General features: G+C 47.8%; 46 protein-coding genes and 1 riboswitch. Of the genes, 11 read left to right on the forward strand and 35 right to left on the reverse strand.

From position 1 onward, the window contains the following. Positions 1-218: 218 nt before the first annotated feature. From J2T16_RS27575 to J2T16_RS27635, 13 genes are all read right to left on the reverse strand, one after another. Positions 219-1,403: a rhamnogalacturonan acetylesterase gene (locus J2T16_RS27575; RefSeq protein ID WP_499020039.1), complete on the reverse strand. Its 1,185-nt coding sequence runs from the start codon at positions 1,401-1,403 to the stop codon at positions 219-221. 191 nt (positions 1,404-1,594) lie between these two features. Continuing rightward, positions 1,595-2,434, reverse strand: a complete 840-nt coding sequence (locus tag J2T16_RS27580; RefSeq protein ID WP_090924547.1) for a carbohydrate ABC transporter permease — start codon at positions 2,432-2,434, stop codon at positions 1,595-1,597. Positions 2,435-2,436: 2 nt separating this feature from the next. Beyond that, positions 2,437-3,339 (reverse strand): carbohydrate ABC transporter permease, encoded by a 903-nt coding sequence (locus tag J2T16_RS27585; protein WP_499020040.1) that lies wholly within the window; start codon positions 3,337-3,339, stop codon positions 2,437-2,439. Positions 3,340-3,478: 139 nt separating this feature from the next. Next, the gene (locus J2T16_RS27590; protein WP_499020007.1) at positions 3,479-4,768 is read right to left on the reverse strand and encodes an ABC transporter substrate-binding protein; all 1,290 of its coding nucleotides are present in this window, start codon (positions 4,766-4,768) and stop codon (positions 3,479-3,481) included. Between the two features lie 256 nt (positions 4,769-5,024). After that, complete coding sequence (locus tag J2T16_RS27595; RefSeq protein ID WP_499020009.1) at positions 5,025-6,578, reverse strand: response regulator transcription factor; 1,554 nt, start codon at positions 6,576-6,578, stop codon at positions 5,025-5,027. Next, positions 6,553-8,340: a cache domain-containing sensor histidine kinase gene (locus J2T16_RS27600; protein ID WP_499020011.1), complete on the reverse strand. Its 1,788-nt coding sequence runs from the start codon at positions 8,338-8,340 to the stop codon at positions 6,553-6,555. The genes J2T16_RS27595 and J2T16_RS27600 overlap by 26 nt, the downstream gene beginning before the upstream one ends. Positions 8,341-8,777: 437 nt before the next feature. Next, entirely contained in the window at positions 8,778-10,103 is a 1,326-nt protein-coding gene (locus J2T16_RS27605; RefSeq protein ID WP_336121196.1) for an SGNH/GDSL hydrolase family protein, read from the reverse strand. A gap of 269 nt (positions 10,104-10,372) precedes the next feature. Then, a complete protein-coding gene (locus J2T16_RS27610; RefSeq protein WP_339835257.1) occupies positions 10,373-10,690 on the reverse strand; it encodes a hypothetical protein in 318 nt (105 codons plus the stop codon). 33 nt (positions 10,691-10,723) lie between these two features. After that, entirely contained in the window at positions 10,724-11,587 is an 864-nt protein-coding gene (locus tag J2T16_RS27615; RefSeq protein WP_221791419.1) for an inositol monophosphatase family protein, read from the reverse strand. 109 nt (positions 11,588-11,696) lie between these two features. Further along, on the reverse strand, positions 11,697-12,698 hold the full coding sequence (gene uvsE, locus J2T16_RS27620; protein WP_090924554.1) for a UV DNA damage repair endonuclease UvsE: 1,002 nt from the start codon (positions 12,696-12,698) through the stop codon (positions 11,697-11,699). 193 nt (positions 12,699-12,891) lie between these two features. Next, positions 12,892-13,215 carry a hypothetical protein gene (locus J2T16_RS27625; protein ID WP_090924555.1) on the reverse strand — a complete coding sequence of 108 codons (324 nt, stop codon included), beginning with the start codon at positions 13,213-13,215 and terminating at the stop codon, positions 12,892-12,894. A 59-nt stretch (positions 13,216-13,274) separates the two neighbouring features. Continuing rightward, on the reverse strand, positions 13,275-14,375 hold the full coding sequence (locus J2T16_RS27630) for a D-alanine--D-alanine ligase (protein ID WP_154891913.1): 1,101 nt from the start codon (positions 14,373-14,375) through the stop codon (positions 13,275-13,277). Positions 14,376-14,513: 138 nt separating this feature from the next. Then, complete coding sequence (locus J2T16_RS27635; protein ID WP_418792677.1) at positions 14,514-15,512, reverse strand: amidase domain-containing protein; 999 nt, start codon at positions 15,510-15,512, stop codon at positions 14,514-14,516. A gap of 362 nt (positions 15,513-15,874) precedes the next feature. On the opposite strand from J2T16_RS27635, the gene acnA reads away from it, so the two are divergent. After that, positions 15,875-18,589, forward strand: a complete 2,715-nt coding sequence (acnA, locus tag J2T16_RS27640; RefSeq protein WP_154891911.1) for an aconitate hydratase AcnA — start codon at positions 15,875-15,877, stop codon at positions 18,587-18,589. A gap of 194 nt (positions 18,590-18,783) precedes the next feature. On the opposite strand, the gene J2T16_RS27645 is transcribed toward acnA, so the two are convergent. From J2T16_RS27645 to J2T16_RS27670, 6 genes are all read right to left on the reverse strand, one after another. Continuing rightward, positions 18,784-19,098: a hypothetical protein gene (locus tag J2T16_RS27645; protein WP_336121200.1), complete on the reverse strand. Its 315-nt coding sequence runs from the start codon at positions 19,096-19,098 to the stop codon at positions 18,784-18,786. Positions 19,099-19,110: 12 nt separating this feature from the next. Next, positions 19,111-19,518, reverse strand: coding sequence for a hypothetical protein (locus tag J2T16_RS27650; protein WP_221791425.1), 408 nt, complete (start codon positions 19,516-19,518; stop codon positions 19,111-19,113). 641 nt (positions 19,519-20,159) lie between these two features. Continuing rightward, positions 20,160-20,801 carry a VanZ family protein gene (locus J2T16_RS27655; protein WP_336121201.1) on the reverse strand — a complete coding sequence of 214 codons (642 nt, stop codon included), beginning with the start codon at positions 20,799-20,801 and terminating at the stop codon, positions 20,160-20,162. A gap of 53 nt (positions 20,802-20,854) precedes the next feature. Beyond that, the gene (locus tag J2T16_RS27660) at positions 20,855-21,724 is read right to left on the reverse strand and encodes a M15 family metallopeptidase (protein WP_499020019.1); all 870 of its coding nucleotides are present in this window, start codon (positions 21,722-21,724) and stop codon (positions 20,855-20,857) included. Between the two features lie 79 nt (positions 21,725-21,803). Next, positions 21,804-22,910: a HAMP domain-containing sensor histidine kinase gene (locus J2T16_RS27665; RefSeq protein ID WP_336121203.1), complete on the reverse strand. Its 1,107-nt coding sequence runs from the start codon at positions 22,908-22,910 to the stop codon at positions 21,804-21,806. Continuing rightward, positions 22,903-23,601: a response regulator transcription factor gene (locus J2T16_RS27670; RefSeq protein ID WP_499020022.1), complete on the reverse strand. Its 699-nt coding sequence runs from the start codon at positions 23,599-23,601 to the stop codon at positions 22,903-22,905. The genes J2T16_RS27665 and J2T16_RS27670 overlap by 8 nt, the downstream gene beginning before the upstream one ends. Before the next feature lie 304 nt (positions 23,602-23,905). Here J2T16_RS27670 and J2T16_RS27675 point away from each other — a divergent pair, with 304 nt between their 5' ends. The 5 genes from J2T16_RS27675 (at position 23,906) to J2T16_RS27695 (ending at position 27,808) form a co-directional block, all read left to right on the forward strand. After that, complete coding sequence (locus tag J2T16_RS27675) at positions 23,906-24,856, forward strand: helix-turn-helix transcriptional regulator (protein ID WP_090924566.1); 951 nt, start codon at positions 23,906-23,908, stop codon at positions 24,854-24,856. Positions 24,857-24,937: 81 nt separating this feature from the next. Then, positions 24,938-25,780, forward strand: a complete 843-nt coding sequence (locus J2T16_RS27680) for a zinc ribbon domain-containing protein (RefSeq protein ID WP_154891903.1) — start codon at positions 24,938-24,940, stop codon at positions 25,778-25,780. Positions 25,781-26,278: 498 nt separating this feature from the next. Next, on the forward strand, positions 26,279-26,446 hold the full coding sequence (locus J2T16_RS27685) for a hypothetical protein (RefSeq protein ID WP_186809853.1): 168 nt from the start codon (positions 26,279-26,281) through the stop codon (positions 26,444-26,446). A gap of 139 nt (positions 26,447-26,585) precedes the next feature. Then, positions 26,586-27,260, forward strand: a complete 675-nt coding sequence (locus tag J2T16_RS27690; RefSeq protein WP_221791439.1) for an aspartate/glutamate racemase family protein — start codon at positions 26,586-26,588, stop codon at positions 27,258-27,260. 104 nt (positions 27,261-27,364) lie between these two features. Continuing rightward, positions 27,365-27,808, forward strand: a complete 444-nt coding sequence (locus J2T16_RS27695; protein ID WP_221791441.1) for a hypothetical protein — start codon at positions 27,365-27,367, stop codon at positions 27,806-27,808. 78 nt (positions 27,809-27,886) lie between these two features. On the opposite strand, the gene thiC is transcribed toward J2T16_RS27695, so the two are convergent. Next, on the reverse strand, positions 27,887-29,710 hold the full coding sequence (gene thiC, locus J2T16_RS27700) for a phosphomethylpyrimidine synthase ThiC (protein ID WP_336121206.1): 1,824 nt from the start codon (positions 29,708-29,710) through the stop codon (positions 27,887-27,889). Positions 29,711-30,105: 395 nt separating this feature from the next. Then, a riboswitch (TPP riboswitch) is annotated at positions 30,106-30,219 on the reverse strand. Between the two features lie 161 nt (positions 30,220-30,380). After that, positions 30,381-31,124, reverse strand: a complete 744-nt coding sequence (locus tag J2T16_RS27705) for an IclR family transcriptional regulator (protein ID WP_090924571.1) — start codon at positions 31,122-31,124, stop codon at positions 30,381-30,383. 422 nt (positions 31,125-31,546) lie between these two features. On the opposite strand from J2T16_RS27705, the gene J2T16_RS27710 reads away from it, so the two are divergent. Next, positions 31,547-32,569, forward strand: coding sequence for an alpha/beta hydrolase (locus J2T16_RS27710; RefSeq protein ID WP_221791442.1), 1,023 nt, complete (start codon positions 31,547-31,549; stop codon positions 32,567-32,569). 253 nt (positions 32,570-32,822) lie between these two features. After that, positions 32,823-34,127: a Fe-Mn family superoxide dismutase gene (locus J2T16_RS27715; RefSeq protein WP_336121207.1), complete on the forward strand. Its 1,305-nt coding sequence runs from the start codon at positions 32,823-32,825 to the stop codon at positions 34,125-34,127. An 80-nt stretch (positions 34,128-34,207) separates the two neighbouring features. Here J2T16_RS27715 and J2T16_RS27720 read toward each other — a convergent pair whose 3' ends face one another. From J2T16_RS27720 to J2T16_RS27760, 9 genes are all read right to left on the reverse strand, one after another. Then, complete coding sequence (locus tag J2T16_RS27720) at positions 34,208-36,604, reverse strand: S-layer homology domain-containing protein (protein WP_499020027.1); 2,397 nt, start codon at positions 36,602-36,604, stop codon at positions 34,208-34,210. A gap of 207 nt (positions 36,605-36,811) precedes the next feature. After that, complete coding sequence (locus J2T16_RS27725; RefSeq protein WP_090924575.1) at positions 36,812-37,036, reverse strand: hypothetical protein; 225 nt, start codon at positions 37,034-37,036, stop codon at positions 36,812-36,814. Between the two features lie 72 nt (positions 37,037-37,108). Further along, on the reverse strand, positions 37,109-37,861 hold the full coding sequence (locus J2T16_RS27730) for a lipoate--protein ligase family protein (RefSeq protein WP_418792772.1): 753 nt from the start codon (positions 37,859-37,861) through the stop codon (positions 37,109-37,111). Positions 37,862-38,097: 236 nt separating this feature from the next. Then, positions 38,098-38,691 (reverse strand): GTP cyclohydrolase I FolE, encoded by a 594-nt coding sequence (gene folE / locus J2T16_RS27735; protein ID WP_090924577.1) that lies wholly within the window; start codon positions 38,689-38,691, stop codon positions 38,098-38,100. A 56-nt stretch (positions 38,692-38,747) separates the two neighbouring features. Next, positions 38,748-39,011: a YneF family protein gene (locus J2T16_RS27740; protein WP_090924578.1), complete on the reverse strand. Its 264-nt coding sequence runs from the start codon at positions 39,009-39,011 to the stop codon at positions 38,748-38,750. A gap of 177 nt (positions 39,012-39,188) precedes the next feature. After that, positions 39,189-40,214, reverse strand: coding sequence for an HD-GYP domain-containing protein (locus tag J2T16_RS27745; RefSeq protein WP_090924579.1), 1,026 nt, complete (start codon positions 40,212-40,214; stop codon positions 39,189-39,191). Positions 40,215-40,235: 21 nt separating this feature from the next. Further along, positions 40,236-42,152, reverse strand: a complete 1,917-nt coding sequence (gene queG / locus J2T16_RS27750; RefSeq protein ID WP_499020031.1) for a tRNA epoxyqueuosine(34) reductase QueG — start codon at positions 42,150-42,152, stop codon at positions 40,236-40,238. Positions 42,153-42,336: 184 nt separating this feature from the next. Then, positions 42,337-42,921: a signal peptidase I gene (lepB, locus tag J2T16_RS27755; protein WP_336122752.1), complete on the reverse strand. Its 585-nt coding sequence runs from the start codon at positions 42,919-42,921 to the stop codon at positions 42,337-42,339. Positions 42,922-43,236: 315 nt separating this feature from the next. Next, a complete protein-coding gene (locus J2T16_RS27760; protein ID WP_090924581.1) occupies positions 43,237-43,662 on the reverse strand; it encodes a GNAT family N-acetyltransferase in 426 nt (141 codons plus the stop codon). 418 nt (positions 43,663-44,080) lie between these two features. Here J2T16_RS27760 and J2T16_RS27765 point away from each other — a divergent pair, with 418 nt between their 5' ends. Further along, positions 44,081-44,692 (forward strand): superoxide dismutase, encoded by a 612-nt coding sequence (locus J2T16_RS27765; RefSeq protein ID WP_123066845.1) that lies wholly within the window; start codon positions 44,081-44,083, stop codon positions 44,690-44,692. Positions 44,693-44,753: 61 nt separating this feature from the next. Here the strand turns inward: J2T16_RS27765 and mutY are convergent, their stop codons facing one another. Next, the gene (gene mutY, locus J2T16_RS27770) at positions 44,754-46,025 is read right to left on the reverse strand and encodes an A/G-specific adenine glycosylase (RefSeq protein WP_221791452.1); all 1,272 of its coding nucleotides are present in this window, start codon (positions 46,023-46,025) and stop codon (positions 44,754-44,756) included. An 89-nt stretch (positions 46,026-46,114) separates the two neighbouring features. Beyond that, positions 46,115-46,525, reverse strand: a complete 411-nt coding sequence (gene acpS, locus J2T16_RS27775; protein WP_221791454.1) for a holo-ACP synthase — start codon at positions 46,523-46,525, stop codon at positions 46,115-46,117. Between the two features lie 105 nt (positions 46,526-46,630). On the opposite strand from acpS, the gene J2T16_RS27780 reads away from it, so the two are divergent. Then, positions 46,631-46,768: a hypothetical protein gene (locus J2T16_RS27780; protein WP_221791456.1), complete on the forward strand. Its 138-nt coding sequence runs from the start codon at positions 46,631-46,633 to the stop codon at positions 46,766-46,768. Positions 46,769-46,804: 36 nt separating this feature from the next. On the opposite strand, the gene nadE is transcribed toward J2T16_RS27780, so the two are convergent. The 3 genes from nadE to J2T16_RS27795 all read right to left on the reverse strand — a co-directional run bounded on the left by nadE (position 46,805) and on the right by J2T16_RS27795 (position 50,127). Beyond that, the gene (nadE, locus tag J2T16_RS27785) at positions 46,805-47,614 is read right to left on the reverse strand and encodes an NAD(+) synthase (RefSeq protein WP_090924930.1); all 810 of its coding nucleotides are present in this window, start codon (positions 47,612-47,614) and stop codon (positions 46,805-46,807) included. Between the two features lie 162 nt (positions 47,615-47,776). Further along, on the reverse strand, positions 47,777-48,211 hold the full coding sequence (locus J2T16_RS27790) for a BrxA/BrxB family bacilliredoxin (RefSeq protein ID WP_090924929.1): 435 nt from the start codon (positions 48,209-48,211) through the stop codon (positions 47,777-47,779). Positions 48,212-48,432: 221 nt separating this feature from the next. Continuing rightward, the gene (locus J2T16_RS27795) at positions 48,433-50,127 is read right to left on the reverse strand and encodes a two-component system sensor histidine kinase NtrB (RefSeq protein ID WP_499020036.1); all 1,695 of its coding nucleotides are present in this window, start codon (positions 50,125-50,127) and stop codon (positions 48,433-48,435) included. Between the two features lie 194 nt (positions 50,128-50,321). On the opposite strand from J2T16_RS27795, the gene J2T16_RS27800 reads away from it, so the two are divergent. Next, positions 50,322-51,590, forward strand: coding sequence for a BaiN/RdsA family NAD(P)/FAD-dependent oxidoreductase (locus tag J2T16_RS27800; RefSeq protein WP_154985869.1), 1,269 nt, complete (start codon positions 50,322-50,324; stop codon positions 51,588-51,590). Positions 51,591-52,146: the final 556 nt, after the last annotated feature.

Consider the following 52,146-nt stretch of genomic DNA (forward strand, 5'->3'; position numbering starts at 1 on the left):
GCTGTTGGTCCGGGATTTCTTCTATTCCCCTCCAAGGGGGAAATCCCGTGCCAAACGCGGGCGCTTTGCTCCCTTTTCCCGATTCCGCCCACCTCGCTGCCTCGCTCACCCTCCACTGCTTTTAAAAGGCATGGCCTTCGCTTCGTTGGGCCATTTTTTTGTGCTCGTTGCTTCGCTCTACTCGCTTATAATATATAAGTAATTGTATAGCTTCCGTTTCAACGCAAATACATCTGCAATGGTTGCAAATGCATCTCGCGGATAGCTTCAGCCACCTGCTCTGCCAAGCGGCGTGCGCCTCGCTCCTGAAAATGTGTATTATCTTCCATCCCTGTTGGGAAGTTGATATATTCGCCAGGCAACACCCACATAAAATCATCTTTGGTTCCTTCTTTACCCGCCTGCTCAAACATCAGGCGGCTGCGTTCGGCCAGATCGATTAGCGGCACTTCTTCATCTGCCGCAAGTTCACGTACGGCAGTGATATAATCGCCGTGTGTATCGGTCAATGTGCCGTCTTTCGCAAAGTATCGGCGATGCACTGGTGTGATCAGCACCGGACGCGCCTCAGCCTCGCGTGCGGCATCAATATATTTTTTCAAATACTGCTTATAAGTGGTAAAAGGATCTGTCCCCCGTTCCGGGTCAGGCTTCTCGTCGTTATGTCCAAATTGAATAAATAGGAAGTCATCGGGCTCTATTTGCTCCCTAATTGCATCCAAGCGGCCTTCATGAATAAAACTACGGGAACTCCGCCCTGACTGTGCATGGTTATCCACGGCAACATCATGTTTGAACTGTGCAGGCAGTAGTTGTCCCCAGCCGCAATACGGGTATCCACTCTCTGGCTGATCTGTTACCGTTGAATCCCCCGCGAGAAACACGGTCATCGTTTGATTGGCCAGCGTTATTTCCATTGCATTGATCCGAGGTGCAGGTCCCGAGAAGGCCAGGCGAAGCTTTCCCCCGCGAACAACAACGACAAACCGCATTTCTGCGCATTGCCCAGCCACCGTGCGAATCGTGGGTAACATCAGCCGACCTCCTCCTGCTTTGACACGCGTGATTGTATCCGCAAGCGGATCTCCGGCAATCAGTAATACCTGATACGTCCCGTCGGGCACATCGACGACAAACGATGCCTTAAGCGGGATGCAAAAGCTGGAACGCAAGCGGCCAGACATTGTTGCCTGCCCTTGCGGTGGATAATCCCCTTTTGAAGAAGGTAACCTAGATTCCTGCTCTTCAACCCGTTGCTTTTCATACACCAGCGAACCGGGTTCAAATCCGAATCCTTGGCTCTCATCGTATATCGTTGTAGACGAAACAGCCACATAGCCATCTGCTTTTCTTACATTCGTATGGATGCCTTCTCTGCAAGCTTCCTTATCGGACTTCCTCATGCTTAACGTGGATTCCGATACGATTTCTGATCTACGATCAGATTGAGCTGTGATCGGGCCAAAACTAAACTTCCACGAGGACCTCTTTTGTTCTACTTGTTCTACTTTTTCTGCATGTTCTGCGTTTTCCAAGTCTGCTGCATCCACTAATTTTCTCCTCCATGTATTATTGGTTTGATGCGCTCGCCTCGTTACCCCTTCAAACCACTCGTGCTCATGCCTTGCACAATCTGCTTCTGGAAGATGAAGAATACAGCCACAACCGGCACCAGACTGACAATCGACATCGCGAACATCGCCCCCCAGTTGGAGGCAGATTCACTATCGAGGAACATTTTGAGCGCCATGGATACGGTGTACTTGTCAGGCGAATTCAGATACAGCACCGGCCCGAGCAAGTCTTCCCATCTCCAGTAAAAGGAGAAGATTGCTGCTGTTGCCAGCGAAGATTTGATCAAAGGCATGATGATCTGGATGTACAGCCTGAACTTGTTACAGCCATCAATCGTTGCTGCCTCGTCCAGCTCTTTCGGAATCGTGCGAATAAACTGCACCATCAGGAAGATGAAAAACGGCATCCCGAAGAATGTAGGTACAACAATCGGCAGAATCGTGTTCAGCCAGCCCAGCTTGGTAAAGATAATATACTGCGGAACCAGTACGACGTCGTGCGGCAACATCAGCGTAAGCATCATCAGAGAGAACCAGAAGGTACGTCCTTTGAAATTCAGTCTGGCAAAACCAAACGCGATCAGTGACGAGGAAAGCACTGCCCCAATCGTAGAGATGACCACTATGATCAGTGAATTGGTGATGTAGTCCATAAACGGCCTTCCAGCCGTTCCTTTCCAGCCGTCCACATAGTTCGACCAGATCCATTCGGTCGGAAACAGGCTCTCTGCTGTTACAAAAATCGTGCGGCTCTCCTTGAAAGAACTGAATAACATCCACAGCACCGGGTAGAGCATCAGAAGGGCAAGTGCGGCAACGAACAGATGATAGATAGGCCATTTTACATTTCTCCACACCATGATTACTTCCCTCCTTCAGATTCGTAAAACACCCAGAATTTAGATGTCAGGAACACAACCGCTGTAAGCACACCAATCATAATCAACATGATCCAAGCCATTGCCGAAGCATAACCCATGTTGTTAAACATAAATGCCTGACGGAACAGATATAACGAGTACAGCATCGTTCCGTCCATCGGTCCACCCTCTCCTTTGGAGATGATATAGGCAGGCACAAAGGTCATAAATGCACCGATCGTCTGCATAATCAGATTGAACAGCACAATTGGACTGAGCAGCGGCAGCGTGATGCTGAAAAATTTCCGAACGGGATTCGCTCCATCCACCCCTGCGGCCTCATACATCTCGGGAGAGATATTTTTGAGTCCTGCCAGAAAGATTAGCATTGAGGAACCAAATTGCCATACAGATAGGGAAATCAGCATAACAAGCGCCGCATCCGGATCACCAAACCAACTGACTGGACCAATGCCGATGGCAGTCATCGCACTGTTAATGACACCTTCGTTACTGAACAGGTTACGCCACATAATGGATACAGCTACGCTACCACCGATGATGGAAGGCAGATAGTACAATGTACGGTACGTTCCCACCATGCGAGAGCCCGTGTTCAGAATCATTGCGACAAAGAGGGCAAAAATCAGCCTTAACGGCACCCCTATGAATACATATAGAAACGTAACCTTCACCGAATTCCAGTATTTTGGATCGTCAAAAAACATCTTGGTATAGTTGTCCATCCCAATCCATTTGGGAGAGGTGAACAGGTTATAACTCGTAAACGACATGTAGAGGGAAACGAACATCGGGATAAGCGTAAATCCAAGAAAACCAATAATAAATGGGCTGATAAAAGCATATCCCGTCAAGTTTCTACGCAATGAAGAATACTGCCTCAAGTGGAACGTACCTCCTTCATGGATCAGCTTGCGGCCGTCTTCATGTTGCAGACAGGACGGGGAAAGGCCCTCGCCGTCAGCGAGCAGCCCGGTTCCCGTCCATCCCTGCAAGCGGGACGAGCAAGCCATCATTCAATTGTTATTTATTGTTGGCAAGCACGGATTCTGCATTTTTACGGAACGTCTGTGCCGCCTGTTCGGCAGTAATCTTGCCAAAGTTCAGCTCCTCCACTACATCAGCGAGTGAAGAGATGACCTCCGGTGATCCAACCGGTGGAGGTGGGCTCATTGGAGAAGCTTTCGGCTCCATCGATGCCACGAATTCAAATACCTGTTTCGTTGCATCACTCAGTTCAGGAGCGATGGCCTCTTTGATTTTCCCGGAGATCGGAACACCGCGCTCCCCTTTGATCAGTTTGTTGGCCTCTTCGTCATTCACCCAGAAGTCAATGAACTTCGCTGCTTCTTCCTTCACCTTGGAGTTGGACGTTACACCCCAGTACATACTTGGCTGCATATAAAGTCCTTTTTCCATATCCGGTCCCGGCATTGGCGCAATGGCAAGTGGGCGGTTAGCTACCTGTTGCAAAGCGACGAACTGGTTCGACCATTGCCATACACCGATTCCTTTTTCTTTGACCAAATCGGATTCTTCAATGATGCCTTTCGTTTGGTTAGCCACATCTGGTGAAGGTGCGGCCTTCTGCTCGATCATGCGTTGCATTAATCCGAAAAACTCTACGAACAGCGCATCGTCATCATAACCAAGCCCGGTTCCTTCCGGGTTGTAGAGCGATTTGCCCTTGGTACGCAGGAAATAGTGGAAGAAGATATCCGGAGCTACGCCGCCATCCAGATACAGTCCCTTCTCTGCTGCTTGTTTACCAAGCGCTTCGTAAGATTTCCATGTCAGATTTTCAGGCATGGCATCTACGCCAGCCTTCTTAAGCAACGCAGGATCATATTGAAAACCAAGTACGTTAACCCCGGCTGGTACACCGTACTGTTTGCCGTTGATTACACCTGTGCTGATGACATTCTCGGCCACATCATCCACCTTAATCTGATTGCCCAGATACGGTGCGAGATCTTCAAGCTGACCGTTCTGTGCATATTGGCTGATGTAGGAAATATCCATCTGAATAATGTCAGGCAGCTGGTTGGCTGCAGCTTGCGGGGCAAGCTTTTTCCAGTAGTCATCAAAAGAAGCGTATTCCACATCAATTTTGACGTTTGGATTTTTCGTTTTATACAGGTCGATGACCTTCTGTGTATATTCATGCCGTGTATCCGAGCCCCACCATGCGATACGCAGGTTTACCGAATCATCCTTGCTCCCAGATCCCTGTTCGCTGCCTCCACCTGAGCTACACGCTGCTGTAAAAACAAGCAACGCAGCCATCATCAGGAATATTGCCTTTTTCACCATGCCAATCTCCCCTTTTTATGCTGATATGGTATTGTGAACGTGTTATCTCGATCTTGTTAACGATACTCTGATAACGCTTTCACAAACTTGATAATGTCATTTTCGCAAATGTACGATCCAAGTTGAATACACAAAACCGTCTTGTTGGTTCAAAAAACAGAGGAGGACATCCCTGACGCTGCAAGCGCCGGTTATCCTCCTCTTTAGATATGGAATTACATCGCATTCATACAGATTTGTTATGGACAATTCATTGTTAGACGCCAATTCTGCGAAATTCGGTAGGTGTCATCCCGGTCCATTTTTTGAACACCTGACTGAAATATTGCGAGTTACCTCCAAAACCAAATAATTCAGCCAACTCAAACACCTTTACATCCCCACCTCTGCGAATATGTTCACACGCCCGTTCAATGCGCAGACGATTGACGTAATTAGAGAAGTTTTCGCCGGTGACTCTTTTGAAAATTTTGCCGAGGTAGTCCGGATTCATATACAACATCTGGTGTGCCACTCCACTCAAGGAAAGGTCAGCCTCACCATAGTGACGGTCCACGATGTCCATCATTTTCTCCACCGCCGATGATTGGCGGCTGATGTAATTCTTATAATAACCGGCGGTTAACCTGGCAGCACTATCTGCCACAAATGTATTCAGATCAGGCAGCGTATCAATATCTGTCAGTTCCGCCATTCGCTGCGTGAAATCGGTTGCCTCCTCTGGCGGACAGACTTGAATCATGGCAGAGTATAACTGCACCACATAAGCGCGTGTCACCTCGATATCCAGCTTCTGGTCTGCCAGTTGCTCAAACAAACGATGTACGTCTGCGGCAACTTCCTCCGTATTGCCCGATTTAATGAACTGGCACAGCTGCTCGGCATCCTGCTCCACATTCACACCGTCACACTCCCCTGCCAGCACCACATCATTCTTGGTAATGAGTTTGCCCTCTCCAATGAAAAAACGATGATTCAAATACTGCATCACTTCACGGAACAATCGCCGGGACTCAGTCATATGATCCGCTTCGCTGAGGGCAGCTGTGAGTTGTAATTTGTACAGACAGGTAAACGTCTCGCGAACAGCATCAATCCGTTCCTGCAGCACATCTACATCCACGGTATCTGCCAGCACAATTAAGAGCTTGCCTTCAATCGTTGTGCTCAACAGAACATCGGGAAGAAGGTCGGCAGCTATATTTTTAATCGCAAATAAATGGCTATAATCATGTTCATCCACAATACGAAGCAACAGCAACCGGACGCTGTTCTGTTGGAGCTCCAGATTGAATAAATCCTGATAATACGCCAAATCCACGGGCCCATACGTACGATTGGTCATGAACTCGAGCAGAAATTGTTCCTTCACATGGGGAAGCACTCGTTGCAGACGTTGCTTGATCTCTCCTGCCACATGTTCTTTCACCTGCGCATCCTGGCGCTCCTGTAATAACTCAACCAGGGCATCATGAATCTGACTCTCGTTGCAAGGTTTGAGCAGATAATGCTTCACCCCGTATTGCATCGCCTTGCGAGCATACTCAAACTCCTTGTAGCCGGATAACATGATAAAACGTACTGCCGGATAAGCCTCCGAAGCCTTCTCGATCAGACCCAGACCATCCAGACCCGGCATGGAAATATCGGTAATAATGATATCCGGTCTCGCGATTTCGATTTTCCCCAGAGCTTCCACTCCATTTCTGGCTGTACCCACAAGCTCTGTCCCTGCAGCCGCCCAGTCAACTACCTGAGAAATCCCCTCCAGGATGACACGTTCATCATCTACGAGCATCACTTTGTACATCGTCATCGTCCTCTCTGATCCAAGGTATGCTGATCGATACTACAGTTCCTGATCCAGGCTTGCTACTTATGCTCATGGTGCCTTCATCACCAAAGGTCAGCCTGAGACGTTCCTGAATATTGGTTAACCCTATGCCCTGCCCTCTGGTCTGAATCTGCCCTTCCTGCAAACGTTCCATGAATTCGGAGGTCATACCCGGTCCGTTATCCTCAACTTCAATCCGAATATGCTCCCCTTCTGCTCTGGCACGGATTCGAATCTGACAAGGTTCAATGCTTGGTTCCAGCGCATAATGAATGGCATTTTCCACAAGCGGCTGTAATGTTAACTTGGGAATTCGTGCAGTTCCAACCTCAGGAGCTATATGCATGTCAAAATCAAGTCTTTCCTCAAACCGGGTACGCTGAATCGTCACATAGCTTCGTACTATATCCAGCTCTCGCTCTAGCGTAATCCACTTCTCGGACATATTGACCGAACTGCGCAGAAGGAAGCCAAGTGCTTCAACCATCTCGGAGATTTGATGCTGTTTCTGCATTTTGGCCATCCAGTTAATGGATTCAAGCGTGTTATATAAAAAGTGTGGATTGATCTGCGCTTGAAGCGCTTTCAACTCTGTTTCACGAATGACGAGTTGCTTCGCATAATTCTCATCAATCAGCTCTCGAATCCGCTGTAACATCATCTTGAACGTTCGATGCAGCAGTCCGACTTCATTTTGCGGAGATACGGAAATGTTGCCAAGGGCTGCTTCCTCCAGTTTATCCAGATCCCCTTTTTCAATATTACGCATTTTCTTGATTAATTGCGCAATCGGATGGGTGATGCTGCGAGAGAATTTGGCTCCAATCACAAGCGCTACCAGGAAGATCATAATAAAAATGACCATGACCAGCTGTTTGACAAATTGAATCTGCTTGAACATCTGATCAAATGGGGTCGTGTACAAATAGTTCCAGTCGGTATAGGACGAGTGTGTACGGGCAACAAAATACTTGCCCTGCTCCAATGTCGCAATTCCGTAAGGTTGAGTCCGCTTCAGCTCACTTGCGATTTCGGACTTGCTAACAGTGGATTCGGTCGGATAGATGACTTCCGTCCCATCAACGATGAGCAGCTGGGAGTCCTCCGCTGGTTCCTGCATCTGATCCTGTACGATCCGATCAAGCCGAACACGGATAATCAAGGTGCCCAATTTTTCCAGCGTAAATGCTCCGCCCGTAAAGGACTTCACCTGTCTGACCGACAGCAGCCTTGCCTGTTGATCTCCACTTGCCAGCCATACGTTGGAACCGGCATACTGCTCACCGAGCGAAATCAGTTCCTGTTGCTTCGTCTCTGAGATACCTTCCCGATTACCTGCCGCCATGACATTGTTATCGTTGTCGATAAAGATCATGGAGTACACATATTTCTCGGAGCCCGCATAGGCAACAAGTCGATTTGTAATCTTTTTACGAAGACCATTCCGCTCGTACCCCGTTTCTGCCTTCTCCAGTTGCAGCAGATACTGTTGCAGGGGCTCATCCGACATCACTTTGAAGGACAGATTGGATAACTCGCGCAGCTTGTTCTCTATGCCGACGGACGACATATTCAGCACCTGTGATGACTTCTCGTAGATCTGGCGGTCATAAATATTCAACACATACTGCATGACAGATACGTAGAAAGCAAAGCTGATCAACATCAAAAAACCAATCAGCAACATCGTTTTGTGATGAATGGGCAGTGTGGTGAAAGCGTTTTTAAATTTACTCACTCGGAGCTCTCCTTTGCTTGGCGAAGGGTTGCTGGATTAGAGGGATACCGGCCTACGATGAAGCTGATAAGGGTCTGAATTGGGTTGCATATGCCAGTTTACTTGTAAGTTATTTTCATATTTACACATCCATGGTCGGATGACAAGTCATATTTATACAACATTTTGGGTCATCTGAGAAGGTATACAATCATCAAGATAGCTGACTATAACACTTTTTAGTGGAACTTGTTTATCTACGTGGCAACGTTGGTTAGCGTGTGAGTGAATTATAATGCCAGGAGAGTTGCGTTACTCAGGAGAGCAATGTTAGGTATAGCACAAAAACAAAAAAATGACGAGTCAGGAACAAGTCCCTCCTCGCCACTCATGATATCTTTGGAATAAAGTTCACTCCTTACGAGTTCACCTTATCACTTTTAACCCTATTAAAAACTTTATGGATTTACAAATACCGTTTTGAGCTTCGCAATATACTGCACATCAAAGCCCAGACCTTCGGCTACCATAGCCACAGGTACATACGTTTTGGCTTCTTTGCCTACTTTGTTCAGAAAGGCCGGAGTGTCCACTGCAACGGATGCGCCGTTCACTTTCACGGCATTCGCTCCGATCTTCACAGCTACTGTGCGGTCACCGTAGGTAATGGTTGCCGTTGACGTTTTGTTATCCCAAACGGTTTTGGCACCCACCGCATTCACGATATCCTGGATCGCGACGAAGTTTTTGCCGTTACGAATAACCGGTTTATACGGTGTGTTCAACATCTTGCCACTTACGATGATGTTCATCGGTTCGCCTGCATCTGGCGCGGTCAGTTTCGTGTAGTCACCCCAGATTGTTTTCGCAAACTCTTCAGCAATAGCAGCATATCCAAGCTGATTCGGGTGGAAATCACGATTTTTGATCATATGTGTCATCGTGCCTTCACCGCCCACAAAATCTTTGGCTACATGAGCTACTTTCACATCAGCACCTTGAGCTGTGAACTGAGCAGCAATGCCATCAATCGTTTGTGTGAATCCCTGGGAAGCCTGCATCAGCTTGGTATACAGCTCTTTGCCGGCTACTTCCGGCATCGGCTGATACTGGTCAGCAATAACAATCCGGGCAGATGGATTAATCTCATGAATATCATTAATAATAGCAGTAACATTGGTTGTATACGTTGATAGCAGCTCTTTCACTTTCTCTTGCAGCTCTTGGTCGCTCATCGTAGTCGCTGTACCAAGGAGCTCCGAAACATCATTGCCGCCAATCGTCATCGCAACGAGATTAGCCTGTGCAATGCTTTCACGGATCGCAGCCGTATTAGCTCCGATCTGTCCTGCTCTTGGATCAGGCAGACTCGGTTGAATGGCTTCAGAAGTCAGCGTCTTGCCTTCCTTGATCGCATCGGTGAAGTTCTTCAAACCGCTCGTTTTAAGTCCAGCGATGCCGAAGTTATCTACTTGTGTACGCCCATGGAGCAAGCCTTGTTCTTGCAAACGCTCAACGTAACCGTAAGGCAATGTTGTCATCTTTGGCTCATATCCTACAGTAATGGAGTCACCCAATGTGACGATCCGGAACTCTTTGGTTACCGCAGTAGCATCTTTCTTGGTTGCCGTAAGCGATGCTTCATTTGAAGCCACAGGTAATACGCCCGTTTTGGCGTCAGCAGCATGTGCCGGTAATGTGGACGGTGTAAGTAGCAGCATACCTGCCAGCATGCTGGCACTCAGCCCTGCGGCGGTGTTTTTCCAAATACGTTTACGCTTCATTCTTGTGAACACTCCTTTAGTTAAATCCAGCATTTACACGATTATATAGTACACCATTCATTCCGATGACATATGCTTGTGTACCTCTATTCTATCACTTCAAATATAGCTTTGTCCTCTTGCCTAAATGTGCGCGCAAAATAATAGACTTCCCTATGCCGGGAAGTCTATTATTGTTAGAATCCGTCTCTATCGTATGAGAGCAATCCTACTGAGAATGTATATCCTTATGATGGTATGTCCATTAATGGTCATATGTTTCCTGTATGTTACGCTTCGCTATCCGATCCTGAATTTCTAACTTGCTCTCGATCCGCACGCTGACCTGACTTCAGTCCGCCGTCCGCCTTCGATTTCAGTCCGGCAGCACGATCCAAATACCGGTCATATCGATCATCCAGTTCACGAGCCATCGTACGAAACTTTAACGTTTCCTCCACAATCGGATCTCGTTCTGTCTGAATACGCACCTCGTACTTCGGAGGAATGAGCTGACGTTCTTGCTCTTCAGCATCACCAGACGCTTCCATATCTCCTTCCGTCAGCATGTCGCTAAGCCGTCGTTCCAGTTCTTTGGATTCATCCATCGTTATTCGCTCCTATAATAAAGTGGTATGTGTTTACTCCAGTCCGGTGGCCTTGGCTTTTTTAAGTACATCCGTCAATGCCTCATGAATCTTGCCATTGCTGGCAACGATATGATTCACGGCTAGCGTATATGGTGTTCCGATTGTATCTGTCACCTTGCCGCCAGATTCCGCAACCAGCAATGCACCTGCCGCGATATCCCACGGCTTGAGCCCCACTTCCGTATAAGCACTCAGACGACCAGCAGCGACATAAGCCAGATGAATGGCAGCCGAACCGCCTGCGCGCAGATTGCGCACCTGCGGAGCAAGGGCCTGAACAGCGGCCATATTCAGTGGCAACGCAAATGTTGTATCTGCCGGGAAGCCTACTGCCACAAGGCTCTGTGCCAATGTTTCTTCACCCGATACCGTCATCCGGTTTCCGTGCACATAGGCTCCTTTTCCTTTTTCTGCAACAAATAATTCGTCACGGGAAGGATCGTAGATGACACCCACAATTACTTCGCCCTTATGTGCAAGCGCAATGGAAACTGAATAGAATGGGAATCCGTGCACAAAGTTCGTCGTTCCATCCACCGGATCAACAATCCAGAGGTACTCTTCCTCTGCTGCCTCTTTCAGCGCTCTTGCTGAAGCTTCCGGCCCCGGTTCAACTCCCTCTTCCCCCAGAATGGCGTGGTCTGGAAAATGGGTCAGAATCAGGCGCCGAATCATCTGCTCTGCCCCTTTATCCACTTCGGTCACCAAATCTTGAGGAGAATACTTCGTTCCGAGTTCACTTACCGTACCCAGACGGCTCTTGATCCACTCGCCCGCCTTGGACGCAGCATTAATGGCAACGGCAGTATAGCTTTTGCTTGTCACGACATAAGGTACCTTTTCCTTTTCACTCAAAGCGTTCACTCTACTTTCTATATCAATCTACGAAAAAGTTAAAAATACTTGTTAGAAGTATACGTCTGAGCATTCGTAAAGTTTCTTGCTGTCCAAGCCCCTTTTGGCTTCACGGATGAATTCGTACCGTGGACTCGTCCACCCATTCAACACCTTCATCCTGATAAAAGGCCAGTTTCTGCATCAGCTGCACCAGGGCTTCATCCTTGCGCTTCGCCTCGATCATGACATCAAGGGCCGGTGTATCCGCTGCAATATGGCGCAGAAAATCAAGTATGGGCTCAACCTCCACTCCATCCGCATGACCACGAGGGTCCTTTTCGCTCTTCGGGCTGGATACATGGATTTTGGGGACTAATGGCTGGTTTGGAGGTGCATCGGCCTGGGCAAGCGGTGATTGCCAGGTTTTTAAAATATCCGGCCACAGCTCCCATGGCTGCTCGCCTTCGTTATTCACCCACTGGTGATGAATATCCAGCACCATCGGTAACCCAATGTTCTGACATACCGCGAGTGTCTCAGGTGAATTGAACGTTTTATCATCATTTTCAAGCGTCAGTCGCTCCTGAATATCCCGATCCAGCTTCAGGAAATTTTCTTCAAAACGCCGTGCAGCTGAAGGCTTGTCCCCGTATGCACCACCAATATGAATATTATTCTTCGCTGTCGCATTGAGGCCCATGGCATCCAGCATTCGGACATGATGACGAAGATCCTTCATCGAGTTACGCAACACCTCTTCGCGAGGGGTGCTTAGTACGGTAAAATGATCTGGATGAAAGGATACGCGCATCTGATTTTCCTTCACGAAGTCGCCAATGGCTTCGAAATCCGGTTTCAGTGCCGGAAACGGGTCCCAGTCACTCAAATCTTCATGGGTAGCCAGTGGAATCAATTTCGAAGAAAAGCGATATACATGAATATGGCTACCTTTATTATGCCGAAGTAAACGTAAGGTATTGTGCAGGTTCTCGGCTGCAATGCGTTCCAGCTTGCGAATCGCCGCTTCCCTGTCGCCGATTTTATTAAAACTAGCCATTGTCATCGTCTTGGAAGGCGAAGCATTCTCCACCAGCACCGACATCGCCACGTAACCGAAACGTACAAGCATGAATTTCTTCCTCTCTGTTTAGGACGGACAGACTTGCACGACTGAAGACAGCCGCGAAGCTAAGCCGACATGGTATATAACCAAGTTTTACCCTAAACAGGGGAGCGTAATCCCGTGATTGCAAATCCGGCCGATCGCTCTCTTACAGGAGATAGACCCTATAAGGCTCTATGATCGTAACCAACGGTAGACTCTAACCCTCAGCCTGTTCCCCAAAGAACATCTCATCGGCAAGCGCCGTCTGGATGCGTGATTCTTCCTCGGTCAGCTTGCGAATAAGCTGCATCTCTACTTCCGTTACTTCTTGGTTCTGAAAATTGATTTCCGCAATGGAAGCCACAATTTTCACAATAGCCACCGCTACATTGTCCGGAGTGTAAGCAATGACCTTCTGCCCGGTAGGAAATACCCGAAAGCCTTGTTTGACCATTTTGCCGCGGCCGTATTCAAGCAGTTCAAATAACTCTTGTTCGCTCTTGAATTTACATACGGAATTAAACTCTGTCTGAAATCCCATGCACATTCCTCCCAATCTCCTGATAGTGGAAATCTAGCTTGGATAGCGGATCGTCCAGGCTATGCCTGAACGCCGTTTTCGTAATTCAGTGCCTGTTTGCGGTTATACCGCTCCAGTCCCAGTTCGATCATGCGATCCAGCAATTCAGCATATGACACACCTGTCTCGCGCCACAAGAGCGGGTACATGCTGTACGGGGTGAAGCCAGGCATCGTGTTCACTTCGTTAATCAGTAGCGCTCCATCCGACTTGCGAATGAAGAAATCTGCGCGAGAGATGCCGTTACCCTCAATGGCACGGAACGCCTGCAAAGCCGCTTCACGAATGCGATCTGCTGCCTCAGGGTCGAGCGGTGCAGGAATCAGCATCTGGGACTGGCCATCGATGTATTTGGCTGCATAATCGTAATACTCACCAGAGGATACTATCTCGCCTGGAACCGAAGCCATCGGTTCATCATTTCCGAGCACACTAACTTCAACCTCACGTGCTTCCACAAATTCCTCAATGACTACTTTGGTATCATACCGGAGTGCAAACTCAATCGCTGTTTTCAGTTCATCGCGGTTACGCGCTTTGGAAATACCTACACTAGAGCCAAGGTTAGCCGGTTTGATGAAACACGGGTAGCCCAGCTGGTCTTCGACCTGTACGATCATTTCGTGTTCCGTCTGTTTCCATTGTGTCGCGTTAAAATACGTGAATGCACACTGGTCAATCCCGGCTTGAGCGAACAGTTTTTTCATAACTACTTTGTCCATGCCGCCTGCCGAAGCTAGCACCCCTGCGCCAACATACGGCATATCCGCCATCTCGAACATACCCTGGATCGTGCCATCTTCACCAAACGTGCCGTGAAGCAACGGGAACATAATGTCCAGCGCCTCCGCTCCACCGTACAATCGTGCGAATAATGCGTTCAGTGCGTCCTGTGTGCCGCCCGCAAAGTTTTCCAGTTTAAGATCTTCAATACGTGCAAAAGGTGCATTCATCACGGCTCCTTTTTTCCATGTCCCCTGCTTGGAGATATAAAAAGGAACCAGTTCATACTTCTCGTAATCAAATGCATTTGTTACAGCAAACGCCGTTTGCAGCGATACCTCGTGCTCACCTGATTTCCCGCCATATACGACGCCTACTTTTAATTTATCCATACTCATGCGTAACCTCCGATTATATCTGTACGTAATGCTATCTGCGCAGCCGTTACAGGCTATTGTCCTGCTGCTTCCGGTCTCTGTTCTTATTTTACACGGAACGGGCTGTCTGCGTCACCGAATCTCGCAAATCTTTCCCTGTTAAAATTCGTCCGCGATATGAAAAAGCCGGTATACCGTCTGCTCCGTCCAGGCATAGGAATCCCGGTAATCCCAGTAACGATGGCGACTGCTCACCGTATGTGCGTTCACCAGCGGCATTCCCCCCGCGTCAAAAGCGGTAACAACCGTGCTGTGCTGGAACCTTCCATCGCCGTCCCAATCATAGAAAATGACATCTCCGAGCATAAGCTGCTCAGGACGATCCACCTCGGTGGCCGTCAGCCCCCAGCTGCTACCCGATAGATATCTTGCCAAGCTGTTGGATACAGCCCAGCTGTAACTCCACATTTCCACGCCGTTTACATACCCTTTATACCACCAGCCCGCTTCTCTTCTACCAGTATAGTGGATGGGTGCTTCCCCTGCAAAGAGACACTGGGACACATAATTCGTGCAGTCCACATCGAATTCTTCATACGCCGGATTACCCGCATTCCACCATCGATCTGCGTAGGCCACAGCCAGATCCCGACGATATATATGCCTTTTGGCACTTCTGCCTTGACCCAATACTTCCCGATTCAGAAGCGGCCGATTCACCGCCTGTACAAAATCAGCTTGTTGATACGGACGCCCTTCTCCCGCTGGACGGCGCTCCGGCACTTCTCGTTCCACACGCGCTATACTCCAATGCCCATTTTCGCGCAAAAAGGTTAATCGCTCCCGTTCGATCCGATCTTCCCGGTGGGTGATGCCACTCTTCTCATAGAACAACCTGCTGTACAGTTGCACTTCCACCACCGCTTCTTCAGATCCATCAATGAGTGTACGCACAAGCTTGGCGCTGGTCTCGCTGCGAAGAGGTACGGCGCGCCGTTTGCGATACCATTCATCCAGCCTTGCCATGCGTTCTCCCCGTTCCACCACAAATTCGGGATCGGTTACGATCCGTTCACTCGTCTGTGGACGGTAATCGATCTCACAGCGATTGTACTGGTTGACGTACGTATATAAGGCACTCTTCCATTCGCGTTCCAAGCTTGTGTCCCCCTTTGGCATGAGTTCAGTCTGCTCCTATTATTCATATGAAAGGAACCTCGGTTGTATGTGCACAGCTCAAATAACGCAGCTAAATCTGTGACCTGAAAAGATCAAAATCATCCACGCTCATGCCAGAATGTAGAAAACGCCTTCATCCTTTCAAACGCTTGCTTGAACAGGCAAAAAGCCCTTTACGTACGGATGTGAAAACGGTATACTTAGAACTAAAGTTATGATTTTGAAATTATGTTTCATCTGATGAAACCACTGAACAAGAACACGGAACGGTGAAGGCCTGTTCTTCATTTAGAAATGAACGTTTTCTTCATCTCACCGACACATTTTAAGGAGGTACATGTATGTCAGCCAAGAACCATTTCTCCGCCGCTCGTACGCTTGAGGTTGGAGGCAAGTCTTACCGCTACTACAGTCTTGACGCTCTTCAGGAAGGCGGCCACGGCGACCTTTCCAAGCTTCCCTTCTCGATTAAAGTTCTGCTTGAAGCAGCGATTCGTCAATACGACGGACGTGCTATCACCGAAGAACACGTTAAACAACTGACTGGCTGGGCTGAAGGCCGTGATAATAATAAGGAAATTCCGTTTATCCCTGCGCGGATCGTATTGCAGGATTTCACGGGTGTACCGGTTGTTGTTGACCTTGCAGCAATGCGTGACACCGTGAAAAAAGCAGGCGGAGATCCAAAACAGATCAACCCGCTCGTTCCCGTTGATCTCGTTATTGACCACTCCGTTATGGTTGATGCTTTCGGAACCAGTGATGCACTTGATTACAACATCAAAGTTGAATTCGAGCGTAACGAAGAACGTTATCGCTTCCTTCGTTGGGCACAAACGGCATTCAACAATTTCCGTGCTGTTCCACCATCCACAGGGATCGTTCACCAGGTTAACCTGGAGTATCTTGCTTCCGTGGCTGCAACCAAAACAGTTGATGGCGAAACGGTTGTATTCCCGGATTCCCTCGTGGGTACAGACTCCCACACCACTATGATCAACGGTCTCGGCGTTGTCGGCTGGGGTGTAGGTGGTATCGAGGCCGAAGCAGGTATGCTTGGCCAACCGCTTTATTTTGTAACACCAGACGTTATCGGTTTCAAATTGACAGGTAGCCTGAGCGAAGGCGCAACAGCAACTGACCTCGCGCTCACCGTTACTCAAATGCTTCGTAAAAAAGGCGTTGTCGGCAAATTCGTTGAGTTCTACGGACCAGGGCTTGCCAACATTGGCCTTGCTGACCGTGCAACAGTTGCCAACATGGCACCGGAATACGGCGCAACGATCGGTTTCTTCCCGGTAGACAGCGAAACGTTGAACTACCTGCGCAGCACTGGACGTTCCGACGAGCAAGTAGAACTGGTTGAAGCTTATTACAAAGCTCAAGGCATGTTCCGTACTTCCAGCACTGTTGATCCGGAATTCACGGATGTAATTGAACTGGATCTCGGCTCCGTTGTACCAAGTCTTGCAGGACCAAAACGTCCACAAGACCGTATCGAGCTGACACAAATGAAAGAAAGCTTCAACAGCATCATCCGTACTCCTGTCGACAAAGGCGGATATGGACTGAGCGATGAGAAGATTGAACAAAAAGTGCCTGTGAAGCACCCTGACGGTTCCACTACTGAGATGAAAGCTGGAGCTGTAGTCATCGCGGCGATCACAAGCTGTACGAATACATCCAACCCTAGCGTTATGGTCGGTGCTGGTTTGCTCGCAAAAAAAGCGGTTGAACTTGGTCTCACTAAACCAGGATATGTGAAAAGCAGCTTGACTCCAGGTTCCCTCGTCGTTACCGAGTATCTGGAAAAAGCAGGTCTGATCCCTTATCTCGACCAACTCGGATTCAACGTAGCCGGTTACGGCTGTGCAACATGTATCGGTAACTCCGGTCCACTGCCGGATGAAGTGAGCGAAGCGATCTCTGCCAACGATATGACTGTAGCGGCTGTATTGTCCGGTAACCGTAACTTCGAAGGCCGTGTACACGCACAAGTAAAAGCGAACTACTTGGCTTCTCCACCGCTGGTTGTTGCTTACGCACTGGCAGGTACAGTCGACATCGACTTCGAAACCGATCCAATCGGTCACGACCAAAATAATCAACCTGTATTCCTGAAAGACATCTGGCCTAGCTCCGAAGAGATCAAGGATGCGATTGCAAGCTCCCTGAATGCACAGATGTTCCGCAACAAGTACGAGAACGTATTTACTGCCAATGAGCGTTGGAACCAAATTGCTGTACCGGAAGGCGAACTGTACGAGTGGGACCCGAACTCCACTTATATCCAGAACCCGCCATTCTTCCAAGAGCTTGGTGACAAGCTGAACGATATCTCCGATATCCGCGCTGCACGTGTAATGGCATTGCTGGGTGACTCCGTAACAACGGACCATATTTCACCAGCAGGTAACATTGCTCCGTCCAGTCCAGCTGGATTGTATCTGAAAGAGCATGGCGTAGAGCGCAAAGACTTCAACTCCTACGGTTCACGCCGTGGTAACCATGAAGTCATGATGCGTGGTACATTTGCCAACATCCGTATTCGTAACCAGGTAGCTCCAGGGACTGAGGGTGGTATTACGAAATACTTGCCAACAGACGAAGAAATGTCCATCTACGATGCTTCCATGAAGTATCAGGATGAAGGACAGAACCTGATCGTTATCGCAGGTAAAGAATATGGTACAGGAAGCTCCCGTGACTGGGCAGCCAAAGGAACGTTCTTGCTCGGCGTCAAAGCCGTTATCGCAGAAAGTTTCGAGCGTATCCACCGCAGTAACTTGGTAGGTATGGGCGTTATGCCATTGCAATTCCAGGAAGGTCACGGCTGGTCCAGCCTCGGCCTGAACGGACGTGAGACGTTTGACATCACGGGTCTGAGCAACGATGTGAAACCAGGTCAAGAATTGAAAGTAACCGTAACTCGTGAAGACGGTACACAGTTCGACTTCCCTGTTATCGCTCGTCTGGACAGCATGGTTGATGTGGATTACTATCACAACGGTGGTATCCTGCAAACGGTACTGCGTCAAATGATGAAAAAAGCGTAATCCCCTTAATCTTTCATGGGATAAAATGAAATAGCAAAGCCCCGCTTCATTGTGCAGCCTGCACGATGAAGCGGGGCTTTTGATTTTGAGATTCGTGGATGACCTTGAATTTAATATGTTGCTTTGCTTTAGTTCTTTTCACCTTGACTTAATCATTTTCACTTTGCTGTTGATGCTTCCCTGCGGCAAGCTAATCAAAAATCGATCCTGATTCCCACCTCTGAATCGTCTGGTGGTGCAGGTATACGATAGATTCCCCTGCTTTTCAACTTTTCGACGTTGATCCAATCCATAAAATCATCCCCGCCGTAACTGCGAATAAACACCCCATATTCCAGTTCATCATCGAAATTAATCGATTCCATATATTGAGTGAACGGATGTTTACCTTCAATGCTTTGCAAAAAATCAGAAAATTCATTTCTCCACGCTTCGATCTGCTCTGCATACTCGTCAGGGACATAATAATAGAAACCGTCAGGGGTGTAATACGAAATTTTCATAATCATCCGATCTACCTCCTAGAGTTTCAAAATAGCCATACCTTCCTTCAGTTGTTCAGAAACAGCCGTATAATACTCCATTCTATCTGCAAGCTCATGTTCTGTTTTATGTACCAGATAATATGAATACTTCTGCATCAACTCATGCTTGTTCAACTCAATAGGCAGGTGAATGATCTCATAATAATCTGTGTTCTCTGAGTTGGCATAATAACGATAACCTCTTTCGCATCGGCCAATATTCATAACCGTTTTAATGACCAATAATTCATCACGCATGAAACTACGAATCTGTGTGGATCTCTCCTTTTCCAACGCTCGTATGGCCTGTTCCTCTTCTTGTCTATGTGTTGCGTCTGCGATCTCACTTTCGATAGCGATCAGCGCTCTCATTCTTCCGGCAAGCTGTTTAGCTAACACAATCAAAGCGAGCCCTCCTCCAAGTATAGTGAGCAAACAGGTAATAGGTGAATCGTCTTTTCTTTATCTCATTAGATGTCTCTCCACTACAACGATGAAGAAGTATCACAAAATGCTCCGCTAAAAACTACTCAAATCAATGCTCTAGAGTGTAACTTTAAGGTGAAAATCCCCCGCTGGCGAACAAAGCAAAATTGTATCGTCGCAGGAAAGTTTCTGAAGTTAAGAAATCAACGTCAATGACACCGGCAGCCAAAATGCTAACGACTCTAACGATCATAAGGAGCCTTATTGGGCGCCAAATAGGCCTTGTGAAATTCTAACGATCCATAGGAACGCTATTTAAGTAAATCCCTTCGATTTATCTTAGTTTCAGCTGAAATCCAGCCAAATAACGTTCCTGGTGATCGTTAGAATTTAAAACCCATCTAAATCAGGCAAATAAGGGCTGTCATGATCGTTAGCGCTGCGAGGAGACAAAGCACTGAAGTATAAAGGTTTAGGGTTGCGGGGTTGCGGGGCTTACGTGGGTTTGCAAACTCCCCGCCACCTCTGTGCCTTTATAAAAAAACCTCTTACGCATTGCTACAACTGTGCGTTCATAGGGAGATTCGCTTAATGTCCAATATATTGGAGGATTGAGTCACCTAATTATTCACGACTACTCTCGATCTTCCTCCAGTGAATAGCCTGTTCAATACCAGTAACACGATATACAACACATATCCGATCATTCCACCAAGTGTATTCAGCATAAGATCATCCACATCAAAGATGCCCATCCCCGTCAGCAACTGTGTCACTTCATACCCCAGGCTAAGTAAAAAGGATAGGAACAGCACATGAATCCCGGCGAAAAAAGAATGGCGTACCAGACCCGTAATCCATACACCAAACGGTACAAATGCAAGAATATTACCCACCAAGTGAATGGCTGTTCCTGATCGGTGATGAACGGAGAGACTATGCCAGTCTCGTTTGATCTCCTGAAATGGCGTCAGATTTACAGTTCGTGTATGAATCAGATCTGGTTGACGCAGTAACGCCATCAGTCTGTCCCATACCAGCCCTACATCCATGGGCCCTCCTTTAAATAAAATCAGCTTGGTTAGCATATAGAGATAGACTACGAATAGGGCAGTCCAGACGATTCGAAGCGGACTGGGGTTTATCCCATTGCGATGGGGACTATGATTCTTATGACGTTGGTTGTCATCAAAAAGTTTGATTTTTGGGTGATTTTTTTGACCCTGTTGCCTATACTGCTCGTCCGGCTCGTTCTGTCTCATGCTGTCTCTCCCTCCTCCTCCGTCAGGCCGTCCTCTTAGGTTGATACTCATCATCAAGACGATTTTTCAACCGTAACAATAACTCCTTGCATATTATCACCGGAGATGTCATAGGCATCATTCTCTGGCAGATAAATTTTCGCATCCTGCGACACCTGATAATAATGGATATCATATGTAACGCCGTCCAGATCGACGCTTACGTCTTTCTTTTCTCTTAACATCTCCAGATACTCTTCCAAAACCATATGGTTCTTGTACATCACTGCACTATGCGGCATGCCAACATATCTGAAATGCCAGGGTTCATACTGAATACCAGTCACGTTCACTTTATCTTTCGGATATCGCAAAATAAAACCGTATTTCCATGCGTTTTTCTCCAGCCATGCTCCTTCTGGAGCCTCACTCATTGCGCCCAGACTTGAACCTATATCCAAAGATAATCCCAGATTGTGCTCGCTGTAACCCGCAGGCAACGCATAGTCTGAACCCTTTTGCCGATACAGCTCGTCCTGCTTCTCAAAATCTCTGTACCCGCTGCTCATCAGGAAATAGCGCACACCCTCTTTACCCGCAGCCTCAACCATCTTCTGAAATTTTGCTGTGACCTCACGAGACAACATCAACGTCTGATCCATGATGCCATAGCCTTGGAGCAAATCTTCTTCATCAGCTACATATACAACATCGGAGCGAATACCCTCCGGGTGAATCGGATGCTTGGAATTGACCAAAACAAGATTGCCTTTATGTATTTGCTGTTTCATATCTTGAGTTGTAGCTTCATGGTACCCCCTGTATTTCTCATCGGTATCCAAAATAACAATCGGCACCCCCTCTTTTTGCTGTAAAGCTGCCGTTGATTGCGTTACGATATATCCAACCAAAATGATGCATAGTAGAAAGCCCCACTTTTTCATGATTGTTCCTCCTTCCTCTCATGATTCAAGGATAGACAAAACAATTTAAAGAAAACGCAGGGCAATGTTTAAATTTTTCTTAAGTTTCATGAGAAACCTGCTGGAAAACAGGCAGACGAACCTCAAACATCGTGTGCACCACATCACTTACAGCCGATATTACGCCTTCATGCTGCTCCACGATATTACGTGCGATAAACAGTCCAAGCCCCGTACCTCCCTCTTGTACGGTCCGTGCACGATCTCCGGTATAATACATGTCGAAGATGTGCGGCAGATCATCGGGATGAATATGTCCCCCATAGTTCGTCACCTGAATGACAACGTGACCTCCATCGTGAAATCCTTTGATGTCCACGTACATCCCGTCCTTGCCATGTCTGGCAGCGTTAATTAGCAGATTCTCGAACACACGGGCGAGTAGCTCCCCATCTCCGGATACGGTAAGATCGTAATCGATATGTAAACGGGTGACCAGATTATTTTTTTCAAAAACAGGATAAAGCTCCTCATTCATCTGCTTCAACAGCTCGCTTAGGTCCAGCCGCGTTTTGCGTACAGGTAACATGCCGTAGTTCATTCGTGTTATCTCAAACAGATCATCAATTAACTTCTCAAGCCGCTGGGACTTGGTGAACGCAATCGCGATGAAATGCCTTGCCTGTTCTTCAGTCAACTGCTCATCCTTCATGAGCAAATCCAGATAACCCAGTACAGAGGTCAGCGGTGTGCGCAGATCATGCGCAAGGTTTACGATGAGCTGGTCTTTGCTGTTTTCGGCAAAGTCTCCTCGTTTCACCGCTTCTCGCAGCTTCTGACTCGCCATATTAACACTTTCCGCAATCGTACCCAATTCGTCTTTGGCTACAATCTGTACCTGATGATGAAAATCCCCATTAGCCAACTGATTAATGCCTGCGGAAATCTCTTTGAAATACGTAACATAACGCCTGGTAAACAAGTAAAAAAATAAAATCGCAAGCGGGATAAAGAGCAGCATAAAGACATATAAATCGCCAATACTTCTCATCATATTACGAAATTCCGCAAGCGAATCTTCCCGCCTCACCCCTGCGTAGTACATCTGTAACAGCTTATACACGATAAATGTTACGACGCCAGAAGAAAGCATACTCAGACCAAGCATCATAATCATCGTTGTGCGAAAACTTCTCCGTTTAGTCATTGAACGTGTACCCCACACCCCAGATGGTTTTGATTAACTTGTTCTTGTTCACATCTTCTCCGAGCTTCTTGCGCAACGTCCGAATATGTACCATGACGGTATTGCCACTCTCAAAATACGCCTCGCCCCAAACTTTTTCAAAAATGCTTTCTGCACTGAAGACCTGTTTAGGATTGCTGGCAAGCAACACTAAAATGTCAAATTCCTTCGGTGTTAAATCCAGCGGTTTACCGTAAAGCGTTACGCTATGTTGGTCGGGGACAATAACAAGTCCACCCTTTTCTAAAACAGAACGCTGTGGCACCGCGCTGGACTGGCTGAATTGCAAAGAACGCCGTAGTTGAGAGTTCACGCGAGCCACAAGCTCCATTGGATTAAACGGTTTGGTCATATAATCATCGGCACCCATCACGAGTCCTGTAATTTTATCCATGTCCGACGTTTTCGCACTCAGGAAAATGATTGGAAAATGATGCTGTTCCCGAATTTTACGTGTCACCTCATACCCGTCCATACCCGGCATCATAATGTCCAGAACCGCCAGATCGATGGCGTGTGTCTGAACGGCCTGTAGTGCCGACTGTCCGTCAGAAGCCTTGACGGTATGATAGCCTTCTTTTTGTAAATGTAAGGATACCAGATCCGCAATCTCTATTTCATCGTCCGCAATCAGAATCGTAATTCGCTTCATTGCTTATTTCACTCCTATATGGGATGCTGAGCATATAATACCTATGAATCTAACAGATAACTCCCACATACACAATTGAAAGCAATGTTATATAAGTTTGACTTTTCTTTTACACTTTAACGGAGAGGACAGAAAAAACCTGAAAAAGCGAAGCGTTCGCCTTTATCCCCGGATTTTCCCCTTTGGAAAAGGGAATCCAAAAAATCTGGGGATAACAGCGATTGGAAGGTTATTCTGTCATTGGAGTGTTCAGTGTAAATGCTGTCCAATTCTATAGACACTAATAAAAAAGGAAGATATATCTATGAAACTGGAGCGTTTGTTAGCCATTGTGGTACTGCTCATTAATCGCAGGCGATTACAGGCCAAAGACCTGGCAGACATGTTTGAAGTGTCTATTCGTACAATCTATCGAGACATCGACACCTTAGGCCAAGCTGGAATTCCGGTGGTGACCTATCAGGGCGCAAGCGGTGGCATCGGACTGGCAGAAGGTTACCGGCTGGATCGCAATCTGTTAACCGACAAGGATCTCGCTTCCATCGTCACGGCGCTGCGTAGCATCTCAACCACTCATACGAATACTGCGCGTGAGTTATTGGTAGAGAAGCTGAGCAGTATCGTGCCGGAAGCCAAAAATGAAGATTTTCAGGCCAGCACACACCGATTCATCGTGGATTATTCAACGTGGACTCACCCTGAAGCACTGCAACAGAAATTAAAGGTCATCGATCAGGGAATCGATCAACTTCAATGCATTCATTTTGCCTATTGCAGCGCCGAAGGTGCAGAGACCTGTCGCACGGTCGATCCACACACCCTTGTGCTGAAAAGGCACGCGTGGTATCTGTACGCCTTTTGCCATGAACGGAATGAATTCCGTATGTTCAAGCTGGTTCGCATGAAAGAGGTTGTGCTTGCCGAACAACATTTTGAACGTCAATCCATCAATCTTCAGGACAGACCGTGGCAGCAGGAATGGAGCCGTCCGAACAATCACATTGGACTCACGCTGAAATTCCATGCCCGTGCCCGTCATCTCGCGGAAGAATGGTTTGGGATTGAGAATGTATTGCCTGACGGGAACGGGTATTATATCAGCCAGATCGCTTTCCCTGAGGATAACTGGCTATATGGCTTTATTCTCGGTTTTGGCGCGGACGTGGAGGTGCTGGAACCTCTGCATATTCGGGACAATGTATGCCGGATGGCAGAGCAGATTGTGCAAAATTATAAAACCTCAGCTCAAACCTGACAGACAGCTGTCCAGTTCCTCCCCGTATACTTCAACTATGTTCAGGTTGAAGTTGTACATATAACCGAGGAGGAATGAATAATGAACGTTACCGTATGTCAAAGCTGTGGAATGCCACTCACAAGTACCGATCAATTTGGTACAGAAATGAATGGCAGCACCACCCGCGAATACTGCATTTATTGTTACAAGGATGGCAAGTTCGAACAACCAGGCATGACGCTAGAAGGCATGATCGAGATGTGCACCGCTATTCTCAAAGAAGAAGGCATGGACGAGGAATCAGCCCGCTCGATGCTACGCAACCAACTACCTTTTCTGAAACGCTGGCGTAATGAAGGAAATGTAGGAAACGGTCCGGACGGGACAGCGACTGTCGCTCATGCACCTATTCATGCTGGGGCACCATCATCTGACGTTGCTTCTGCGGTGAACGATACTCTGCTGACCAAGGAGCCTGTTCGCTATGTCACCCTTCCAGGCAAACGCTTAGCCGGATTGTCCGCACGTACAACCAACGCAATTGAGATGAGCGGTCAAGGCAGCATCGGTGCGTTGTGGGGCCGTTATTTTGCCTCCGAACACATTCCGGCTACTGAGGCTGCACGCTATGGCTGTTACACGGATTACGCGGATGGCATTGCTGGAGAATATACCATTTTGATCGGACATGAAATCGGCGAGGAAGAACGACTACCTGAAGGTTTCGACGAGGTACAGTTACCGCCTGCTACCTATGCAGTGTTTACTTCGAGAACCGGACCCATGGTTGAGGTGGTCAGCGAAGTGTGGGGAGCGGTGTGGGCGTGGAGCCATCAGCAAGACCGTACATTTACCGGCGATTTTGAGTACTATGATGAACGCAGTTTAGACCCGGAACATACACAGGTGGATGTATATATTGCGGTAAACGAACGTAGGTAACGGAAGTAATACGAACGGATACCCCTCTTCAGAAAAGAATTTAAAGAGAGAATCAAATGAGGAAACCTGTAGCTGCCAAGTGGTCTTGGCAGCTTTTTTGACATTTTTCGATTAATATACCCCGACCATAGAACCAAGTTAGTTAGCATATACCATACCTAGTCACTTGGACATATGTCTTAGAGGCAAGTACCATTGACTTCCCTAAAATTAGGACCATTCGCATAACAACCGATACCACGCTCCCATGCCTCGCCTTTTATATCAGGTTCTTTGTTCCTGAATTTTCCTAAAACCGTTTACATCTTCTGAATACCGGGTAAAATCACTACATCCGAGTCGGAATAACGATCGAATTTCCGCTTCTTCATGTAACAAGTCATATGTACCTATATGCGTACAAGGTGAATTCATTTTATTTTCACCAACAAAACGAATGTTGAATATACATACAAACTAACGATGCATGTCCATCATGCATGTAAGGAGGAAACCAAGATGATCCGCATGCCTATTCAGCAAATGATCCCGTACCACCACCAATATCCGCGCAACACGGAGACAAATGTGCCCAAAAAGGAAAATGAGAACACTCAAGGCCTATCCTTCCATGAAATTTTACAGCAAAAAATGGCGAAAAAGAACGTATCCATGAACATGAGATAACGCTTTACATCTTTCCGGCTACTCCCTATACTACGTGTAAAAGGTGACATTTCAGGCGCGAAGTTTCTTAACCGATGGTTCACTCTAATTGTGTGATTCAGGCGCGTCTTGTAGCCACTCTACATAAAGGGGATTGCCTATGAGCACCATTGCCTGTTTCCACGCGCATCACTCCAATATCAGGTTGATTGAACAAGCCTTGACTTCCTATAATATCGAACTGGTTCACTATGTAGACCCCGGTCTTGATCGGCTCAAGCATGATGAGCATTTCAATAGTGCGCTTGTTCGGGAAAAAGTAAATCAGACATTGCAATGGATGAGCCGCTGTCACGCTGACGCCATTCTTGTAACATGCACCTTGTTCGCTGCCGTACTGGAACAAATACAACCGTTACCGATTAAGGTAACGGGTATTGACGATTCACTGCTCGCGATGATGGTAAAATATCCGAAGCGGTATTTGCTTGCGTTTACCAACCCTGCCACCGTAGAGCCGACGATGGCTCGATATCGTGACTATATGGATCGACACTTGGCAGGAAAGAACAAGCCTGAGCTTGAATCCGTGTTGCTCCCTGGTCTATTCGACATGATCATGCGAGGTGACCAGGAAGGCTACATCACCGCGTTAGAAGAAGCATTGCAGCAGCTTGCTCTTGAACGCAAGGATACTTGTCTTGTCGCTGCTCAGCTTTCCATGGCTCCTGCCGCTGAGCAGGCATCTTCCGATACAAGTATGACCATCTATACGCCGCTTTCATTATTAGGCGCGAATCTGGAGCGGGATATCGGTATCACGAAGAAAGTATAAGCATTTTCGCACTGTTTGCAGTTTCTAGTACGCGGTACCCTGCTTCATGACAAGGTTGGTCAGCCACAACTATGTAGACTTTTTATTTTGGAGGGAATGTAACCATGAAACATCTCACTGTAGAACCAGGTCAATCCATCGGGGGTATCCGTTTAGGCATGACACAAAATGAAGTTGAACAAACGGAAGCTTTCGGCTTTGATCCCAACGTGGAATATGATGCTCAAGGCAAAGTACATTTTATTGAATTTCATGAAAGTGATGAGTATAAGTGTATGCTGGGAGAACTTGATCTGCTTGGCACCGAGGCTGACATTTTGATACCGCAGTTGGACGCTATTGCGCCATATGACCGTGAAGATCCCGAGCTTGGTTGCAGTTTCCAGTTCGATCAGATCGGTTTGATCCTGTGGCGTCCGGTACCCATGACCCGAGAAGATATGAAGGAGCCGTGGTTCCTGGAGATGCCGCCTGAAAATCAACAGGATGAAATGAAACATCTCTGCTTCTCAACCGCAGCCGTCTATGCAAAAGGATATTACGAGTAACCTACAACTTAACATAAAAAAGTGACCCAAGCTCAGGCACTACAGTCCTGTCGGGTCACTTTTTTCAGTTGTGGAAGCTTACGACCTCGCCCGATACTCCTCAGCCTTCGCCTGCATCCCGGCGGCTACTGCTTCATCATCGTTCAGGCCGCGATCTGCGGCAAAGGCACGGATGTCCTGCGTGATGCGCATACTGCAGAACTTCGGTCCGCACATGGAACAGAAATGTGCTTCCTTCGCCCCTTCTGCGGGTAACGTCTCATCGTGGTAAGACAGTGCCCGTTCTGGGTCAAGTGACAGGTTAAACTGATCTCTCCAGCGGAACTCGAAGCGTGCCTTCGACAGTGCATCATCCCGGCGCTGAGCGCGTGGGTGGCCTTTGGCTAGGTCTGCGGCATGGGCAGCTATTTTATAAGCGATAACCCCTTCACGTACATCATCCTTGTTCGGAAGCCCCAGATGCTCCTTTGGAGTGACATAGCAGAGCATAGACGTACCAAACCAGCCAATCATCGCTGCCCCAATCGCAGACGTAATATGATCATATCCCGGTGCGATGTCTGTGGTCAGTGGCCCGAGCGTATAAAACGGCGCTTCCTGGCAGATCTCCATCTGCAAATCCACATTCTCCTTGATCTTGTGCATCGGCACATGCCCCGGCCCTTCAATCATCACCTGCACATCATGCTTCCATGCAATCTGCGTTAATTCCCCAAGTGTGGCGAGCTCCGCCATCTGTGCTTCATCGTTGGCATCGTAGATGCTACCTGGACGCAGTCCGTCCCCGAGGGAGAAAGCAACGTCATACCTTTTCATAATCTCGCAGATTTCTTCAAAATGAGTGTACAAAAAGTTCTCCTGATGATGTGCCAGGCACCACGCCGCCATAATTGACCCGCCTCTAGACACAATACCCGTCATCCTTTTCGCTGTCATCGGAATATATCGGAGCAACACACCCGCATGAATTGTAAAATAGTCCACGCCCTGCTCCGCCTGTTCAATCAGCGTATCCCGGTACAACTCCCAAGTGAGTGCCTCCGCCTCGCCATTTACCTTCTCCAGCGCCTGATAGAGCGGCACCGTACCAATCGGCACCGGGGAGTTACGGATGATCCATTCCCGCGTGGTATGAATGTCTCTGCCTGTGGAGAGATCCATTACCGTATCCGATCCCCAGCGAACAGCCCAGGTCATCTTCTCCACCTCCTCCTCGATGGAGGAAGATACAGCGGAATTGCCTATGTTGGCGTTGATCTTCACGTGAAAATGACGCCCAATCAGCATCGGCTCACTCTCCGGGTGATTGATGTTGGATGGAAGAATCGCCCTGCCGCTCGCCAGCTCCTGCCGCACGAATTCAGGCTCTACGCCTTCACGAATAGCGGCGTACTCCATCTCGGGCGTAATCAAGCCCTGCCGCGCATAATGCATCTGTGTGACAGAGCGCCCATCCTGAGCACGTAGCGGTTGACCGCGGAATCCAGGGTATTCTTCTGCCCCGGCTCTCCGTCCTCCAGGCTTCAATCCGTTATCCTCCGGCTTCACTGCGCGGCCCTCATATGCTTCAACGTCACCGCGCTCCATAATCCAGTGATTTCGGAGCGCAGGTAATCCCTTCCGAATATCCATCTGGAATTCGGGATCGGTCATCGGTCCGCTCGTATCGTAGACACGCAGCGGCTCATTATGCTCCACCCCTTGGGGAGTATTCGTATCATGAAGGGCAATTTCACGCTCCGGTACAGCAATGTCCGGTCGTGAGCCCTGAATGTAGACTTTGCGGCTACCCGGGAAGGGTTGAACCCCTTCAGCCGCTCCGGTTTTCTTTTCCACCGGATGACCATCGCGCCCTGTTTCCTCTATTCCCGTCTGTTGCCCCGTTTGGTTACCTGTATTCATGTCTCCTGTTTCCTCCTCTGTGATCTTCATTTGCCCATATCGTCCACCAATGTGACAGCTTTGACTTACCACACCTGTCTGGAAAAAGCAGAGCACAGAAGCACAGCAGGATTGATCCTGCATAAGCAGCTAGAATGATCCAAAAGACAACTTTTATGTACAATCAGCATGAGCACGAACACGAGATCACTTCTCTTAGAAGTACAGGCATATACGCCGCAATTATTGTGCTGTCACTTCCAAGGTGAAACACAACAACTGAATCTCTGCTTGCCGCTGTAAATAAAAAAAGCCGGTTCCGAAGGAACCGACTAATGTCCATCACCATACACGCAACAAGAGCCATCTACTGCAATACAGCATGGATCCCGTGTTAACGTCTGTGGTGTTTGTGGTCATATGGCCGATTACTTCCCTACGCTGGTATGATCCAGATCAGGTGCAAAGGGTCCGGGATCTCATGCGATCCCGTCTCAGTCCGGACAATTCGGACTCCCCCAGTAACGTAAACGTATTGCGACAATCAAGCCGCTGTTCAACTTAAAATATGACATTCAACCGACCCCGCTGGGTCGTCCATTACAGAGTAGCGTAATCTGGGCTTAAATTCAACCTTAATATTCCAGAGAGGAAATTCCTTTCGAGCAAAACGTCATGCAAGAGCCTTCCCCTATGGCAACATAAGTCCCATTTGTACAGCTGCTTCTTTCAACACAGGCGCGTACTCATGTAATGTCTCTTGCGAGAGCCTGCTAACAGGTCCAGACACGGAAAGCGCTGCTGCAATGTTGCCTCTGCGATCCATAATTGGCACAGACACAGCGGCAGCTCCCGGCTCGCGTTCCTCATAGCTGGTTGCGTAGCCACTCACTCGAATGTCTTCCATTTGTGCCAGATAGACGGCCGGATCGATAAATACTGGCCATTCCGGGCCGTTCATCAGTTCCTCCCGATCCTCATCAGCGGCAAAAGCCATTAATACTTTGCTGGAGGCTCCTACGGAAAGCGGCAGTCTGACCCCTACAGGTGCAACCCGCCGAATCGCCTGATCACTCTGCACAGCCTGAATCCGAATCCGTTCACCGCCGTCACGAAGGTAGAGACTTACGGTTTCGCCCAAGCGATCACGCAGCCTCTCCATTGCAGGTAACAGCAAAATTGCAGGATCGTCACTACGTGACATATGCGCTGACAGCTCCCAGATCCGAATACCTAGCCGATACTTTTCGGTTGCCGCATCACGTATTACGAACCCCCGATCCTCCAGTGTAGCCATCAATCGATGTACCGTACTTTTGTGCAAACCGATCTGACTAGCAATTTCAGTGAGTCCAAGATCACTGCGCGTGGTAAAACATAATAATATATCCAGCGCCCGTTCTACAGCCCGGACGGTTAACTTGCGGTCTTCCATGGCATGATGCCCTCCTCATGTTTCATCACATGAAACTTGGTTACATAAATTATATGAGAAACGGTCTCATCTGTAAACCAAAAAGAACCGTTTTGAAGATGATCTGAAAACAAAAAAATGAACAAGGATATCCAATTGGCACATCGTAATCTCCTGTAATTTACACACTATGGAATTGTTACCTCTACATCTTAAGAACTATATAACAATTGCGTAACAAATACCTCCAATCAATTGACTTTGACTATATCGGGACATACGATAAAGATAGAAACGAATTTAGATAAAATATCAAAAGCGTGACTTTAGCATTAGGATGCCATTGTCATGAATACGTGCTAAAAAGTACCTATATGCTATTTTCATATCGTTATGATCTTGTCCATATTAATCCTCAACCGAAACTCAAAGGAGGGGCGTGCATGTATCCGACATCCCAGAGCGAAGCCCCGCTGCATACCAAAGTGTCCGATCTGCCCTCTTCGTTGTCACCGAGGCTGATTCGGTTCAAACATATTGTCGTAGCGTTGCTGCTCTCCGTTGTATTTTTTCTGTTGTTTTGTTTTATTGCCTTACACGGTTATATTGCTTGGGTGCTCTCCAACCCTACGGTCGCACCGGTGTTTTCGAACCCGATGCAGGCCAAAAACATGAAATATGAGGACATTACATTCCCTGCGGCCGACGGTAGCAGAACCATGCAAGGCTGGTATATCCCTGCGAATACCGATACGGGCAAAACCATCATCTTCAGCCACGGTTATGGAGCCAATCGGGAGGAAACCTGGGTGCCTATGTATGACCTCGCCCATTACGCGCACCAGCTCGGGTTTAATGTGGTGATGTTCGATTACGGCTTTGCCTCTCAGGTCAACCGAGCGGTAGCAACAGGTGGTAAAGCTGAGTCTCAGCAATTGCTGGGAGCTATTCAGTTTGCTAAACAGCGCGGAGCACAGGAGCTGGTCGTCTGGGGATTTTCCATGGGAGCAGGCACGGCTCTGCAAACCGGACTGCTAACCAAAGAAGTGGATGCCATGATTCTGGACAGTACATTCCTGCTGGAGCCGGATACGCTGTACCACAACATTCATAATCAGATCAATCTGCCGCGTCAGCCTACGCTCGAGATTATGAAGTTGCTCTTCCCGATCTTGAACGGTACCGGCTTGCAGCAAATCCCGTATCAGGAAGTGAAGAAAAAGGACTATCCGTTCCCAATCTTCTTTATTCATGGTACAGAAGATGAGAAGGCCCCTTATCCGATTGCCGAACAACTTGCCGCTAATCAGACGAATCCTTATTCAGAAGAATGGATTGTACAAGGCGCGCATCATGAACTGATCTTCCGGGAGCATCCGAAGGAATATCTACGCCGTGTGTCGATTTTCCTTAGTCATGTGACGAAAACAAGCAGTGAGGATGTGCAACAAAACCGGCAGGAATAAGCTAATTTCGTCCGTAGTCCTGTTATGTTATCTTGTTAGCTGGCAGAAATCTGCAGGTAACGAGCGATCAGGAATATGCTTTTCACCAATCCAAATGATATACAGCATTTCGATGTGTTTAGAGCCCTCCGGGGCTCTTTTTTTATACACATAGGACAATGCGTCCCAAGAATACACTGTTGAGACAGAGCAAAGGTAATTGGACGAAGAGCGGATTCGAAAAATAATCTGAAAGATTGGAGGTATAACGCATATGAACTGCGATGGATACGGTCATCTGCTTCCTCTACGGACGCTGGAAGAAATCCGTTTCTGGAAAGAGCAAGAGAAAGAACATACGCTCATCATTCGCACACTGGTTCCTGACCTTGAGCCCTCCTACGTTAAACTTCTGGAAGAATGGGAAGCAGCCTTTGCGAACAGTGAGCGAGTGGCGAATCAGTTGATAAAACAGCTGTTGCCTGCAACCCAGCCGCCTGCCCCCTATATCATGCGAAGTATCGATCAACTCGTCCAGACAGCAAAACATCAGTCCAAAGAGTTTATCAAGCAGCTTTATATTATGCTGGAGCGCAGTGCAGCGGTGCGTGCGGTCCCACTTGCTCAAACCTTCATCTTGCATATCATCCGCGAATCAGAATATTTCCTGGGGGTATTAGAAACCCTGAGCCAGCCCGGCATTTTGCGTGAAACAGAACCACCCTCATCGATGTTGCTAGAGAATGCACTACACAACATTAAATCCAAAGTTGCCCAAGACACGCGTCTAGAAGCAACGGAATTACAAGCATCTTTAGCCGGGCAAACCAATACCAATACCAGTATATCCCCTTCGGCTTCCGCGCAGGTGCAATCGTTGTCACTCCAACCATCAACGGCTGGGACGGCTCCTGCCGAAACGCTGCCTGCATCTGCCCCGGTAAGAGAAAAGCCGGTTCCTATTGGCGGACACACGTTACCTCCCCTCCCTTACGCGTATAATGCGCTGGAACCGCACATTGACGAGCTGACAATGCGCATTCATCATGACAAGCACCATCAGTCCTATGTGGACGGTTTGAACGTTGCGGAGAAGAAACTCGCCGAATCCCGGAAAAAGAATAATTTTGAGCTCATCAAACATTGGGAGCGTGAGCTAGCTTTTAATGGAGCAGGACATTATCTGCATACCATCTTCTGGACCATTATGAACCCAGCAGGCGGCGGCAAGCCTACCGGAATGCTTGCAGAGCAGATCAAACGTGATTTTGGCAGCTATGAAGCATTCAAAAATCAATTTACCGAGGCAGCTAACAAGGTGGAAGGTAGCGGGTGGGCAATGCTGGTCTGGAGTCCGCGAGCACATCGTTTGGAAATTTTGCAGGCTGAAAAACATCAAAATCTGTCCCAATCGGATATCGTTCCACTCCTGCCACTAGATGTATGGGAACATGCCTACTATCTCAAGCATCAAAACGAACGCAAAAAGTACATCGAAGACTGGTGGAATGTCGTCTACTGGCCCGCTGTCGCTGAACGGTACGAAACCGCGCGCAAGCTCCTATGGCCACCTTACTAAGGTAATCTGGTTCCAGCAAACATAAAAAGAGATATCTCCAGTCAAAGACTGAAAGATATCTCTTTGAAACGTGCTGGTCGTCAATCCTTTATGGATGCGGCCTGAATCGCTTGGTAAGCCCAATGGGTATCAGGTACGTCCGACCAGGATTTTAGCGCTGTTGCTGCAGGTTGAAGACCAATCAATTTATTAATCATAGTCACTGCTTCAGCACGCGATACCAGTTTCTCAGGACGGAAGGTACCATCCGTATATCCTGTAAGAACTCCTGCAGCATCAAGCCGAGCGATCGCTTCCTGTGCCCAGTGTTGCTTCACATCCGTGAATGCAGTTGTTGCTTCGGATGTCACTGCTTGTTCAGCTTTCAGCAAATGTTGTAATACGCTCGCCATCTCTGCTCGTGTAATTCCTTGCCCCGGTTTGAAGCTACCGTCTGCGTAACCTGTGAAGTAACTAGCTTGAGTAGCAGCAGAGATACTGTCATAAGCCCAGTGGCCAGCTCTAACATCAGTAAATGATGCTTTACTATCAGACTCCACAGTACCTGTTACACGCGTAATGAGTGCCGCCATCTCTGCTCGTGTTACGAACCACTCCGGTTGGAAACGACCATCTGCATAGCCGCGAATATAAGGTTTGGCTGTTGCCGTGTCATCAGCCCAGTCTTTGACCCGTACCACGGAAAAGGTACTGAACTGATCCACATTGATCTCGATGCCTTGCTGGTTATTATCTTTATTCAATGTCACTACTTTACCGTGTACCAGCTCTTTTGTTCCATTGCTGTGTTCGATATACACGCCAAGATCCGCTGGTTTCACACCTGCAAGCTGTTTGCTGTCTACTGGCAGGACAAGCGTTACAGGACGGCTTTGCAGATTCGTTTCAATCGTCATCGGACGTCCCAACACCTGAATGTCTTTGGTGCCGGAGAATTGAGTAATCGTCTCGTTAGCCAGCAATCGTTGTTCGATAGCCAGACGTGTCTCCTGTTTCTTTACAGGCACGAGACGGAAATATACATCATCTGTTCTGTCTTTCATAGATGTGGCTGGAATAGTTACTTTCACGTTTGGATTGGAAATAACCAACTCGATTCCTTGTTCAGTGAACAACTTAGTCGATTCCCGCGCTAGTTTCACGTCCCACTGAGAGACTTCATCTTTCGCATCTGGAATCAAAACAACAGCTGTACGTGAGCCGGTTTTCTTTAACTGATCAATAACCGACTGTGCTTTACCTGGATTTAATCCAAGCTCGTCTTTTATCGTACCATCTGTTCCACGAGTCCGGCTGATTTCCAAGGAATCAATGGTGGAGGCCAGCTCGCCATTTGCCACATCCACTTTAATAATCTCCTTCTGTGGAGTCGATGAAACCGGTGATGAAGGCGAAGAGCTAGATGGTGATGGAGAAGGTGTCACAACAACTTCTCCCCCACTATTGCCAGGAGATTGCGGTGTTACCGATGCGGATACTTTAAACTTTGACATTCCCGCGTTGCTTGAAGATCGAACAGCAAATACATAAGGCAGACCGCTCGTTAGATTTGAAACGGTATACTGCAATTTATCCATCGGCCCAGCTACTTTAGTCCAATTCTCAGGATCTTGTGGCGCAGTACTGCCCTGATACATATATACGACATAACCGTCTACCTCAGGTACACTATTCCAGTTTAACTGAACTTGTCCATTAATAGCCTGCGGAGTTAGTGCCGCAGGTGCAGCAGGTAAACCAGGTGTGATCACGTTAGAAACGACATAATCGGACTGGGTATGATCATCGTTGAATGTAGATTTAACTGCAAAAACATAAGGCAATCCGTTCGTCAAACCATGGATGACCTTTTCACCGTCTAACATACTTGTGATATCAATCCAGCTATCAGGATCAATTGGCTCTTTGGAACCTTGATACATATAAACAGCATCCGTAACGGAAGAGTCTGAACTCCAGCTAATCTTCGCTTGAGCATCACCAGCAACAGCCTTCACTTGGGAAGGAGTAACCGGTGAGCCTGCGCTAGTCTGATAAAGTTCACTCCCTAGGTCAACCAATTCATTGTTTGGCCCATCTGCTGTAAAATATATAAAGTGATCTGTAGAGGGTTGAAGGTGATTGAAATAGAGGTCTCTTTCCTCACCTGCCTGTAAATCAACATAGGTACCATTACTTAGGGCATTTTCCTTTATCGATGACAAATCTGGATTCGTATTTGCCCAATCCACCACCCTGTTATCATAATATAAACGTGCACTTTCCGTTAACTTCACTTTTAAGTTGAATGTTGTTGCAGTGAGTTTTCCATGAAGGGGATAATCTGGATCACCACCGACAAAATCTATTCCGACTGAAGCATGTGCTTTTCCTGAGAAATAAACGTTATTCGCCATACCAAGTGTTAACACAACCATCAAAAAGAATTTCATTGGACGAGACATCCATGATAACTTGTTTTGCACTGACTTTCTCATCGTATAAACCTTCCCTTCCTTGCAGGCTTTTTGGATGAGTATAACAATGTATTCTGAACATTTTCTGAACAAAATACGACATATTTCACGATTTATCGATGTTATCTGACTCAAAAAATGAAATCCACGTAAAAAAAAGCGAATCTCTCATTAGAGATTCGCCTCAATATCGACTTCATATTACAATCCATACATAACATACCTATGTTAAGAAGCACAGCCCTCGCACGCTACATAGTTGTCGCCAACCTGTTTGCTGATGGCGATCAGATCGCCCAGTTTGATATCGGACTCTTCTGTGAACTCCAGATCGGCAATACGTGCCACAATCAGGGCAGCCGCCTCTTCTTTACTTGTTGCCATTTGGCTGAATTCTGATTTTTCACCTGTTGAAATGACTTCATACAGGTATGTATATCGCAATGTTTCCACTCTAAATCCTCTCCTTCCGAAATCACATCATACCATCTCTCTTCACCAATTCCAAGCCTATTGATAAAGAACTCAGTCGTAGCGCTGTTTCATCTGTTCTGCCGTCCGCAACACATCATCCGCATCAACAGAAAGCACCCGTTCTGTCGCTGCATGAGGATACCTGTTGCGCAATGTGCGTACCAGCGAAGCCGTATACGCAGCCGTGGAAGGCACCCCTGCCAGCTCCTGCAGACTTGCCATAGTTCCATGCTTTACCTCAGGATATCCTTCGGCTATCCCTCCTGAGGCCGCTTCATAGAATTTACGCACCTCCGCAGCAAGCCGATCCCCCTGCCCTTCCACAATGATAAATGCCGTGATGATGTACGCTTTGGCCTGACGCCGCTGAGCAATACCGCAAAATTTCAATCCACCCACGCTGACATCATAATCCCCAGGACAGAACGCCCCCTGCACTTCTCCTGTCTGCGCCTGAGTTGACCAAGGAGTTAACGACTCGGCAATGATCGAAGCCATCTCGCGAAAATCATCATGAATATTAATTGCGTGCCCTGGATTGGGCAAGATCAGCGACACGTTCACAACACCCGGATTCAACGGAACTGCGGCCCCACCAGAAGGCCGTACACATACGGCTGTCCCCTGACCTTTGATAACATCCATCGCTTCGACTGCCCGCGGCAGCCTTCGGTCGCGTAAGCCGGCCACAAAAGCATCTGGGTGTCGCCATATATGAGCAACAGGCAGATGGCCTGCTCCCACACGTCTGCACATCACTTCTTCCCATGCAAAAGCATCAAGTACACTGCTGCCAAGGCGCATAAGCGGTGTCTCCCAAATTTGCAAACGCAGCGATGAATGCTGCTCAGCGGATATTCTTTGTACAGTCAACTCGCTCTTCTCTGACTCAGGCAATTGGTTGAATTGGGAAGGTATATTCATCGTCCATAACCTCCGACTATCGAATTCATATGTAGTTTCAGTCCCTCCGACAAATACGAAAAAAAATGCCCTATATAAATAAGCCGGTTCCCCAAAGGAACTCGGCTTATTTATAATTACTCTTTGACCAGAGACAGAAACTCCGCACGCTGTGCAGGGTTATCACGGAAAGATCCACGTACAGCAGACGTTACCGTCTTACTTCCCGGTTTCTTCACGCCGCGGGAGCACATGCACAAGTGCTCACCTTCTACGACAACCATCACACCATGCGGTGCAACTGCTTCGGTCAAGATGTCCGCAATCTGCGATGTAATACGTTCCTGTACTTGAAGACGGCGTGTTACCGCTTCAACCAGGCGTGCCATTTTGCTTAGACCCACAATTTTCCCGCTTGGTATATAGCCAATATGGACTTTACCAAAGAACGGTGCCATATGGTGCTCGCACTGGCTGTAGTACACGATATCTTTCACGATGACCAGCTCTTCGTGATTCTCGTCAAAGGTGACACCCAGCACGTCACGGGGATCCACTTCATATCCACCAAAAATCTCTTCGTACATCCGGGTTACACGCGCAGGCGTTTCCAGAAGCCCTTCACGTGTGCTATCTTCTCCAATCAATTTGAGAATTTGTTCGACATGATACTCGATCTTCTCCCGATTGTCGGATACTTTGGAATTCAAATAATCTTTCACGCCAGCCACTGCCAAGCGCCTCCTTTCGAACCACATCCTGCAAGCGATTTAATCACCCACAGCTATTATTTTCGGCGGCCCGAGTTTTTACGCGCAGGATGTTGAGTCGGCTGAGGCATTTTTGCGCCTGGTTGCTGGTTCTTCATCATCTGCTGGGCACGCTGCATTTGCTTGCCATTCAGGTTATAGCCCATTTGCTTCGCCATTTTTTGTAACATGTCAGGGTCGCTTTGCATTTTCTCAAGCTGTTTACGCAGGTAGAACACCCCGATGAAAAATCCACCGACCAGACCCACAATCAATGTAATAATCGGTATTACAATATCCATCTCTTAGACACCTCTGTATGCAATATGCAATCTTAAAAAACGGATGATCTGTGCTTGTACACATCATGAATGATGAAGATTAATACCATGATGCAAACATAACACCGACCGGATTTCCTGAGAATTATCATAGCATTTCCACACGTCCTGAGCAAACGCATTTTCCAGTTATATCACTTACGTCAGTACTCCTTCAATAAAGATCGTGTTCTGTTTGGCCAAATCAATCTCAACAACATCCAGCGAATAACGCGTGTTGCCGTGAGCCACCCGAATAACCGGTCTTCCTGGCAGCCCGCGGTGCTGGCGGACAATGACGCCGGTCTCTTTCGTAGACAGCCGAACAGCAGTCCCGTTAGGATATACGGATACACTTTTATTAAACTCAATCAGAATATCGCGATCCAGCTTCGTTCCGGACATAGCCATCATTGCCTCACACGCTTCATGGGGAAGCATGTTGCTGCCTGACAGACCGTTAATGAGATTATCATAGATGTTAGCTGCACTTACAATTTTGGCAAAAAGATGGATGTCCTTCCCTCTGATTCCCCTTGGTGTACCACTGCCGTCCTCATGTTCATGATGTTGAAGTGCAGTGTGCGCAACGAGCAGACTGAACTCACGCTTGTTCTTGATCACTTCAAAGCCACGCCATGTGTGGTGCAGCTTTGAAGTAGGAACAGTACCAGGAGGCTCGCCTACTTTCCCAATATCATGTAAAAGGGCACCTACAGCCAGATCCTTGAGCTGATTGTAGTTAAGCCCCATATTCAGCCCAATAACCGAAGACAACAAACAAACATTCATCGCATGAACATATTGTGCATTGTCTTGGGTTCGGATATCGGTTAACTGCACCAGCAATTCTCGCCCGTTTAGCACATCATTCAATAATTTGTCTATGCTAAGCGCGACTTTCTTCGGACTCCAGTCTTTCCCGGACCGTACCGCTTCCAGCGTAACGCTCATCTCATTGATAATGGCCCTTTTCGTGGCTTCATCCAGAATATCTTCTGTATCCACATCTTTGTACGCTTCATCCTGGATGTACAGCGTGGTTACCCCGATACGCTTCAGCGTATTAACCATAAACACGGTGAGCTGGACTCCGGCAGACAACAACACTGTACCATTACTGGAATACACCGTCTTGCCTAAAATCTCCCCTGCCTCCACGCTTTCCACGTTTACATACTTCATGAACGTCCCCCGCTCTTACGATTACTGCTCCAATGTATGCAATTGCTCCTTGGTTTGCAGACCGCCTACGTAACCTACCAGAGTGCCATCTTTACCGCTCAATCGATGACAGGGAATAATAATCGGGATTGGGTTCTTGCTAATAGCATCCAAAACTGCACGTATAGCCTTGGGCCTGCCGATCTTTTCCGCAACCTCTTGGTGGGTTAAGGCTTCTCCATAAGATATATCGGACAGAACCTCCCAAACTTGTAGCTGGAATGCAGTACCATACTGCTTAAGCTGCAAGTCAAATGTCGTTCTTTCCCCAGCAAAATACTGCACTAGCTGCCCCGCAGCTTCGCTGAGCTTCTCTTCGTTTTTCTCATATCGGTATTCACCGACCCACGTACGGGCCCATTGTTGCAGATGAGCTTCCCGAACATGAAAAGCGCCAAAATCGATATGACACAGTCCCTCGTCCGTTGCACATAAGGTAAGTGTCCCGATCGGTGTCAGCACCTCATCATAGTACACAGGCTTGCCGTGAAGCCCGGTTACTGCAGATGGCTTCCATGCAGCGGCTTCAGATCTGCCAGAGGCGACGGACTGCTCAGGTTCAGCGTCACTTTCACTTTTAATAACGTTCACAGTCCGCTGTGTCTCCTCCCCGAACTCCGTATCTCTTGCTTGAGAAAAAGATGCTGCTTGTGTATATTGCACAGCTTCCACTGTATCTGCTTGTTGTTTCTTCACTTGCTCCGCCTGCGGTCGATCGGGTAAGGTCTCGGACGATAATAATCTCTCCTCGGCCTTCTGCAGCATACTTAGCACGTTCCCATCTTGTTCGATCGCGGCAGCTTCCCCAATAGCTCTCATGGCGTCTTCTCCTCCAATTCTGCTCAGCGCCCAGGCAGCGGTTCCCCGCAGTTCCGGACGCGGATCACGCTTCAGTACCTGCGTTAGTTTCGGTACAGCGCTTTTGTCTTTGAAATTGCCCAGTGCAATGACCGCATTGCGCTGGATCGGCTTTTTGCCCCGCCAAGCGGCAGAGCTTTGACCGAAACGTTCTTTGAATTCACGGTTACCGATATCCAGCAGCGGCAACAGCAAAGGCTTTACAACCTCCGGATCGGGATGAAACTCGGGATGATGATCCCAATTTTTGCCCCGATTTTTCGGACATACAATCTGACATGTATCACAACCGTACAGACGGTTGCCTATTTTCAACATAAACTCTTCATCCAGGAACCCTTTAGTCTGGGTCAGAAAAGAAATACAGCGCTGTGCATTCAATTGCCCAGGGCCAATCAGCGCACCTGTAGGACAGGCATCGATGCATTTCGTGCATTCCCCGCAATCCTCGGTCACGGGAGTATCTGGCGGGAATGGAATGTTCGTGACAAGCTCACCAAGGAATATCCATGAACCGAATTTGGGCGATATAATCGAGCAGTTCTTGGCACTGAACCCGATCCCGGCCCGTTGGGAGACGGCGCGATCCACGAGCGCACCTGTGTCCACCATACTTTCAATGATCGCTTCCGGTACGCGTTCACGGATAAAATTCACCAGCTTGTCCATCGCTGCGCGAAGCACCTGGTGATAATCCTGCCCCCAAGCCGAACGAGCAAAAATGCCGCGGTACGCGCCAGGCTCCGACTTCGGCGGATTGACCATTTTGGACGGATAAGCTACAGCTATGGCGATCAGGGAAGCTGGCTCGCTATCCGGGAGGGCGGGATGCACTCTTTTTTCAATATCTGGTTCTTCAAATCCTGACGCATATCCCTTATCCCGAGACTGCTCCAGCAATGACTTCAGAGAGATGAAGGGGTCCGCTGAAGCAAATCCAATATCATCTATACCCATTTCCGGGCCTGCCGCCTTGATCTCCTGCTTTAACGCTTCCCATACGGAGGCGGCCTGTGCTGCCCCGGTCCGTACGTTCGTCATTGTTCTTCCCTCTTTTCTATAAGGCACGTAATCTCGTTATCTTTAAACAATGAACGCCCGCCTCACTTAAGAGACCAGGCGCTGAACTATAACGATATAAGTCTTGCATACGATTAAATGTAAAGTCTACGTGCCTGTATGGTTAAACGCAAATTGCGCTTCGAAGTTGTTGTGGTCCAACATTTTACAGCTTTTTTATCTCGGAGAAAGGCCAAAAAATAAACTCGGCTTTACCGACGATCTCGCTGGAAGTTATACTCCCAAACACACGGCTGTCCTTGCTTTTACCTTCATGACGATTATCTCCCATGACGAAGAAATGATCCGATGCCAGGGTAAGCGGCCCAAAATCAGGGTCCTGTACCTCAATGTCGGTGTAACTCTCTGCCTGCTGAACACCATTTACATATAGATGATGGCCCTTCACCTGAACAGTATCTCCAGGAAGTCCAACGATTCGTTTTACCAGAAAATCTTTCTTGCCTGAACCTTCACTCGGGTCACGAAGAACGATCACATCCGACCGGGCCGGTTCACCGAAATGATAGACCATCTTGTTCACAAACAGACGATCAGACTCGACCAGCGTGGGTTGCATAGACTGTCCTTTGACCATCGACAGATTAAACACAAACAGGTTAAGTAGCATCATGATCACAAAAGCCAACACAATCGTCTTCACCCAATCCCACAATTCGGCTGGCCAGGACTTCCCTGCCTGCTTGGGGACAGGCTTCTGATTTTGCTCCTCAAACGTCGAATGCTCCATAGAAGGCATATTAGAATTCAAAGAGACACCTCATTTATCAGTTTGTAGATTTATCATATAACCTTGGTCGTACTCCTTTTCAGTCTACTCTATTTGGAAGAGCGAAACAATTGGAGATGCCCACCAGCATACAGACAATTACAATCTTTTATACACGCTTTGGAAAAAAGGAAACAGGATGCATATCAGCCGCTCCCTCCTCATACAAATAGAAAGGCATATCTCTCACGCCATGATGCGTGAACAGATATGCCTAATATGAAATGAAAATCTCTTTATTTCTTTGTCTAACTACACCGAATTTACCTACATCGATTAAGCCTTGGACAAAATACTAAGTTTCTGAAAAGCACTCAGAATCTTATTGGCCCCATATCCCATTGCTTCATACAAAGGCATGGCTGCTTTGTTGTGCTCATCACCAGCCACCCAAATCTGGCTGACTTTACGCTGCTGGAACCGCTGTTCCATAGCCTCGACAAGTGTTTTACCGACGCCACGGCGACGATAGTCTGGATGAACCGCAATACGGTAGATGCATCCCTGGTTTTGATCAATCGTACCAATCAAAGCGCCCACGAGGTCTCCCTCTTCTTCCGCAACCATGATCAGGTCAGAATCCCATGACAATTGACGGGCAAACGGGCCCATCGTGTTCTCATAACACTCTTCCGATAGTGCAACCTGGAGAAGCTCCGTCATCTGGCTTGCATCACTCAACTGAAAGGAACGAACGTGCATGTTTTAAATCTCCCTTTTCGTTAGCTTAGATGAGGTTTTACCAAAAAGGGAATCCCCTTTTACCAAAAACCCGATGTTCATATAATGACAAAAAACGAGAAAATACCGCTTCTTCGTCAATTAAACCATACTTTTCTCCATAAAACACGCATTTTCTTCTGAAAGCGCTTTATTGTAAACGTTTACATTGATTTCACTTTAATTTTAACGATTTTTTCCGTCTAAATCTCATAATTTTATTCATAATGGGTAAAATATGTTTGTTATCTCTGGCCTCGCTTTTGGTTAACGGTTCGGGGGACTTAATAAACAAAAATGTTGATTAATTATCCCGAATGCGGTTTAATAATAATGGCAAGGGTATTATTACATATGTACCTTAACAACAAATCACAAAAATCTCAGGAGGTATTTCACTATGGCTTTTCAATTACCAGCACTTCCTTACGCTAACGATGCACTGGAACCACATATCGATGCACAAACGATGGAAATCCACCACGATCGCCATCACAACACTTACGTAACTAACTTGAACGCAGCTCTGGAAAGCGCTCCTGAACTGCAAAACAAAAGCTTGGAAGATCTGATCGCTAACCTGGACAGCGTGCCAGAAAGCATCCGCACAGCGGTTCGTAACAACGGTGGCGGACATGCTAACCACAGCTTGTTCTGGGAAATCATTGGACCAAACGGCGGCGGCGCACCAACAGGTGACATCGCAGCAGCAATTGATAGCGAACTGGGCGGCTTTGACAAGTTCAAAGAAGACTTCGCTAAAGCAGCTACAACTCGTTTCGGTTCTGGCTGGGCATGGCTCGTTGTAGGCAAAGATGGCAAATTGTCCATCACTAGCACACCTAACCAAGACAGCCCGCTCTTCGAAGGTCTGACTCCAGTTCTGGGTCTGGACGTATGGGAGCACGCTTACTACCTGAAATATCAAAACAAACGTCCTGATTACATCGGTGCATTCTGGAACGTAATCAACTGGGATGAAGTAAACAAACGTTACGCAGCAGCGAAATAAGACGCTGTTCGAATAAAAGAGCCTGAATCGATCCTTGTGATCGATTCAGGCTCTTTTTTGTTTATTGCTCCGTTGCCTCATCGTAGGCTCCAGCAAAATAGTTGCGAAGAAGCTTCAGAAATACATTAGGGAACGCCAGCTTCTCCATATCCTCCGGGCCGATCCATTGATAAGTGAGGCCATCACCTTTGCCTGTCATTGCTTCCTGCGCCGCTTGAGCGGCGGTGGATGAAGATGATTCTGCAGCTGGTGCTGATTCTGCCATTGATGCCGCCTGTGCATGATAGGCGGCTCTGGCTTCCGCGGCGATCAGCGGAAGCTCACTGCTCTGGTCCTGCTCGGTGCACTTGTACACCTGCAGGCTCCAGACAATGTGGCTGAACACATGCTCCGCATGGGTAGCCAGCCCTTCCGGGCGGGCAGCGAAGCCTTCCGCCCACAGACTGCCGGCCAGCAAAGCCATGGCCGGCTCATCCGCCAGCGGCGCTGCCGCCTTACCCGCTGCGGCAGGCGCCGCCAGCACATGCGGCAGCTCCCACATCCGGGCCAGCAGGCCTGTCTCTGGGCGCTGGCGCACAAGCACACGGCCGCGATGAGCACCGCGGCCTTCCACCAGGGCAACCAGCCGCTGCTCAGGGCGTGGCGGCTTCGCTTTGGTCTTGACCGGCAACGTAAGCTCCCTTCCGGCAATTCTGCCGGAACATTGCTCCATCACCGGGCAAGTCAAGCAATGCGGCGCTTTGGGTGTACATACCAGCGCGCCAAGCTCCATCAGCGCCTGATTGAAGTCACGCGCTCGCCCTTCCGGAATGAGCTCTCCCGCGAGCTCTTCCATCAAAACCCGGGTGCTACCCTTCATAATATCCTCATCAATGAGGAAATATCGGGACAGCACCCGCATCACATTGCCGTCCACCGCTGGTTGTGGCTGGTTGAAGGCAATGCTGAGGATAGCGCCGGCTGTATACGGGCCGACTCCTTTTAATGCAAAGACGCTCTGCTTGTCCTGCGGCATCTCTCCGCCATGCAGCTCCATAACTTGCCTTGCTGCTGCCTGAAGGTTACGCGCTCTTGAATAATATCCGAGCCCTTCCCAATTTTTCAGCACCTCTTCCTCCGGTGCCTCGGCAAGAGCCTGGACGGTCGGGAAATTCCCGATAAATCGGTTAAAGTACGGAATCACCGTATCTACACGCGTCTGTTGCAGCATAATCTCCGAAACCCAAGTAAAATACGGATTGTTGTGGCGACGCCACGGCAAATCCCGACGATTAATCATGTACCAATCCAGCAGATTCACGCTGAAATGTCGTTTCTGTTCTTGTAAACCCATATGCCCTTCCTTTCCTGTACCCACGTTTCTCTCGATCTCAGCGCGAGGCAATTCCTCGCCTCATTTTAAATGACGCATCTATACGTATATCACTCAAGCGGTTCACCCGCGCCCTGCTCAATGATCGCAAATGCCGCGGCCAGCTCCGTCTGATGTGTAATGCTTAGATGGATCTGGTATCTCTGACCACACGGTAGCTGAAGCCGCTCCCAGGCCTGACTGGACAAAGTAGCGACTGGACGACCGGACGGATCTGGCAACACTTCGATATCATGAAAACTCATGACAGCGCCGATCCCACATCCGAATGCTTTGGATACCGCCTCTTTGGCCGCAAAACGCCCGGATACAAACTCCGCCATCCGTTTCCCGCGCCTAGCTGCAATTTCCTGTTCAGCCGGAGTTAAAATACGCTTCATAAATGCCTCTGCCTGGCGGCCAGACAGCAACCTGCGTAACCGTTCTATCTCTAATACATCGTTGCCAATGCCATATATCATAACGATTCACCCGCTTAATCTTTTAGGCTGTAAAAGATAATTCTTACTTCAACGAATCCGTTGCTTTCCGAACACGTATTCTATTGTAGCAGGAGGCGTGCATGGATGCGAGTACCTGTTATCCGTATTTCCACTTTTGCTAAAATTTTCTCCCTACGAAATGGCGGTAAGTTAGAACAACAAAAAGAGCCGCTGCTCAAGGCAGTGACTCTTTTTGTTAGCAACGACTCATTTGCAAAATAAAGTACGCTACTCGATTACACTTTTAAATCCGCAACCTTAGATACCAGGAATCGCATTACGTTTGTGATGTGTGCGTGTGTAAAAGGCCTCCAAACGCTCTTGCGCAGCCGGGTCAATCTGCTTGCCTTCAAGGTAATCACTGTTCGCCTCGTATGAGATGCCCAGCTCGTCCTCATCCGTTTGCCCTTCCCATAGTCCGGCCGAAGGTGCTTTGTCCAGAATGGATTGTGGCACTTTCAGGTAAGCGGCCAGCTGACGAACCTGACGTTTGTTGAGAGTGCTCAGTGGTGTGATATCCACGGCTCCGTCGCCCCATTTGGTGTAAAAGCCCGTAATCGCTTCGGATGCATGATCCGTACCTACGACCAGCAGGTTTTCTTCAAAAGAAAGCGCATATTGCATCACCATACGTGTTCTTGCTTTCACATTGCCCTTGCCTTGATGAGTCATATGTCGCGGACTGCCAAGAGATTTGAAGCCCTGCTCTACTTCCAGCGCGATTTCATTCACGGCATCCTCGATGTTTGTTTCCACAACATGCTTCAGATCGTATGCTTTGGCTACAGCATAACTATCCTGGATATCTGCTTGCTCTCCATAAGGCTGGAACACACCCAGCGTTTTGTACTCTTGATTGTTTTCCGCGGTAAGCTCGTCCGTAGCTTGTTTGCAAAGCGCTGTCGCCACAGCACTGTCAATACCGCCGCTAATGGCGATCAGCAATCCTTTGGTACCGGAATTTTTGACATACGTCTTCAGAAAATCCACACGCTTGCGTACTTCCTCAGCTTCATTAATACTCGGTTTAACCTTCAATTCAGCGATGATCTGTTGTTGCAAACTCATCGTTCATACACCCCGTTTCTACTATAATAGAATTTTGATGCTCGTTTGAAAGGTATGTTGGTGTCCAGCTAGAAAGGTTCGAATGGTTCAATAACCTGATCTGTCCAAAATGAAACGCCCCGGCATCGGGCATCCGAAGTGCGGGGCGTTCTATGAAGCGGATTAACGGCAGTAACGTTCAAACGCACTTGTCAGGTCAGCCGCGATTTCCTCTGCAGAACGATCTTCCACTTGGTGACGCTCGATAAAGTGAACGAGTTCTCCGTCTTTCAGCAAAGCGATGGACGGTGAGGATGGCGGGTATGGTGCAAAGAATTCACGCGCTTTCGCCGTAGCTTCCTTGTCTTGACCAGCAAATACGGTGTAGAGATGATCTGGTGTTAAATCGTTCTGAAGTGCTTGAGCAACCCCTGGACGACATTGACCTGCTGCACATCCGCATACAGAGTTAATTACGACCAGTGCTGTTCCTTTAGCATCAGGCAAGCTTGCTTCGACCTCTTCCGGTGTACGCAGCTCCTGGATTCCCAGACGAGTCAGCTCATCCCGCATTGGCTGAACCATATCTCTCATGTATTGATCAAATGACATCGACATTCAGTTTCACTCCTTATAATGGTTGTTCTATGATCTCGTTTGAAAAGTTAGAGGACAATAGCTATGCACCAACGAATGCGTCCATATCGAAAAAAATGGATACACGCTGTGCTATTCCTATTATACATCCCCGTGCAATGAAAGCAAGGTTCAGACAACACCTGCGGAACAGCTTTCTCTCACTTATTATGGCTATTGGTCTGGCAAAATATGCTGACGCTCTAACGTTGAAAGGCAACCTTAAACGTCGTTCCCTGCCCTTCTTCAGATTCAACGGTGATTGTGCCATTATGGCGTTCGACAATGCTCAGACACATGGATAATCCCAGTCCGGTTCCTTTTGCTTTGGTTGTATAGAATGGTTCAAATAGCTTTTCCTGCTTCACTGGCGGTATTCCCGGCCCTGTATCGTGTACACACAGTTCCACCCGGTCATCAACCATCCGCGTTTCTAAGGTAAGCACACCTTTTTCCGTCATGGCTTCCATTCCATTACGAGCAAGATTCAATACGACTTGTTTAATTTCTTTTGCATTCAGATGTAGCTTCGGCACATTATGGGCCAGCATCAGTTCGATGCTCTGACCTCGCAGATTGGCGTCTGCCCATAACAAAGGACTTAGCTCATGAATAATATCGTGTAATTGTGATTCTTCTTTTTCTGCTATACGGTTCTGAGCCAGGGACAGAAAATCATTGATAATGCTGTTGGCTCTGTCCAATTCCTCCATAACGATCCGATAATAATGATTCAGGGATTCAGGACTCTTTTCCTGCATTAACTGGAGGAACCCTCGCACCACAGCCATCGGGTTGCGCACCTCATGCGTGATGCTCGCCGCCATCTGTCCCACCAAGCTTAGACGATCCACATTATCAAGCTCACTACGCAACATCTCAAGCTCGGTAACATCCTGAATAGTAATCATAGCTCCCGAGACTTCCTTCGAGCCTTTTGCAGCATAAGCATAGATCGGCACCGTTCGGGAAAGAAATACATGCGATCCGTATCGCACGGTCAGCACACTTACTTCACCGTGAACAACCGCTTGCTGGATGCTGTGTTCCATCTTATCCGCCTGTTCTTGCTCGACAAATTGACTGGCATGTTGCCCAATCAAGTTATGCGCCGATGTACATGGAAGCTGTTCTTTTGCCGTTTGTTTCATCAGTTCGTTTACAAACACAACTTTGCCTTCGACATCTACCGTGGCTATAGAAAGAGGTACTGCATTCAAAATCTGGTGCAGTTTCTCCGTTTCACTTATGTAATGGTGATGTTCTTCGGATAGTTGCTGTTCCATTCCGCGATAACGTCCCATCCGATCCAGCCACAGCTGGCTCATGCCCCCGGCAGCCAGTGCGCCTACTGTATATCCAAGTGCTGACAAAATCAGATGAAGCTTGGAATATGTGGTGTCTGGATAGACATAAACCACCCATAACAGACTCGCAACAGCTAGTTCGGCGGTAATCAGCGCGATGACCGTATTCATTTTGCGTGAACACGTATTATGCTTGAATCGTTTGGCAGACAACCATACAATAGGATAGAGAAGTATTCCCGTATGAAGAAGAAATCCGTACAGATCATAGGGATGTGCTAATAGAAAATAGAAGAGAATATGTAGAATGGACAAGGCAGCGCCTATGTGGGCTTTACAATATAGAATCGCAAGAGTAACCGGGATGATACTCAGGGATATAGGAACGGTCTCGGAACCTACGGATAATGCAAAAATCAGACAGAGTAACATACTGATGACACTTGTTGCAGCAAAGCTGAAATTGACTTTACCTGCATGATCCATCCGCATGACCTGTTGTTTGGAGAGACCCAAATATAATAAGGGAATCAGGAATACTGCCGATCCGGCCAGCAGTACTTGTAAAAGAATGTCCTTTAACGCAACCACAATGTCATCTCCTCCTCTGCCTGTACATTCCCTCATTTAATTCTGATTAAAACATAGGCGACAGCTTATTACAATATATCGCTTAAGACTGCAAAATAGAACACCGAATCACCCTGTCTGATTTCAGAAAGAGGCAGTAACAGACATTGTCTATAAAAAACAGACAAAATCAATCAAAAAGAAGGTAATTATGTATGTATGACGTTATCGTAATAGGTGGCGGTTCCGCTGGTCTGATGGCTTGTGTGGCAGCTGCCGAGCACGGAGCATCTGTGCTTTTGCTGGACAAAGGGGATCAATTAGGCCGCAAACTGGGCATCTCCGGCGGAGGACGCTGCAATGTAACCAATGCCAAAGAAACGGATGAGCTTATTCGACATATTCCGGGTAATGGACGTTTTTTATATAGCTCGTTTCAAAATCTGGACAACCAGGGCATCATGCGTTTTTTTGAAAATCTCGGCATTGCCTTGAAAGAAGAAGACAACGGAAGAATGTTCCCTGTCACGGACAAAGCCAAGACGGTTGTTGATGCGCTTGTCGGGAAAATTGTTTCTCTTGGCGTCGAGATTCGTACGAAAGAACCTGTTAAAGAGCTTATTCATAACGGTCAGCAAGTGCAGGGTGTTAAGCTAGCTTCAGGCAAAATCATTCACGGCCGCTCCGTCATTATTGCAACAGGCGGCAAATCCGTGCCGCAAACCGGTTCCACAGGTGACGGATATCCTTGGGCTGAGGCGGCTGGTCATACTATCACAGAATTGTATCCAACGGAAGTGCCAATCGTATCTGGGGAGAGCTGGATTCAGTCCAAGGAATTACAGGGCTTGTCTCTTCGTGACATTGCCCTGTCCGTACTCGATGCCAAAGGCAAAACTGTCATTTCTCACCGTGGAGATATGCTCTTCACCCATTTTGGTGTATCCGGCCCGGTTGCCCTACGCTGCAGTCAGTTTATTCGCAAAGTTCAGATGAAATCAGGGAATACACAGGTCACCATGAGTATCGACCTCTTCCCTGACTTTACCCCTGCTGCGCTGGAAGCACAAGTGAAGCAAGGCCTAGAGCAGGAGTCACGCAAGGCTGTCAAAAATATTTTGAAAACATGGGTGCCTGAACGTCTGGTTCCGCTACTGATGAAACGTGCCGAGATCGGGGACGACCTGACATTTCACCATTTCCCTAAAGGTATGTTAAACCATCTGTGCGAACTGATGAAATCCTTCACCTTCCGCGTTGACGGCACAAGATCACTTAAAGAAGCCTTTGTTACCGGAGGTGGAGTTCACTTAAAGGAAATATACCCTAAAACAATGGAATCCAAGCTGCTGCCCGGACTATTCTTTTGCGGAGAAGTACTCGATATTCACGGTTATACCGGAGGTTATAACATTACCGCTGCATTCTCTACAGGGTATACTGCGGGCATGCATGCCGCGGAGTACAGACATGTTAATGCGTAGGTAAGCTGGTGGTTGGTTGGTGTTCAGTTGCAAAGATAATTGGATAGTATGTAAGCACCTCTTGGGTAAGCGGCCTATCTATTAGCTCTGGCTTTTGGGAGATGTGTTCATGTATGAATTGCGGGCATAGTATGGACTGAGGCCCACTTATTTAAATGAAATGTTGCGTTGACTGTACTCTACTGTACTGTGTTTGTGTTGTGTTTGTTCTTGTTTGTGTTGCATTGTACTGCATTGTGTTGGTGTGGCTGACCACCCTCGTCATGAAGCAGTGCACTGCGTGCTGGGCAGGCATAAGGTTTGAATGCTAACGATCACCACGAACCTTATTCCGTGAAAATTGACTCTTTTTAAAATCTAACGATCACCAGGAACGCTATTTGCCACAAAACAGGCTTTTCCAGCTTGAAATGAGCTATTTCTACTAAAATAACGTCTCTGGAGATCGTTAGCTTTTCAAACGGTTCAACCCCTTAATATTGGACACTAGCTAGCTTTTTCTCAGATTGACGCATCATAACGCAATGGATTTGGGTTCTATGGTTCCTTCGTTGAC

It is taken from the genome of Paenibacillus intestini, assembly GCF_030803945.1.
Lineage (GTDB): Bacteria > Bacillota > Bacilli > Paenibacillales > Paenibacillaceae > Paenibacillus > Paenibacillus polysaccharolyticus.

What these genes read in the sequence shown, in the direction of transcription:
- J2T16_RS27675 (WP_090924566.1), top strand. Translation starts at nt 23,906, where the DNA reads ATGAAACTGGAGCGTTTGTTAGCCATTGTGGTACTGCTCATTAATCGC.
- mutY (WP_221791452.1), bottom strand. Translation starts at nt 46,025, where the DNA reads ATGGGTTTACAAGAACAGAAACGACATTTCAGCGTGAATCTGCTGGAT.
- uvsE (WP_090924554.1), bottom strand. Translation starts at nt 12,698, where the DNA reads ATGCTTGTACGTTTCGGTTACGTGGCGATGTCGGTGCTGGTGGAGAAT.
- J2T16_RS27745 (WP_090924579.1), bottom strand. Translation starts at nt 40,214, where the DNA reads ATGAAGTATGTAAACGTGGAAAGCGTGGAGGCAGGGGAGATTTTAGGC.
- J2T16_RS27590 (WP_499020007.1), bottom strand. Translation starts at nt 4,768, where the DNA reads ATGGTGAAAAAGGCAATATTCCTGATGATGGCTGCGTTGCTTGTTTTT.
- J2T16_RS27610 (WP_339835257.1), bottom strand. Translation starts at nt 10,690, where the DNA reads ATGGATGAATCCAAAGAACTGGAACGACGGCTTAGCGACATGCTGACG.
- queG (WP_499020031.1), bottom strand. Translation starts at nt 42,152, where the DNA reads ATGACGAACGTACGGACCGGGGCAGCACAGGCCGCCTCCGTATGGGAA.
- J2T16_RS27645 (WP_336121200.1), bottom strand. Translation starts at nt 19,098, where the DNA reads ATGATTATGAAAATTTCGTATTACACCCCTGACGGTTTCTATTATTAT.
- nadE (WP_090924930.1), bottom strand. Translation starts at nt 47,614, where the DNA reads ATGAGTTTGCAACAACAGATCATCGCTGAATTGAAGGTTAAACCGAGT.
- J2T16_RS27790 (WP_090924929.1), bottom strand. Translation starts at nt 48,211, where the DNA reads ATGTCGATGTCATTTGATCAATACATGAGAGATATGGTTCAGCCAATG.
- J2T16_RS27605 (WP_336121196.1), bottom strand. Translation starts at nt 10,103, where the DNA reads ATGAAGCGTAAACGTATTTGGAAAAACACCGCCGCAGGGCTGAGTGCC.
- J2T16_RS27695 (WP_221791441.1), top strand. Translation starts at nt 27,365, where the DNA reads ATGAAACATCTCACTGTAGAACCAGGTCAATCCATCGGGGGTATCCGT.
- J2T16_RS27765 (WP_123066845.1), top strand. Translation starts at nt 44,081, where the DNA reads ATGGCTTTTCAATTACCAGCACTTCCTTACGCTAACGATGCACTGGAA.
- J2T16_RS27685 (WP_186809853.1), top strand. Translation starts at nt 26,279, where the DNA reads ATGATCCGCATGCCTATTCAGCAAATGATCCCGTACCACCACCAATAT.
- lepB (WP_336122752.1), bottom strand. Translation starts at nt 42,921, where the DNA reads ATGGAGCATTCGACGTTTGAGGAGCAAAATCAGAAGCCTGTCCCCAAG.
- J2T16_RS27690 (WP_221791439.1), top strand. Translation starts at nt 26,586, where the DNA reads ATGAGCACCATTGCCTGTTTCCACGCGCATCACTCCAATATCAGGTTG.
- J2T16_RS27655 (WP_336121201.1), bottom strand. Translation starts at nt 20,801, where the DNA reads ATGAGACAGAACGAGCCGGACGAGCAGTATAGGCAACAGGGTCAAAAA.
- J2T16_RS27730 (WP_418792772.1), bottom strand. Translation starts at nt 37,861, where the DNA reads ATGCGCCTTGGCAGCAGTGTACTTGATGCTTTTGCATGGGAAGAAGTG.
- J2T16_RS27800 (WP_154985869.1), top strand. Translation starts at nt 50,322, where the DNA reads ATGTATGACGTTATCGTAATAGGTGGCGGTTCCGCTGGTCTGATGGCT.
- thiC (WP_336121206.1), bottom strand. Translation starts at nt 29,710, where the DNA reads ATGAATACAGGTAACCAAACGGGGCAACAGACGGGAATAGAGGAAACA.
- J2T16_RS27630 (WP_154891913.1), bottom strand. Translation starts at nt 14,375, where the DNA reads ATGAGTATGGATAAATTAAAAGTAGGCGTCGTATATGGCGGGAAATCA.
- J2T16_RS27660 (WP_499020019.1), bottom strand. Translation starts at nt 21,724, where the DNA reads ATGAAAAAGTGGGGCTTTCTACTATGCATCATTTTGGTTGGATATATC.
- J2T16_RS27680 (WP_154891903.1), top strand. Translation starts at nt 24,938, where the DNA reads ATGAACGTTACCGTATGTCAAAGCTGTGGAATGCCACTCACAAGTACC.
- J2T16_RS27705 (WP_090924571.1), bottom strand. Translation starts at nt 31,124, where the DNA reads ATGGAAGACCGCAAGTTAACCGTCCGGGCTGTAGAACGGGCGCTGGAT.
- J2T16_RS27575 (WP_499020039.1), bottom strand. Translation starts at nt 1,403, where the DNA reads ATGAGGAAGTCCGATAAGGAAGCTTGCAGAGAAGGCATCCATACGAAT.
- acnA (WP_154891911.1), top strand. Translation starts at nt 15,875, where the DNA reads ATGTCAGCCAAGAACCATTTCTCCGCCGCTCGTACGCTTGAGGTTGGA.
- J2T16_RS27760 (WP_090924581.1), bottom strand. Translation starts at nt 43,662, where the DNA reads ATGCACGTTCGTTCCTTTCAGTTGAGTGATGCAAGCCAGATGACGGAG.
- J2T16_RS27715 (WP_336121207.1), top strand. Translation starts at nt 32,823, where the DNA reads ATGAACTGCGATGGATACGGTCATCTGCTTCCTCTACGGACGCTGGAA.
- J2T16_RS27670 (WP_499020022.1), bottom strand. Translation starts at nt 23,601, where the DNA reads ATGAAGCGAATTACGATTCTGATTGCGGACGATGAAATAGAGATTGCG.
- J2T16_RS27710 (WP_221791442.1), top strand. Translation starts at nt 31,547, where the DNA reads ATGTATCCGACATCCCAGAGCGAAGCCCCGCTGCATACCAAAGTGTCC.
- J2T16_RS27625 (WP_090924555.1), bottom strand. Translation starts at nt 13,215, where the DNA reads ATGGGATTTCAGACAGAGTTTAATTCCGTATGTAAATTCAAGAGCGAA.
- J2T16_RS27665 (WP_336121203.1), bottom strand. Translation starts at nt 22,910, where the DNA reads ATGACTAAACGGAGAAGTTTTCGCACAACGATGATTATGATGCTTGGT.
- J2T16_RS27780 (WP_221791456.1), top strand. Translation starts at nt 46,631, where the DNA reads ATGCGAGTACCTGTTATCCGTATTTCCACTTTTGCTAAAATTTTCTCC.
- J2T16_RS27580 (WP_090924547.1), bottom strand. Translation starts at nt 2,434, where the DNA reads ATGGTGTGGAGAAATGTAAAATGGCCTATCTATCATCTGTTCGTTGCC.
- J2T16_RS27720 (WP_499020027.1), bottom strand. Translation starts at nt 36,604, where the DNA reads ATGAGAAAGTCAGTGCAAAACAAGTTATCATGGATGTCTCGTCCAATG.
- J2T16_RS27740 (WP_090924578.1), bottom strand. Translation starts at nt 39,011, where the DNA reads ATGGATATTGTAATACCGATTATTACATTGATTGTGGGTCTGGTCGGT.
- J2T16_RS27595 (WP_499020009.1), bottom strand. Translation starts at nt 6,578, where the DNA reads ATGTACAAAGTGATGCTCGTAGATGATGAACGTGTCATCCTGGAGGGG.
- acpS (WP_221791454.1), bottom strand. Translation starts at nt 46,525, where the DNA reads ATGATATATGGCATTGGCAACGATGTATTAGAGATAGAACGGTTACGC.